This is a genomic window from Campylobacter aviculae, from assembly GCF_005406215.1.
Taxonomy (GTDB): Bacteria; Campylobacterota; Campylobacteria; order Campylobacterales; family Campylobacteraceae; genus Campylobacter_D; species Campylobacter_D aviculae.
This window is the reverse complement of sequence record NZ_NXMA01000009.1, coordinates 1-57671: the sequence shown is the minus strand read 5'-3', so window position 1 is coordinate 57671 and position 57671 is coordinate 1. Positions and strand designations below refer to the sequence as shown.

58 protein-coding genes, 5 tRNA genes, 2 pseudogenes and 1 riboswitch (1 of these 66 running past the window's edge) are annotated in these 57671 nt (G+C 30.9%); of the genes and pseudogenes, 21 read left to right on the top strand and 44 right to left on the bottom strand.

Annotated features, from left to right (window positions below; genetic code table 11):
• The 10 genes and pseudogenes from aldA to CQA76_RS05900 all read right to left on the bottom strand — a co-directional run.
• Positions 1 to 785, bottom strand: a pseudogene (gene aldA / locus CQA76_RS05945) (aldehyde dehydrogenase) (it extends 654 nt beyond the left edge of the window).
• Positions 786 to 797: 12 nt separating this feature from the next.
• Entirely contained in the window at positions 798 to 1115 is a 318-nt protein-coding gene (locus tag CQA76_RS05940; RefSeq protein WP_137622512.1) for an L-rhamnose mutarotase, read from the bottom strand.
• Positions 1116 to 1886, bottom strand: coding sequence for an amidohydrolase family protein (locus CQA76_RS05935; protein WP_137622511.1), 771 nt, complete (start codon positions 1884 to 1886; stop codon positions 1116 to 1118).
• A gap of 1 nt (position 1887) precedes the next feature.
• Positions 1888 to 3129, bottom strand: a complete 1242-nt coding sequence (gene fucP, locus CQA76_RS05930; RefSeq protein WP_137622510.1) for an L-fucose:H+ symporter permease — start codon at positions 3127 to 3129, stop codon at positions 1888 to 1890.
• Between the two features lie 13 nt (positions 3130 to 3142).
• The gene (locus CQA76_RS05925) at positions 3143 to 3934 is read right to left on the bottom strand and encodes an SDR family oxidoreductase (protein WP_137622509.1); all 792 of its coding nucleotides are present in this window, start codon (positions 3932 to 3934) and stop codon (positions 3143 to 3145) included.
• Complete coding sequence (locus CQA76_RS05920; RefSeq protein WP_137622508.1) at positions 3918 to 5222, bottom strand: MFS transporter; 1305 nt, start codon at positions 5220 to 5222, stop codon at positions 3918 to 3920. Before CQA76_RS05920 ends, CQA76_RS05925 begins: the two co-directional genes overlap by 17 nt.
• Before the next feature lie 9 nt (positions 5223 to 5231).
• A complete protein-coding gene (locus CQA76_RS05915; RefSeq protein WP_137622507.1) occupies positions 5232 to 6395 on the bottom strand; it encodes a UxaA family hydrolase in 1164 nt (387 codons plus the stop codon).
• Positions 6396 to 6398: 3 nt separating this feature from the next.
• Positions 6399 to 6662, bottom strand: a complete 264-nt coding sequence (locus CQA76_RS05910; protein ID WP_137622506.1) for a UxaA family hydrolase — start codon at positions 6660 to 6662, stop codon at positions 6399 to 6401.
• A gap of 4 nt (positions 6663 to 6666) precedes the next feature.
• Entirely contained in the window at positions 6667 to 7626 is a 960-nt protein-coding gene (locus CQA76_RS05905) for a 2-keto-3-deoxygluconate permease (protein ID WP_137622505.1), read from the bottom strand.
• 10 nt (positions 7627 to 7636) lie between these two features.
• Complete coding sequence (locus tag CQA76_RS05900; protein WP_137622504.1) at positions 7637 to 8545, bottom strand: dihydrodipicolinate synthase family protein; 909 nt, start codon at positions 8543 to 8545, stop codon at positions 7637 to 7639.
• 233 nt (positions 8546 to 8778) lie between these two features.
• Here CQA76_RS05900 and CQA76_RS05895 point away from each other — a divergent pair, with 233 nt between their 5' ends.
• Positions 8779 to 9546, top strand: a complete 768-nt coding sequence (locus CQA76_RS05895) for an IclR family transcriptional regulator (RefSeq protein WP_137622503.1) — start codon at positions 8779 to 8781, stop codon at positions 9544 to 9546.
• A gap of 21 nt (positions 9547 to 9567) precedes the next feature.
• Here CQA76_RS05895 and rpoC read toward each other — a convergent pair whose 3' ends face one another.
• From rpoC to CQA76_RS05805, 18 genes are all read right to left on the bottom strand, one after another.
• Positions 9568 to 14121, bottom strand: a complete 4554-nt coding sequence (rpoC, locus tag CQA76_RS05890) for a DNA-directed RNA polymerase subunit beta' (protein WP_137622502.1) — start codon at positions 14119 to 14121, stop codon at positions 9568 to 9570.
• Positions 14114 to 18241, bottom strand: coding sequence for a DNA-directed RNA polymerase subunit beta (gene rpoB / locus CQA76_RS05885; RefSeq protein ID WP_456298268.1), 4128 nt, complete (start codon positions 18239 to 18241; stop codon positions 14114 to 14116). Before rpoB ends, rpoC begins: the two co-directional genes overlap by 8 nt.
• A gap of 124 nt (positions 18242 to 18365) precedes the next feature.
• A complete protein-coding gene (gene rplL, locus CQA76_RS05880) occupies positions 18366 to 18743 on the bottom strand; it encodes a 50S ribosomal protein L7/L12 (RefSeq protein WP_137622500.1) in 378 nt (125 codons plus the stop codon).
• 12 nt (positions 18744 to 18755) lie between these two features.
• Positions 18756 to 19235: a 50S ribosomal protein L10 gene (gene rplJ / locus CQA76_RS05875; protein WP_137622499.1), complete on the bottom strand. Its 480-nt coding sequence runs from the start codon at positions 19233 to 19235 to the stop codon at positions 18756 to 18758.
• A gap of 155 nt (positions 19236 to 19390) precedes the next feature.
• Positions 19391 to 20092 (bottom strand): 50S ribosomal protein L1, encoded by a 702-nt coding sequence (rplA, locus tag CQA76_RS05870; RefSeq protein WP_137622498.1) that lies wholly within the window; start codon positions 20090 to 20092, stop codon positions 19391 to 19393.
• A 60-nt stretch (positions 20093 to 20152) separates the two neighbouring features.
• Entirely contained in the window at positions 20153 to 20578 is a 426-nt protein-coding gene (gene rplK / locus CQA76_RS05865; RefSeq protein WP_002779452.1) for a 50S ribosomal protein L11, read from the bottom strand.
• Positions 20579 to 20602: 24 nt separating this feature from the next.
• Positions 20603 to 21136: a transcription termination/antitermination protein NusG gene (gene nusG, locus CQA76_RS05860; protein WP_137622497.1), complete on the bottom strand. Its 534-nt coding sequence runs from the start codon at positions 21134 to 21136 to the stop codon at positions 20603 to 20605.
• A gap of 15 nt (positions 21137 to 21151) precedes the next feature.
• Positions 21152 to 21331, bottom strand: coding sequence for a preprotein translocase subunit SecE (secE, locus tag CQA76_RS05855; protein ID WP_137622496.1), 180 nt, complete (start codon positions 21329 to 21331; stop codon positions 21152 to 21154).
• Between the two features lie 18 nt (positions 21332 to 21349).
• Positions 21350 to 21425: transfer RNA gene (locus CQA76_RS05850), tRNA-Trp, on the bottom strand.
• Positions 21426 to 21437: 12 nt separating this feature from the next.
• Positions 21438 to 21596, bottom strand: a complete 159-nt coding sequence (rpmG, locus tag CQA76_RS05845; RefSeq protein ID WP_027306288.1) for a 50S ribosomal protein L33 — start codon at positions 21594 to 21596, stop codon at positions 21438 to 21440.
• Between the two features lie 49 nt (positions 21597 to 21645).
• Positions 21646 to 22845 carry an elongation factor Tu gene (tuf, locus tag CQA76_RS05840; protein WP_137622495.1) on the bottom strand — a complete coding sequence of 400 codons (1200 nt, stop codon included), beginning with the start codon at positions 22843 to 22845 and terminating at the stop codon, positions 21646 to 21648.
• Positions 22846 to 22915: 70 nt separating this feature from the next.
• Positions 22916 to 22990: transfer RNA gene (locus CQA76_RS05835), tRNA-Thr, on the bottom strand.
• A gap of 94 nt (positions 22991 to 23084) precedes the next feature.
• Positions 23085 to 23161 (bottom strand) — tRNA-Gly (locus tag CQA76_RS05830).
• 5 nt (positions 23162 to 23166) lie between these two features.
• Positions 23167 to 23252, bottom strand: a tRNA-Tyr gene (locus CQA76_RS05825).
• A 57-nt stretch (positions 23253 to 23309) separates the two neighbouring features.
• Positions 23310 to 23385, bottom strand: a tRNA-Thr gene (locus CQA76_RS05820).
• 152 nt (positions 23386 to 23537) lie between these two features.
• The gene (locus tag CQA76_RS05815) at positions 23538 to 24275 is read right to left on the bottom strand and encodes an amino acid ABC transporter ATP-binding protein (protein WP_137622494.1); all 738 of its coding nucleotides are present in this window, start codon (positions 24273 to 24275) and stop codon (positions 23538 to 23540) included.
• A gap of 1 nt (position 24276) precedes the next feature.
• Positions 24277 to 24933 carry an amino acid ABC transporter permease gene (locus CQA76_RS05810; protein ID WP_137622493.1) on the bottom strand — a complete coding sequence of 219 codons (657 nt, stop codon included), beginning with the start codon at positions 24931 to 24933 and terminating at the stop codon, positions 24277 to 24279.
• Positions 24926 to 25627, bottom strand: a complete 702-nt coding sequence (locus CQA76_RS05805) for an amino acid ABC transporter permease (protein ID WP_137622492.1) — start codon at positions 25625 to 25627, stop codon at positions 24926 to 24928. Before CQA76_RS05805 ends, CQA76_RS05810 begins: the two co-directional genes overlap by 8 nt.
• A gap of 424 nt (positions 25628 to 26051) precedes the next feature.
• Here CQA76_RS05805 and CQA76_RS05800 point away from each other — a divergent pair, with 424 nt between their 5' ends.
• The 4 genes from CQA76_RS05800 to ctb all read left to right on the top strand — a co-directional run bounded on the left by CQA76_RS05800 (position 26052) and on the right by ctb (position 28115).
• Entirely contained in the window at positions 26052 to 26258 is a 207-nt protein-coding gene (locus tag CQA76_RS05800; protein ID WP_137622491.1) for a hypothetical protein, read from the top strand.
• A gap of 415 nt (positions 26259 to 26673) precedes the next feature.
• Positions 26674 to 27096 (top strand): hypothetical protein, encoded by a 423-nt coding sequence (locus CQA76_RS05790; RefSeq protein ID WP_137622490.1) that lies wholly within the window; start codon positions 26674 to 26676, stop codon positions 27094 to 27096.
• 35 nt (positions 27097 to 27131) lie between these two features.
• Positions 27132 to 27548 carry a hypothetical protein gene (locus CQA76_RS05785; RefSeq protein WP_137622489.1) on the top strand — a complete coding sequence of 139 codons (417 nt, stop codon included), beginning with the start codon at positions 27132 to 27134 and terminating at the stop codon, positions 27546 to 27548.
• A gap of 180 nt (positions 27549 to 27728) precedes the next feature.
• Positions 27729 to 28115: a truncated hemoglobin Ctb gene (gene ctb / locus CQA76_RS05780; RefSeq protein ID WP_137622488.1), complete on the top strand. Its 387-nt coding sequence runs from the start codon at positions 27729 to 27731 to the stop codon at positions 28113 to 28115.
• A gap of 32 nt (positions 28116 to 28147) precedes the next feature.
• On the opposite strand, the gene recG is transcribed toward ctb, so the two are convergent.
• The 3 genes from recG to CQA76_RS05765 are packed head-to-tail and all read right to left on the bottom strand — an operon-like array spanning position 28148 to position 32224.
• Entirely contained in the window at positions 28148 to 29968 is a 1821-nt protein-coding gene (gene recG / locus CQA76_RS05775; protein ID WP_137622487.1) for an ATP-dependent DNA helicase RecG, read from the bottom strand.
• A complete protein-coding gene (locus tag CQA76_RS05770) occupies positions 29958 to 31178 on the bottom strand; it encodes a M16 family metallopeptidase (protein WP_137622486.1) in 1221 nt (406 codons plus the stop codon). Before CQA76_RS05770 ends, recG begins: the two co-directional genes overlap by 11 nt.
• The gene (locus CQA76_RS05765; protein WP_137622485.1) at positions 31178 to 32224 is read right to left on the bottom strand and encodes a dehypoxanthine futalosine cyclase; all 1047 of its coding nucleotides are present in this window, start codon (positions 32222 to 32224) and stop codon (positions 31178 to 31180) included. The genes CQA76_RS05770 and CQA76_RS05765 overlap by 1 nt, the downstream gene beginning before the upstream one ends.
• Positions 32225 to 32301: 77 nt before the next feature.
• Here CQA76_RS05765 and CQA76_RS05760 point away from each other — a divergent pair, with 77 nt between their 5' ends.
• Positions 32302 to 33489: an MFS transporter gene (locus CQA76_RS05760; protein ID WP_137622484.1), complete on the top strand. Its 1188-nt coding sequence runs from the start codon at positions 32302 to 32304 to the stop codon at positions 33487 to 33489.
• 20 nt (positions 33490 to 33509) lie between these two features.
• On the opposite strand, the gene nusA is transcribed toward CQA76_RS05760, so the two are convergent.
• On the bottom strand, positions 33510 to 34598 hold the full coding sequence (nusA, locus tag CQA76_RS05755) for a transcription termination factor NusA (RefSeq protein WP_137622483.1): 1089 nt from the start codon (positions 34596 to 34598) through the stop codon (positions 33510 to 33512).
• 122 nt (positions 34599 to 34720) lie between these two features.
• Here nusA and CQA76_RS05750 point away from each other — a divergent pair, with 122 nt between their 5' ends.
• Genes CQA76_RS05750 through CQA76_RS05725 form a run of 6 tightly spaced genes read left to right on the top strand, consistent with a single transcriptional unit; the run spans position 34721 to position 38849 of the window.
• Positions 34721 to 34963, top strand: coding sequence for an HP0268 family nuclease (locus tag CQA76_RS05750; RefSeq protein WP_137622482.1), 243 nt, complete (start codon positions 34721 to 34723; stop codon positions 34961 to 34963).
• Complete coding sequence (gene miaB, locus CQA76_RS05745) at positions 34960 to 36261, top strand: tRNA (N6-isopentenyl adenosine(37)-C2)-methylthiotransferase MiaB (RefSeq protein WP_137622481.1); 1302 nt, start codon at positions 34960 to 34962, stop codon at positions 36259 to 36261. The genes CQA76_RS05750 and miaB overlap by 4 nt, the downstream gene beginning before the upstream one ends.
• Entirely contained in the window at positions 36245 to 36874 is a 630-nt protein-coding gene (locus CQA76_RS05740; RefSeq protein WP_137622480.1) for a lysophospholipid acyltransferase family protein, read from the top strand. The genes miaB and CQA76_RS05740 overlap by 17 nt, the downstream gene beginning before the upstream one ends.
• Position 36875: 1 nt before the next feature.
• Positions 36876 to 37817: a clan AA aspartic protease gene (locus tag CQA76_RS05735; RefSeq protein WP_137622479.1), complete on the top strand. Its 942-nt coding sequence runs from the start codon at positions 36876 to 36878 to the stop codon at positions 37815 to 37817.
• Complete coding sequence (locus tag CQA76_RS05730) at positions 37814 to 38341, top strand: hypothetical protein (RefSeq protein ID WP_137622478.1); 528 nt, start codon at positions 37814 to 37816, stop codon at positions 38339 to 38341. Before CQA76_RS05735 ends, CQA76_RS05730 begins: the two co-directional genes overlap by 4 nt.
• Positions 38331 to 38849 carry a hypothetical protein gene (locus CQA76_RS05725; RefSeq protein ID WP_137622477.1) on the top strand — a complete coding sequence of 173 codons (519 nt, stop codon included), beginning with the start codon at positions 38331 to 38333 and terminating at the stop codon, positions 38847 to 38849. Before CQA76_RS05730 ends, CQA76_RS05725 begins: the two co-directional genes overlap by 11 nt.
• On the opposite strand, the gene thiC is transcribed toward CQA76_RS05725, so the two are convergent.
• The 3 genes from thiC to rpe all read right to left on the bottom strand — a co-directional run bounded on the left by thiC (position 38841) and on the right by rpe (position 41712).
• Positions 38841 to 40133 carry a phosphomethylpyrimidine synthase ThiC gene (thiC, locus tag CQA76_RS05720; protein WP_137622476.1) on the bottom strand — a complete coding sequence of 431 codons (1293 nt, stop codon included), beginning with the start codon at positions 40131 to 40133 and terminating at the stop codon, positions 38841 to 38843. The genes CQA76_RS05725 and thiC overlap by 9 nt on opposite strands.
• A gap of 55 nt (positions 40134 to 40188) precedes the next feature.
• Positions 40189 to 40293: riboswitch (TPP riboswitch) on the bottom strand.
• 4 nt (positions 40294 to 40297) lie between these two features.
• Positions 40298 to 41068 carry a 3'-5' exonuclease gene (locus CQA76_RS05715; protein ID WP_137622475.1) on the bottom strand — a complete coding sequence of 257 codons (771 nt, stop codon included), beginning with the start codon at positions 41066 to 41068 and terminating at the stop codon, positions 40298 to 40300.
• Positions 41065 to 41712 (bottom strand): ribulose-phosphate 3-epimerase, encoded by a 648-nt coding sequence (gene rpe / locus CQA76_RS05710; protein ID WP_137622474.1) that lies wholly within the window; start codon positions 41710 to 41712, stop codon positions 41065 to 41067. Before rpe ends, CQA76_RS05715 begins: the two co-directional genes overlap by 4 nt.
• Before the next feature lie 138 nt (positions 41713 to 41850).
• Here rpe and rpmB point away from each other — a divergent pair, with 138 nt between their 5' ends.
• The 4 genes and pseudogenes from rpmB to CQA76_RS09415 all read left to right on the top strand — a co-directional run bounded on the left by rpmB (position 41851) and on the right by CQA76_RS09415 (position 43557).
• Positions 41851 to 42045: a 50S ribosomal protein L28 gene (rpmB, locus tag CQA76_RS05705; RefSeq protein ID WP_137622473.1), complete on the top strand. Its 195-nt coding sequence runs from the start codon at positions 41851 to 41853 to the stop codon at positions 42043 to 42045.
• Positions 42046 to 42219: 174 nt separating this feature from the next.
• Positions 42220 to 42438 carry a YdcH family protein gene (locus tag CQA76_RS05700; RefSeq protein ID WP_137622472.1) on the top strand — a complete coding sequence of 73 codons (219 nt, stop codon included), beginning with the start codon at positions 42220 to 42222 and terminating at the stop codon, positions 42436 to 42438.
• A 420-nt stretch (positions 42439 to 42858) separates the two neighbouring features.
• Positions 42859 to 43128: pseudogene (locus CQA76_RS09420) on the top strand (methyl-accepting chemotaxis protein); the annotation flags it as partial.
• Positions 43108 to 43557: a CZB domain-containing protein gene (locus tag CQA76_RS09415; RefSeq protein WP_408608976.1), complete on the top strand. Its 450-nt coding sequence runs from the start codon at positions 43108 to 43110 to the stop codon at positions 43555 to 43557. The pseudogene CQA76_RS09420 and the gene CQA76_RS09415, both read left to right, overlap by 21 nt.
• 26 nt (positions 43558 to 43583) lie before the next feature.
• On the opposite strand, the gene CQA76_RS05690 is transcribed toward CQA76_RS09415, so the two are convergent.
• The 4 genes from CQA76_RS05690 to acpP all read right to left on the bottom strand — a co-directional run bounded on the left by CQA76_RS05690 (position 43584) and on the right by acpP (position 46663).
• Positions 43584 to 44168, bottom strand: a complete 585-nt coding sequence (locus tag CQA76_RS05690; RefSeq protein ID WP_137622470.1) for an NUDIX hydrolase — start codon at positions 44166 to 44168, stop codon at positions 43584 to 43586.
• 75 nt (positions 44169 to 44243) lie between these two features.
• Entirely contained in the window at positions 44244 to 45182 is a 939-nt protein-coding gene (accA, locus tag CQA76_RS05685; protein ID WP_137622469.1) for an acetyl-CoA carboxylase carboxyl transferase subunit alpha, read from the bottom strand.
• A gap of 2 nt (positions 45183 to 45184) precedes the next feature.
• Positions 45185 to 46399, bottom strand: coding sequence for a beta-ketoacyl-ACP synthase II (locus CQA76_RS05680; RefSeq protein ID WP_137622468.1), 1215 nt, complete (start codon positions 46397 to 46399; stop codon positions 45185 to 45187).
• Between the two features lie 30 nt (positions 46400 to 46429).
• Positions 46430 to 46663, bottom strand: a complete 234-nt coding sequence (gene acpP, locus CQA76_RS05675) for an acyl carrier protein (RefSeq protein ID WP_137620899.1) — start codon at positions 46661 to 46663, stop codon at positions 46430 to 46432.
• Between the two features lie 116 nt (positions 46664 to 46779).
• On the opposite strand from acpP, the gene tenA reads away from it, so the two are divergent.
• Positions 46780 to 47445, top strand: coding sequence for a thiaminase II (tenA, locus tag CQA76_RS05670; protein WP_137622467.1), 666 nt, complete (start codon positions 46780 to 46782; stop codon positions 47443 to 47445).
• 18 nt (positions 47446 to 47463) lie between these two features.
• On the opposite strand, the gene CQA76_RS05665 is transcribed toward tenA, so the two are convergent.
• From CQA76_RS05665 to gpmI, 3 genes are all read right to left on the bottom strand, one after another.
• Positions 47464 to 47871 (bottom strand): pyridoxamine 5'-phosphate oxidase family protein, encoded by a 408-nt coding sequence (locus CQA76_RS05665; protein WP_137622466.1) that lies wholly within the window; start codon positions 47869 to 47871, stop codon positions 47464 to 47466.
• A gap of 10 nt (positions 47872 to 47881) precedes the next feature.
• On the bottom strand, positions 47882 to 48625 hold the full coding sequence (gene fabG / locus CQA76_RS05660) for a 3-oxoacyl-ACP reductase FabG (RefSeq protein WP_137622465.1): 744 nt from the start codon (positions 48623 to 48625) through the stop codon (positions 47882 to 47884).
• A gap of 77 nt (positions 48626 to 48702) precedes the next feature.
• Positions 48703 to 50181 carry a 2,3-bisphosphoglycerate-independent phosphoglycerate mutase gene (gene gpmI, locus CQA76_RS05655; RefSeq protein ID WP_137622464.1) on the bottom strand — a complete coding sequence of 493 codons (1479 nt, stop codon included), beginning with the start codon at positions 50179 to 50181 and terminating at the stop codon, positions 48703 to 48705.
• 78 nt (positions 50182 to 50259) lie between these two features.
• Here gpmI and mraY point away from each other — a divergent pair, with 78 nt between their 5' ends.
• From mraY to CQA76_RS09225, 4 genes are all read left to right on the top strand, one after another.
• Positions 50260 to 51321 carry a phospho-N-acetylmuramoyl-pentapeptide-transferase gene (mraY, locus tag CQA76_RS05650; RefSeq protein WP_137622463.1) on the top strand — a complete coding sequence of 354 codons (1062 nt, stop codon included), beginning with the start codon at positions 50260 to 50262 and terminating at the stop codon, positions 51319 to 51321.
• Entirely contained in the window at positions 51321 to 52529 is a 1209-nt protein-coding gene (gene murD, locus CQA76_RS05645; protein WP_137622462.1) for a UDP-N-acetylmuramoyl-L-alanine--D-glutamate ligase, read from the top strand. Before mraY ends, murD begins: the two co-directional genes overlap by 1 nt.
• 135 nt (positions 52530 to 52664) lie before the next feature.
• Positions 52665 to 53300 (top strand): hypothetical protein, encoded by a 636-nt coding sequence (locus tag CQA76_RS05640; RefSeq protein WP_137622461.1) that lies wholly within the window; start codon positions 52665 to 52667, stop codon positions 53298 to 53300.
• A 144-nt stretch (positions 53301 to 53444) separates the two neighbouring features.
• Positions 53445 to 54830, top strand: coding sequence for a Cj0814 family flagellar-dependent secreted protein (locus CQA76_RS09225; RefSeq protein ID WP_232364909.1), 1386 nt, complete (start codon positions 53445 to 53447; stop codon positions 54828 to 54830).
• 388 nt (positions 54831 to 55218) lie between these two features.
• Here CQA76_RS09225 and CQA76_RS05630 read toward each other — a convergent pair whose 3' ends face one another.
• A complete protein-coding gene (locus CQA76_RS05630) occupies positions 55219 to 56703 on the bottom strand; it encodes an MFS transporter (protein ID WP_137622460.1) in 1485 nt (494 codons plus the stop codon).
• 105 nt (positions 56704 to 56808) lie between these two features.
• Positions 56809 to 56946 (bottom strand): cytochrome P450, encoded by a 138-nt coding sequence (locus CQA76_RS09410; protein ID WP_137622459.1) that lies wholly within the window; start codon positions 56944 to 56946, stop codon positions 56809 to 56811.
• Positions 56947 to 57671: the final 725 nt, after the last annotated feature.

The window sequence follows — 57671 nt, the reverse complement described above, 5'->3', positions numbered from 1 at the left end:
ATATCTGCATCCTTGCATACTATAGCAGGTGCTTTTCCTCCAAGCTCTAAAGAAACTTTTATAATATTTTTTGCCGCCGCTTCCATAACCCTAACTCCAGCCTCAACGCTTCCTGTAAGACTTACCATACCTATATCTTTATTGCTTGATAATTCGTGTCCTACTATACTACCCTTTCCAGCCACCAAATTAAACACTCCTTTAGGTAAAGAACTTTGTGAAACAAGCTTTGCAAATTCAAAAGCATTGTTTGGAGTTTCACTGCTTGGTTTTATAACAATAGTATTTCCCGTTAATAAGGCTGGAGCCATTTTTCTCGCTATTAGAAAAAATGGGAAATTCCAAGGCAAAATTCCACCAACAACCCCAATAGCACTTTTGTACAGATATATATGTTCATTAGCTCTATCGCTTTGTATGATTTCACCTTCATATCTTCTAGCCCATTCAGCTGTATAATCTATATAATCAGCTGTGAAATGAATTTCTACACTAGCTAAATCTTTAGTTTTTCCCTGTTCTTGCATTAAGATATGAGTTAAAAAATCGGCATTTTTTCGTATCAAATTCGCTAATTCTTTTAAATGATTTGCTCTTTGTATAGCTGGTTTCGCCTCCCAAGACTTTTGAGCTTTTTTAGCTGCTTCAATCGCTCTTTGAGTATCTTCTAAACTTGCACTAGCAACTTTTGAAATTACTTCTTTAGTTGCTGGATTTAAAACTTCAAAAAATTCACCCTCATGAGGAATAAATTCCCCATTAATAAAATTATAATAAGTTGTCATTATCTCTCCTTTTTAATCCAAATGAAACACTTCTTCCATGTTAAGCCATTTTTGTCCCGCATAGCCTAAAGATATTTGGCAAGGATCTGTTACTTTCCACCATTTTTGTGTATTTTCATCCCTTGCCATTTTAGCCATATCCGCTTCAAAATCAGCTCCTATATACTCAAAATATGCAAACAAATATTCCCCAAAAAGATAAATGGAATAATTTTGTATATTACACTCCTTAATCATTTCACAAACTCCTTTGTAAGGATTTTTATGGAGATCTTTATATTCTTGAATTTTCTCCTTTTTAATTTTTATGATTTGACCATACCTTTGCATTTAACCTCCTTTATAAATTTTTAAAGCATTTTGATAAAAAATTGCATCTAAATTTTCAAAAACTTCACTTTTTAAAATCAAATTTGCCCATTTATTTGGACTTAATTTTGATACTGGGTAGTTGCTGCCAAATAAAAATCTATCTTCACTAAAATTTTCTTTCAAAAATGAGAAAAGCTCAAAAATAAATTCTTGAGAAGTTTGCATCGAAAAATGATCTGGCGATGAAAGCTTGATATAGAAATTTGAAAATTTTTTTAATCTTTGTAAATCTTTTTTATAACCATCAAAACAATTAATATCAGGACTCCCCATATGATCTAAAACTACCTTTAAATTTGAATTGTCTCTTAAAAATTTCTCTAAAAATATTAATTCGCTATTTTTTAAACAAGCTTCAAAAACTATTTGTGCCTTTTCTAAAATTTTTACAAGCTCCTTAAAATCAGTTTCAAATAATCTTTTGGCACCTTTAAAACTCGTGTGCATAACCTCTCTAAAAGCACAAATTTCTTCTTTATGTTTCAAATCTGCTAAGCAAAGTTTTAACCCATAAAGCTTTTTTAATTTTAAAGCAAATAAAGCTTCTTTATCCTTATTATCACTATTTGTCTCAACATACATAGCACCGAGAAACTCAAAATCTTTATATTCTTTTATTGCTTGATTAAAATCAAAATTTTGATTCAATTCTTTGTATGAATTAACCCAAGAAATAGGACATTCTTGCAAATTCCAAAGATGTAAATGAGTATCAAAAATCTTTTGCATTTTAAACCTTTATTTTGGAACCAAAAAATCCGTACCAAGCAACATATAAAAATAAAGGCGCCATTGCCAAATATCCCATACTTGTATTATAATGATCATTAATTAAACCTACAATGCTAGGCATAATCGCTCCTCCAACTACACTCATTACAAGCAAAGATCCGCCTAATTTTACTTGATTAAAAGGTAAATTTTTTGTCGCTATAGCAAAAATCGTTGGAAAAGAAATAGACATGAAAAAAAATACGGCTATAAGTAAAACTATACTTAAAAAACCATGGACAAAATAAAGTCCTATACATAAAATGGTATTTATTAAAGAATATATACCTAAAATATTTTCTCCTTTAATTTTTTTCATTAAAGGTGTAGAGACGATGCGTCCTACCATAAATGCCACTAAGGCTATAGAAAAATAATAAGCACCTTGCTCATCCTTTAAATTTTCATTATGTTCAACTACATAATTGATAAAAAATGCTCCAGCGGCAACTTGATTTGCTATATATAAAAATTGTGCTAAAAGCCCTAAATTAAAATGTCTATGTTTAAAAACCTCTATAGATTTAGAATAATCTTTTTGTTTATAATCACTATTTACAGCCGAACCTTCAGGAATTTTATTTAAAGCAAAAGCGATTAAGATTAAAATCACAATAGCAGCAATTCCAACATACACAAGCTGAACATTTCCCATATTTTCCACTAATGCAGCTTCAATTTGTTCTTTGCTGGCACTTTGTCCTTGCTTAGTGATAGATAAAAATAAAGCTCCACCTATAATAGGTCCTAAAAATTGTCCAAAACCATTAAAACTTTGAGCAGCATTGATTCTAAAACTTGCATTTTTTTCATCTCCAAGTTTTACCATATAGGGATTTGCACTAGCTTCTAAAGATCCTATACCGCAAGCTAAGATAAAAAATGCAAATAAAAACAAATGGAAAGAAGCTAAATTAGTCGCAGGTATAATCATCAAAGATCCTATAGCATATAATGCCAAACCAAACATAATTCCTACCTTGTAAGAATATTTATTGGCTATATAGCCTGCAGGTAAAGCGATAATAAAATACGCTCCAAAATAAGCCAATTGCAAAAACCCGCTTTCATGCTGCGTTACATGAAGGTGATTTTGAAAATTTTTATTCATCACATCTATAAGTCCATAACTTACACCCCATAAAAAGAAAAGTGAAGTAACTAAGATGATTGCGATTTTAATATTTTTTGAATCAGTCATTTGATATCCTTATCTATTGACACTCGTCCCAATTTAATGCTCTGTCTAAGTGAACATAACCTCCATCTGGAATTAAAATTTGTCCTGTAGTATGTGAAGCTAAAGGGCTTAAAGTAAAAACAGCTGTATTTGCAATTTCTTCTACAGTAGTGAAACGGTGTCCTAAGGGAATAGCCTTTGCAATTTTTTTATATTGCTCTTCGGGATTAGGAAAATTTTGTAACCATTTTTCATAAAGAGGAGTCATCACTTCAGCAGGAGCAATAGCATTTACTCTAACATTATCCTTAGCAAAGGCACAAGCCCATTCTCTAGTAAATCCAATTTGTGCAGCCTTAGCTGATGCATAAGCGCTGGTTCTACCTTGACCTGTAATACCCGTTTTACTCACTATATTTAAAATATTTCCTTGCTCTTTTTTAATATAAGGCAAACACTCTTTAGTCATTGCATAATAGTGAAAAAGATTGTTTTCATAAGATTTGATTAAATCTTGAACACTCGTATTTTCGATATGTAAATTATCATTTGCTCCTGCATTATTTACAAGAGCGTAAATTCCATTATATTTTGCAGCAACCTTTTTTACAAGCTCTTCAATTTGATCATAATTTTTTAAATCAATCTCGAAAAATTCATAACTTTTACATAAATTTTTTAATTCCTCATCATGCTCTTTTGGCATAGATCTTGAAAAAACTATAGGAATTCCACCCTCTTGTGCCCATAATTTAGCAATTGCATAACCAATGCCTTTAGCACCCCCTGTTATGATGCAAACTTTATTTTTAATTTTTAAATCCATTTTCTTCTCCTTTGTCTAAATTTAAAGTATTTTTTAAATGTGCCAATACCAACACACCTAAAACAGCTATTAATGCTAATGCTATAAGTCCAAATTGAACTCCAAAATGACTTTCTATGTATGTTTTTAAGTTAGGTGCGACAAAACCTCCCAAATTTCCCAAAGAACCTATAAGAGCAACAGCTGCTGCTGCGCCTTTACCTCTTAAAACTTGAGTTGGTAAATTCCAAAATATAGGCTGAATTACAATAAAACCTATAGCAGCAAGACTGATAAAAAATAAAAAAGGTATTAAATTTTCGGTAAAGGTTGAAGCTATCATGCTTAAACTTGCTAACAATAAAAATAAAATCGCATATAAATTCCAAGAACGATTCTTATCAGCTAATGAAGTAAAAGTCGGTAAAGCAACAAAAACAAAAATCCAAGGAATAGCATTTAAAATTCCCACCTCAAAACCTACATTTATTTCCAATATCTGAGCGATTTTATTCGGCAGATAAAAAAGAACACCATAAACACTCAATTGGATACAAAAATAAACAAAAACAAATTTCCACACCAAAAAACTTTTAAAGATGTCTTTTACAGAATAATCTTTTGCTTTGGAGTTAGAATTTTCAATATATTTTAATAAAATATTTTTTTCTTTCAAATCTAGCCACTTTGCATCTTTTGGATGAGAATCAAGATAAAACAAACAAAAAATTCCTACCAAAACAGTGATACTACCCTCTATCAAAAACATCCATTGCCAATTTTTAAAATAAATATCTGGTGCATAATCAAGTATAAAACCACTAATTAAAGAGCCGAAAATAAAAGCTATAGGCACACCCATTTGATAAATTCCATAAGCTTTAGAACGATATATAGCTGGAAAAAAATAACTAAGATATAAAATAATACCTGGACTAAAACCCGCTTCACTTAAACCTAATAAAAATCTTAATATATAAAAACTTGTTTCTCCTTGTATAAAAATCATAGCCATAGTTACAAGACCCCAAGTAATCATTATACGGCTTAGCCAAATCTTAGCCCCTAATTTGTGCAAGAGTAAATTTGAAGGCACTTCAAATAAAGCATAACCTATAAAAAATATCCCCGCACCCAAAGCATAAGCAGCCTCACTAATACCCGCATCTATTTCTATATGAGTTTTTACAAAACCAATATTTGTTCTATCAAGCATAGAAAGACAAAACATTAACACAATCAAAGGCAAAATACGCCAAGAAATTTTCTTGCAAACTAATTCCAGTTCTGCTGACTTTAAATATTTCATCTCATATCCTTAGCAAGTTGTAGCAAGTCTCCAAACAGAAAAATCATTTTGTTCATTAATTTCTGCTTTCACTAGTTCTCCATTCGAAATTCTTACAATCAAATTTATCAATTCATCTCGCACCTCTTCTTTTGTTTTTTCACCATCTATAATACCTCCAGCATTAATATCAATAGCATCATTCATATTGTTATAACAAAAAGTATTTGAACTCATTTTAATGGTAGGAGTAATAGCGGATCCCGTAGGGGTTCCACGACCTGTAGTAAATACACAAATATTTGCTCCTCCAGCTACCATAGCACTTAATTGCTCAATGTCATTGCCAGGCGTGTTCATAAAAGTAAGTCCCTTAGAAACCACAGGTTTTGCATAATCAATCACATCCATTAAAGTTCGAGTTCCAGCCTTATAAACGCAACCTAAAGATTTTTCTTCTATGGTGCTAAGTCCACCTGCCATATTTCCTGGACTTGGGTTTGCTCCACGAATATCAGCATGAAAGGACTTAACCAAATCTTCATAGCCTAAGATTTTCTCATATACTTTTTTTGCCACCTCATCATTTTTTGCTCTTTTTGCAAGTATGGCTTCGCATCCTATAAGCTCCGTTGTCTCAGCTAAAATTACAGCACCACCTTGATCAATAACAAAATCACTCAAGCTACCTAAAGCAGGATTGGCACTAAGCCCGCTGTAGCTATCACTTCCTCCACATTCTGTTCCTAAAATTAAATCACTAAAATCACCTTCGCTTTTTTGTAAATTAGAGGCGGCTTTAAGCATATCTTTAACTATTTTTACACCTTTTTCTATCGTATTTTTACTACCGCCACATTCTTGTATCACTAGATATTCAACCTTTTTATAAGGCGTTGTTTGTTTAATTTTTTCAGCCACCGCTTTAGCTTGTATCACCTCACAACCAAGCCCTACAATTAAAACTCCAAAAACATTAGCATTTGTGCCATGGCCTATTAAAACATCTCTAGTTTGCAAAGCATCAAATTCAAGTTGAGAGCAACCGTGTTGATGATTGATATAAACAACTCTTTCGCAATTTCTGGCTATATTTTCACATACTTTATTAGCACAATGCACACTAGGTATGACAATAACTTTATTTCTCAAACCTAATTTTCCATCCTCTCTTCTATAACCCATAATTTTCATTCTTTACTCCTTATCACCACGTCCTCTAATGCCAGAGATATTATGAGTATGCACCCATTCTCCGGCCTTAATATCACAATTTGCACTGGCTATGATTTCTGCGTATTTGATTATCGCTTCATCAGTTTTAATATCTTTAAGTGCGAATTTATGACCACTAGCAATATCATTATTAAGTACCACATTTGCCACTTTTTCCCCTTTTTTTAAATCGCATAAAGCAGTGGCTACATTATCTTTTTCACTCACTATAATAAAGCTTTTCATAAATTTATCTCCTTATATGTGTTTTGGCCCATTTAGCATAATATGAAGTTAAAATTGGCACTATAAAAGCAGTGATTACTACACAAGTGCTCACAAGCACTGTTGCGTATTTTGCTTGTTCTTTAAGTTCGGGATAAAGTTGTGCTATAAGCATAGGAGTCGCTGCTGCTGCACCTGCTATACTAGATGCGGCAATTCCGGCTGTTCCATTTCCTTTAGCTAAAAATATGTCTGATAAAATCAGAAAAAAACCCGTAAAAATAATGACAGAAAAAGCTAAAATAATCCCAGCTATTCCAGCTTCATAAATGGAATGAAGGTTAATGGTACTTCCTAAAGAAAAGCCTAAAAATATGATCATAGGCTCATTTAATTTAGTCAAAAATACTCTAAAATCTTCATCCAAATTTCCTAAAATAAACCCCAATAAAAATGGTAAAACCAAGCCTATAAAATTTTGTATAGGAAAGCTAGCAAGTCCTGTTGTACCTAAAATTACCATAGTAAATAAAGGGCCACTTTCTATCATCAAAAGCAAACTTGCCCCAGCTTCTTCTGTTGTTCCATATTGTTTGGTTAAAGCCGTATATAATCCTGCATTAGTCATATCCATAGCTGCCACAACAGCTAAAGCACTAAAACCTATAAATAAACCTTCAGTGATCATACCTTGCGGGATTAATCTTTGAACAATCATACAGGCTATATACGCTGCAAACATTTTAGTTGCCAATAAAACTCCAGATTTTTTAAGTACTTTTGGAGTAGCTTTTAATTTTATACTCGCTCCAATACCGACAAACCAAACTGCTATAATTACCGTAGATCCAGTTCCTAAAGCATTGGTAAAAGGACCAAAATAAGCTAAAATATCTGGCCAAAAAGTATGAATAATAGCACCAATAAGCATGGGTATAAGCATCATTCCACCTGGTGTTTTTTCAAGAAAACTTTTTATTTTCATATCAAACCTTTTATAGCCTTATACCTGTTTCTTTTTCCAAAGTTTTAATCAATTCTTTAGCTTTATCAAAACATATATCTAATTTTTCTTTGGTTAAAGATGATAAAGGGTGTATGGTTGCATTTGCAAATTCAAATCCTCTAGCCTTTAACAATAAAGCAAATCCCATAGGAAAAGAGATACTCATCCCAAATCTTATGACCTTTAAAAGACTCTTTTGTATCAACAGTGCTCTTTCATATTTTTTGTCATTCATTGCTTGATAAATTGCACTCATAAGTTCTGGAAAAATACCTCCTATGCTTGTCATAGAACCTTTAGCTCCTAAAAATAAAGCTTCTGCATAAATTTCTTCTCTTCCTACAAAAACATCGAAATTTTGAGGCACCATATCCAAAATATGATTTAAAAGCAAAGCATCTCCACTGCTATCTTTAATACCTGCTATATTGTTAAGTTTTGAAATTTTTTCTATAAAATTCAAGCTTAAAGCAGGTGCAAAAAGCGGAATATTATAAATATACAAAGGAAGTTTGACTTTTAAAGCTAAATCTTTAATGTATTCCAAAAGAGTCTCTTCATCAAATTTATAATAATAAGGCATAGCAAGCAAAAGTGCATCAAGCCCTAATTTATAGGCTTCCTCTGATAAAACAATGGTATTTTTATAAACACTTGAAGTGATACCTGTGATAATAGGCACCCTGCCCTTAGAAGCATCCTTGCTAAGTTTCATTAATCGAACTTGCGACTCAATGCTTAAAGCTTGAGAGTCACCTGCACTACCATTGCAAAATAATCCATCTAAACCATTTTCAATCCCAAATTCACAATAACGAATAAATTCTTTTTCATTAATCATTCTGTCATTAGAATAAGGTGTAAGCAAAGCCGGTAATGTCCCTTTTAAAATTCCCATTTTCATCTCCTTTATTTTGTATATACAAAAATTTATTTATATACAAAAAATGTAGCAAAATTATTTAAAAAAATCAAGGGCTAAAAACATAATTATTTTATATTTATCTCTTCAATAGGCTTTTTTCCATAAAATACAAAATAAGAAATAAATCAAAAAATGTCTTATGTTACCAAAAGTAAAAAATGTGGTAAAATTTATAAACAAAATGTAATTGTTAAAAGGATAATTTTATGCATCAACCTACTCTTAGAGTTATAAAAATTTTAGAATTGCTTGCGAATTCAAAAGAAGAACTTACTTTAACTCTTATAGCCAAAAAATTAAATATCCCTGTAGGTACTATCTCGCCTATTTTACAAACCTTACAGGAAAAAAAATACATAAAATGCAATTTAAGTAATAAAAGCTACTGTTTAGATTTTAAAATTTTAGAATTAAGTTATAATTTAAAAGGCGAGAATAATGTTATTGAACTTATTAGAAAACATATGAAAAATATTAGAGATTTAACAAATCAAACTTGCCAACTAGGTGTTTTAAGAAAAAGCAATGTGCTTTATTTGGAAAAAATAGATGCTAACGATCAAATACAATTAAAATCTTTTGTAGGAACCTCATATCCTGCTTATGCAACTTCTTTAGGCAAAGCTTTACTGTCTAATAAGACAAAGGAAGAATTGCAAATACTTTATCCTAAAAATTTTGAAAAAATCACCTCAAATACTCTAAAAAATATCGATGAACTTTATAAGCAAATTAAACAAATTAAAAAAGAAAAAGTTGCTTTAGAAAGTGGAGAAATGAATCCCCAAATTGAATGTATGGCTATAAATATAGAACATAAAAATAAAATAATTGCCGCTATAAGCATATCTTATCCTATTTTTTATTCAAATAAAAACTTTAAAGAAAAAAATAAAAAAATCTTAATTGAAGAAAAACATAAAATAGAAGAAATGATTAATTTACATTTTCCAAATTTAGAAAGAATCTATTAAATTAAATAGCCTTTTGGCTATTTAATTATTCTCTTTTAGTTTAAATTTTTGCTCACTATAAAGACCTGTTCCTACAGGAATCATTCTGCCCAAAATGACATTTTCCTTTAGATCTTCAAGATAATCAAATTTTCCAGCTATACTAGCTTCAGTTAAAACCTTAGTTGTTTCTTGGAAAGAGGCTGCAGAAATCACACTATCACTTCCAATCGCGGCCCTTGTAACCCCTAAAAGTACAGATTCAGCAATAGCAGGCTCTCCACCCATTTTTATAATTCTTTCATTTTCTTCTCTGAATTTACGTTTTGAAATTAAATCGCCTTCTATAAATTTAGTATGTCCACTATCTATAACTTTTACTTGTCTTAACATTTGTGAAACTATAACTTCAATGTGTTTATCTGAAATCACAACCCCTTGGCCTCTATAAACTTGCTGAATTTCGGAAATTAAATAATAATGAAGTGCTTTTTCGCCTAAAATTTTAAGTATATCATGACTTGAAACCACTCCATCGGTTAATTTTTCTCCAGCATGAATAAATTCTCCATCTCTTACTTGAATATGCTTTGATTTGTCAATTAAATATTCAGCACTTGTTCCATCTTCAGCCTGTATAATAATTCTTTCTTTTGAACGCAATGGTTTATCAAAACGAATCACACCATCAATTTCTGCAATTATAGCAGCATTTTTAGGTTTTCTTGCTTCAAATAATTCAGAAACTCTTGGAAGACCTCCGGTGATATCCTTTGATTTTGCTGCAGCTTTTGGAGTTTTAGCTAAAACATCTGCTTGTGCAACTTTATCGCCATCATGAACAAAAATAACCGTTTTTGGTTCTAATTGATAACGTGCTACTTTATTACCTTTTCCTGCAATTACCAAAGTTGGTCTCACACCACTCGGTAAATATTCATTAACAACCAAAGAACGTTTTCCTGTTGCCTCATCTACTTGTTCATCAGCACTATAACCAGCTTCTATATCCTCAAAGCTTATCACACCGTCAATTTCTGCGATAATGGTATTATTGTATGCATCCCATTCCGCAATAATCTTATTCTCTCGTTTTGAAGCACTTGCTATTATAGTATTAGGATCTTCGATAATTGCATTATCATTAAATTCAATTTTTGATTCTCTCGGGATATAGTGCCTTTTTGCCTCTCTTCCATTTTCATCCACTACAACAACAAAGAAACCTTTTTCTTTAACTATATCGCCTTTTTTAACATTTTTAATCCTATCAAGACCATCTCCTTTGAGAATATAGAATTTTAAAGTTCCTTTTTCACCTGCTTTTATGTTTTGAATAACAGGATCTCCATCTTTAACTAAAATTTCACTCGCAAATGGAATACGATTAGGAATATTCCAACCTTCTTTAATTATTTCAACAATACTTTCATTTTCATTGATTTCAGTACCATTTTGATACGGAAGATAGAGTTTTCCATCTATACTTCCACTAACTCCTGCTAATTCATTTGCTTTTGCAAGATCGTATTTTCTAAGCGTATATTTAATTTCTTGTTTTTTATCTTTTAAGGAAACTATTACATCTTCATGGATATTTTCTATGCTAATTACACCCTTAAATGGGGCTTTAATTTTTGGCTCTACCAATAAAATAGCCGCATTTCTACGATTTGCAACTATTATTTTTCCTTCTTTATTTTTATAAGTTTTTAAATTATAAAATCTTATAAAGCCCTCTTTTTGAGCACTAACCTGTCTATCTTGCAAATCCGTACTCGCAGTTCCACCACTATGGAAAGTTCTAAGGGTAAGCTGAGTTCCAGGTTCACCAATTGATTGTGCTGAAATAATCCCTACTGCTTCACCTGGTTTTACAAGCTTTCCTTCACCAAGATTGACGCCGTAACATTTAGCACAAATTCCTTTTTTAGCTTTACAAGTAATAGGAGTGCGAATATTTACACTCTTAATACCGTTTTCTCCAAAAACTTTTGCTTTTTCCTCATCTATTAAAGTGCCTTCAGCAAAAAGAACTGAATTTGTAATCGGATCAATCACATCTTCAGCTAAAACTCTTCCTAAAACTCTTTCTTCTAAAGTTTCAATTATAGAACTATCCGCGGTAATTTCATTAATTTCTATGCCCTCATGTGTGCCACAATCTTCTATAGTAATTTTTACATTTTGTGCCACATCAATAAGCTTTCTTGTTAAATAACCAGCATTTGCTGTTTTAAGTGCAGTATCTGCAAGACCCTTTCTAGCTCCATGTGTTGAAATAAAATACTCAAGGACATTTAAACCTTCACGGAAATTTGAAATAATAGGAGTTTCTATAATAGAACCATCTGGTTTAGTCATCAGTCCTCTCATTGCGGCAAGCTGAGAAATTTGAGCCGCACTACCTCTAGCTCCAGAATCCGCCATCATATAGATAGAATTAAAGCCTTCTTTATCTTTTTCGACAAGTTTCATCATCTCTTTTGAGAGAGTATTATTTGCACTTTTCCAAATATCGATAATCTTATTATATCTTTCTCCAGAAGTTATCAAACCAAGATTATAAGAATTTTGAATTTCTCTAACTTGTTTTTTTGCTTCATCGATAGCTTTTTGCTTATCATCTGGAACAATAATATCTGCTATAGAAATAGAAATACCTGCTTTTGTAGCATACTCAAAACCTAAATTTTTAAGTCTATCTAAAAAGCTTGCAGTAATTTCTAGCCCTCCATGCTTATAAACATAATCAACAAGTGCAGCTATATCTTTTTTCTTTAGAACTTTATTCCAATTACATTCTGGAACGAAATCAGGTAAAATTGATTTAATAATTAATCTTCCAGCGGTTGTAGTGATTTTTCTACCATCTACCATAGTTTGTATGCTTGCATGAATATCTAAACATTTACTTTCAAGCGCCATCATCACTTCATCAATACCCGTACAAATCTTATGAGAACCTTTCACATTTGGTTTTTCCAAAGAAAGATAATAAATTCCCAAAACCATATCTTGCGAAGGAACGGTTACAGATTTTCCACTCGCTGGTAAAAGAATATTCATAGATGAAAGCATAAGTACTTTACATTCTGCTATTGCTTCTTGCGAAAGCGGTACATGTACTGCCATTTGATCTCCGTCAAAATCCGCATTAAAAGCAGCACATACCAAAGGATGTAATTGTATTGCCTTTCCTTCAACCAAAACAGGATGAAAAGCTTGGATAGAAAGCTTATGTAAAGTTGGAGCACGGTTTAGCATAACAGGATGTCCCTTAACAACCTCTTCTAAGCATTCCCAAACTTCATTAGTTTTATTTTCTATCATTTTCTTAGCTTGTTTAACTGTTGTTGCATAACCTTTTTCTTCAAGCTTAGCTAATAAATGTGGTTTAAAAAGCTCTAAAGCCATTTTTTTAGGCAAACCACATTGATCCATTCTAAGTTTCGGACCTACAACAATAACGCTACGGCCTGAAAAATCAACTCTTTTTCCAAGCAAATTTTGTCTAAAACGACCTTGCTTACCCTTGATAATTTCACTCAAAGATTTCAAAGGACGCTTATTTGCACCCTTAACAGCATTAGCACGACGACCATTATCAAATAAAGCATCTACGGCTTCTTGAAGCATTCTTTTTTCATTTCTAATAATAATCTCTGGTGCATCAAGCTCCATAAGTTTTTTAAGACGCGTATTTCTATTGATAACACGACGATATAAATCATTTACATCAGAAACCGCAAATTTTCCGCCATCTAAGGCAACCAAAGGACGCAAATCGGGAGGTAATACCGGTAAATTGGTAATCATCATCCATTCTGGACGATTAGGTACCGCGTCTTCACTATTAATATCGGTATTAGAATTTGAATTTAAAAAATTCTCCACAACCTTCAAGCGTTTAATGATAGTTTTTTTCTTCGCCTCTGAATTTGTAGCGACTATTTCTTCTTTAAGCTGATTTAAAAGAGCTACGAGATCTAAATTCGCAAGCAAATCACGAACAACCTCTCCGCCCATTCTTGCTTTAAAGCCACTATTTTCATAGCGTTGCATTAAATTTTGATATTGCTCTTCATTTAAAACATCACAATGTTCCACTTTTTTAGTATTTTCATTATCATAATATGCATCACCAGGATTTTCAACAATATAAGCCTCATAATAAAGCACACGTTCAAGATCTTTCATCTTCACACCCAAAAGCGTTCCTATACGGCTTGGTAAAGAATTTACATACCAAATGTGTGCTACTGGAGTTACAAGTTCAATATGCCCCATTCTTGAACGACGCACTTTAGAATTTGCTACTTCAACCCCGCATTTCTCGCATTTAACGCCTTTAAAACGCATTTTCTTATATTTACCACAAAGGCATTCATAATCACGAATAGGTCCAAAAATTTTAGCACAAAAAAGCCCATCTCTTTCGGGTTTTAAAGTTCTATAATTGATTGTTTCTGGCTTTTTCACTTCTCCATAAGACCAAGATTTGATTTTTTCAGGACTGGCAAGTCTTAATTGAAAAGCTTCAAAATCTCTAGGTCTAGCATCTTCTTTTACTTCTATCACTTTAAATTTACTCATTGTCCTCATCCTTATCAAAAATCTCAACATCTAAAGCAAGTGATTTAAGCTCATTGGTTAAAACAAAAAATGTTTCAGGAATTCCCGTTGCTGGAACATTTTCACCCTTAGTAATTGCTTTATAAGCATTAAATCTACCCTCAACATCATCTGATTTAATAGTCAGCATCTCTTTTAAAGTATGGGCTGCTCCATAAGCTTCAAGTGCCCAAACCTCCATTTCTCCAAATCTTTGTCCTCCAAAAAGTGCTTTACCTCCAACTGGTTGTTGAGTAACAAGACTATACGGACCTGTACTTCTAGCGTGTACTTTTTCATCGACTAAATGGTGAAGTTTTAACATATACATGCATCCTACATGGACACGCTCTGCTATTTTTTCACCTGTTCTTCCATCGTAAAGCTCGGTTTTTCCATCCATATCAATTTTTGCTAGTTCAAATAATTTTTTAAATTCTTCTATATTGACACCCTCAAAAACAGGAGTAGCAAATTTAACCCCTTTACTCCAATCTCTCGCATAATTTAAAAGCTCTTCGTCACTCAATTTTTTAATAAAATCTTTTTCATTTGCAAGTCTTGGAATGGAACAAATTTCAAGCATTTTGGATCTTAGTTCCTTAATAAAGTCTTTTTGCTTTCTATCAAAAATCTCTTGGATTTGCTCTCCAAGTCTTAACCCAACAAGTCCCAAATGGCTTTCTAAAATTTGTCCGATATTCATACGGCTTGGAACCCCTAAAGGATTGAGTGCAATATCTACACTTTTTCCGTTTGAAAGATAAGGCATATCTACTTCTGGAATTATAGTAGAAACGATACCTTTATTTCCATGACGTCCTGCCATTTTATCGCCAACCTTTAGCTTTCTTTTTGTAGCAATATAAACTTTTACAAGTTTGACTACCCCACTTGGCAAAATATCATCTTTTTCTAGAATTTCAAGTTTTTCATCGTGTTCGGCTTTAAGTTTTTTCTTTTCATTTTGGAAATGATTTTTTAAATCTTCATATTTTTTTTGCACTTCTTTAGAATAAGCTTTAATAATAGTAGTAAGCGTAAAACGATTGATTTTTTCTAAATCACTTAAGTCTGCTTTCTCACCTTTCTTGTAATTTTTATCCCCAATTTTTTGACTACTTGCAAGAGTTGATTTGGATAATAAAGCACAAACTCTAAGCATTTCTTCTCTATCCATCATCAAAAGTCTGTCGTGATGTTCTTTTTCTAAGGACATTTTTTCTTTATCATATGATTTTAAAGCCCTTTCATCTTTCTCATAACCTTTTTTAGTAAATATTTTTACATCAACCACTACACCTTCAAGTGAAGCAGTAGCGTATAAAGATTTATTTACAACATGACCAGCTTTTTCTCCAAAAATCGCTCTTAAAAGTCTTTCTTCTGGTGTTGGCTTAACTTCACCTTTTGGAGACACCTTGCCGACTAAAATCATACCTGGCTTAATATGAGTTCCTATTTTTGCAATACCACTTTCATCTAAATGTGCTACATCTTCTTCTTTGATGTTTGGAATATCTTTGGTGATTTCTTCTATTCCATCTTTTAATTCTCTAGCTTCTATCTCTTTTTCATAAATATGCACACTTGTAAATGTATCTTCACGAATGATTCTTTCACTAACAACAATCGCATCCTCATAATTATAACCATTCCAAGGCATAAAAGCAATCAATGCATTTTTTCCAATAGCCAATTCTCCTTGATCCATAGAAGGACCATCGGCGATAATTTGCCCTGCTTTGACCACTTCTCCCTTTTTAACTATAGGATGTTGTATATAATTGGTATTTTGATTGGTGCGTAAGTTTTTTTCCATAATATAATGATCAATAAAAGGACCTTTTTCATCTTCTCCTAAAATAAAAATACTTTTATTGTCTACTTTTTCAACTACACCGCCACGTTTAGCTTTCACTGCTTCCCAAGCATCACGTGCAATAATATTTTCCATTCCTGTTCCAACAATAGGAGCTGAAGAAGTAAGAAGTGGAACTGCTTGACGTTGCATATTAGATCCCATCAAAGCCCTATTAGCATCGTCATGTTCTAAAAAAGGTATTAAAGAAGCTGCAACCCCAACAACCATACCTGAACAAAGATCAATTAATTGGACTTCTTCTTTTTTTGCAAGTATGGTTTCTCCATCTTGTCTTGCTTCAACAAATTCCTCTACAATATTACCCTTAGCATCTATTTTGGTTGATGCAGGTGCAATAAATAAACCTTCTTCTTGTGTAGCTGTTAAATAAACAATCTCATCGGTAACTTTTCCATTTACAACTTTTTTATAAGGAGCTTCAACAAAGCCAAGTTCATTGACTTTTGCATAGGTTGAAAGAGTATTAATTAGACCGATATTTTGACCCTCTGGAGTTTCTACTGGGCAAATTCTACCATAATGAGTCGCATGAACGTCACGAACTTCAAAACCTGCTCTCTCTTTAACAAGACCACCTTCTCCGAGTGCAGATAAACGACGCTTATGAGTGATTTCGCTTAATGGATTTGTTTGATCCATAAATTGTGAAAGCTGACCACCTGTAAAGAATTCTATAATAGTAGTAGTGATCATTTTTGGATTAATCAAATCATAAGGCATAACTTTGTCAATGTCAGCATTTAAGGAAGTAAATTTATCTCTGATTGCTTTTTGCATTTTTGCCAATCCTAAATGAAGCTCATTGGCTAAAAGTTCACCTATAGATCTAATACGGCGATTCCCTAAATGATCTCTGTCATCAATATGTCCTTTACCATTTTTGACTTTAATTAAATATTTTGCGGTTTTTATAATATCTTCATTAGTTAAAACAGTTAAATATTCAGGGACATCAAGACCTAATTTATGATTCATCTTCATACGACCAACTTTGGTTAAATCATATCTTTCAGGATTAAAAAATAAATCATTAACAAAAGTTTTCGCCGCATCTTTAACTACAGGTTCACCTGGTCTCATCACCTTATAAATTCTTATTGCAGCCAAATCATTTTCATCTTCAAGATTCTCAGTTTGTTTTAATAATTTTAAAGTTTCATTATCTTGTATAAAAGAATTAATTATGGCAGCATCAACACCATTTGCTAAATCATTTGCAATTTCAAAACTCTTTTGCTCTTTAATCTTTGCAAGTTTGCTTTCATCAATAAGAGTTAAAGAGTCAAAAAGCATTTCTCCGCTTTTTTTATCAAAAATAGGATTTGCTAAATAGCGATTAAGTAAGACTTCTACTGGATACTCTATCCATTTTAAACCATCTTTAATTAATTGTTCAATTTTTTTCTTAGTTAATCTTTTTCCTGCTTGATGAATAACTTTACCTTTTTCATCCTTGATATCATATTCTATTCTATCTATAAAATCATTTGGATTAAATTCAGTTAAAAATTTATCTTTTTTAACATGGATTGTCTGAATAGGATAAAACAATTTTATAATATCTTGCTTTTTATACCCCAAAGCTCTAAAAAGCATAGTAATAGGTACTTTTCTCCTTTTATTGATTCTTACATAAAGAACATCTTTTGCATCATACTCAAAATAAAGCCAAGAGCCACGATCGGGAATAATTTGTGCAGTATAAACAAGTTTATTAGCGACCGTTGAACTCTCTTCCTCTTTAAAAATAACGCCTGGACTTCTATGAAGTTGATTAACAACTACTCTTTCCACTCCATTAATGATGAAAGAAACGCGATCAGTCATTAACGGAATTTCACGAATATAAATTTCTTGCTCTTTTATATCTTTAATGCCAACTTTTTCACCTGTTTTCTCATCTTTTTCATGCAAGGTAAGACGGATTTTCATTTTTAAATTTACAGAATAAGTTAAACCTCTTTCCATGCATTCGCGAATAGTGTATTTTGGTTTTCCAATCTCACTACTAACATATTCAAGACTCAATCTATTTTGTGGATCGTGTATAGGAAAAATTGATTTAAAAACTTTTTCTATACCACTTTCGCCATTATTAAAATTTAAAAAATAATCAAAACTAGCTTTTTGTAATTGTAGAAGATTTGGAATTTCTATTTGTTTTGAAATATTGGAGAAATCTGCTCTTAAACGATTTCTTAATTTATTATCTAACATTTTGCATATACCTCATGGTAAATTTTTGTAAATTTAAAAAAGAAGACCTAAAAATATAGGTAAAAAATAAAAAAGAAGATTTGCAAAACAAATCTTCTTAAACTAAAACATAAAAAATCTATATTTATTTAAGCTCTACTTTAGCACCTGCTTCTTCAAGCTGCTTCTTAGCTTCTTCGGCTTCAGCTTTAGCTACACCTTCTTTTAAAGTTGAAGGAGTTTGCTCTACTGCATCTTTTGCTTCTTTAAGCCCAAGACCTGTTAAAGCACGAACGATTTTAATCACTTCAATCTTTTTAGCACCGCCATCAGTTAAAACGATATCAAACTCTGTTTTCTCTTCAGCAGCTGAAGCACCGCCACCTGCTACCGCACCTCCAGCTACCATTACTGGAGCAGCAGATACACCAAATTTTTCTTCAAATTCTTTTACAAGCTCAGAAAGCTCAAGAACACTTAAATTTGAAATATATTCTAATACATCTTCTTTTGAAATTGCCATTTTTTATCCTTTTTATTCAGTTTCTTTTTTATTTTTTAGCGCATTTAATCCAATAGTAAAATTGGTGATTGGCGCTTTCCAAACTTGCAAAAGCATAGCAAGCAACTCATTACGCGAAGGCATTTTGGCCAAGGCTTTAACCTTAGCAACGTCTGCAACTTCACCATCAATAAAAGCAGTTTTAATCTGAAATTGATCATTGTTTTCTTCAAATTTGGCAACTACTTTTGAAACGCTAAGTTGATCCTCTCCCCAAAGATAAATATTAGTATCTTTAAGAACTAGACCTGTTTTGCCGGAATTATTAAGAGCAATGTTAGCCAAAGTATTTTTAATGATTTGAACTTTGACATTATTTTCTCTTGCGTTATTTCTAAGCTCTTCTAGTTTTTTAGTTGATAAACCTTTGTAATCACAAACTACAATAGCTTCACTAACTTTAAAACTTTCTTCGAGCTTAGCAATCACTTCAACTTTTTCGCTTCTAGTCACATTTTCTCCTTTCCGATTGAGATTTCAAGTGGAGCGGAAATATCCAATTAAGCCTACAGCCTCAACTATCTTCAATCTAAAATAAACATTTCAAAAAACCTCAATTTTTTCAAATGTTTATTTAAAAAAAATAAAGAGTTAGCAAAAGCAACTCTTTATTTCATATCTAACAATTCCTGTACTTCAAGTTTTACCGAAGGGCTCATAGTTAAAGATAAAGCGGCACTTTTAATATATCTACCTTTTGCAGCAGCCGGTTTATGTTTATTGATAGCCTTAATAAAGGTCGATATATTATCCCATAATTGTTCATTAGAAAAACTTACTTTTCCAAGACCTGCGTGGATGTTCCCTTGTTTATCTACACGGAAATTAACTTGACCGCTTTTAGCATTATTTACAGCTTGTGCAACATCCATGGTAACTGTTCCGGTTTTTGGGTTTGGCATCAAACCTTTAGGACCTAAAATTCGGCCTACTTTACCTACTAGACCCATTAAATTTGGAGTTGCAATCAATACATCAAAATTCATATTTCCTTTTTGAATTTCCTCTACCAAATCATCGCTTCCAACAATATCCGCTCCAGCATTTTTAGCCTCATCTGCTTTGGCATCCTTTGCAATCACAGCAACTCGGACTTTCTTTCCTGTACCAGCAGGAAGAACTACAGATCCTCTTACCATTTGATCGGCATGTCTTGGATCAACATTAAGTTTTAAAGCAATTTCAACAGTTTCATCAAATTTTGCTGACTTTAAATTCTTAACTACACCAATTGCTTCTTTTGTATTATACTCTTTAGTTGAATCAATTTTTTGTAATAATTCTTTTAATCTCTTTGTTATTTTAGCCATTTTATTTTCTCCGCATTTTTAAAGTGCTACCGCTTTTTTACCTTGAGCGGTTACAAGGGGTTAATCAACAATTTCAACACCCATAGAACGAGCTGAACCAGCAATTATTTTTGCTGCCTGATCTCTGTCTTTGGTGTTTAAATCCGCAATTTTTTTATCTACAATTTCTAAAACTTGAGCACGAGTTAATTTACCTACTTTGTTTTTAAGTGGATTATCAGTGCCTTTCGAAATTCCCGCAGCTTTTTTGATTAAATCAGTAGCTGGTGGTTGTTTTGTAATAAAAGTAAAACTTTTATCAGCATAAACTGTGATAACAACAGGGATATTAAAACCTGCCATATCTTTTGTTCTTTCATTAAAAGCTTTACAAAATTCCATAATATTAACACCTTGCTGTCCTAAAGCAGGACCAACAGGAGGCGATGGATTTGCTTTTGTAGCAGCAATCTGTAATTTAATCTCGCCTACAACTTTCTTAGCCATAACAAATTTCTCCTTAATAAAAATTTAAATTATTTTCTCAACTTGAGAATATAAAATCTCCACTGGAGTAGAGCGTCCAAAAATAGAAACATTCAATTTTAATAGACCTCTCACCATATCATACTCTTCCACTATAGCAGTAAAATTTGCAAATGGACCTTCTGTAATCCTTACATTTTCTCCCTCTTCAAAAGAAATTTTTGGTTTAGGAGCTGCACGATTACGAACTTTTTCTAAAATTAAATTAATATCCTTCTCTGTTAAAGGGGTTGGTTTTTTCGACTCTCCAATAAAACGTCCCACTTTTGGAAGAGATTGAATTTTGTGCCAAAGCTCTGTATTTAAATCTAAAAGTGCGAAAACATATCCAGAATATAAGCTTCTTTCAGTAATCTTCTCTTTTCCGTTTTTAAATTCAATAACATCTTCGGTTGGAACAACTATTTCCTTAAGCTGTTCTTCAATTCCATTATCTTTCACCAAATTTTCAATAGCTCTTTTTACAGCCATTTCACTTCCAGCATAAGTTTGAATCGCATACCATTTATAAGTATTCATTAATTTAATCCACTCCTATATTACTATAGAAACAATAGAAGACATAATCCAATCCACTAATGCCAAAAATAAAGAAACCACTGCAACCACTATAAAAACTGTGATATAAGCATTCCGAACTTGTTCTTTTAAAGGAAAAATTACTTTCCTTAATTCAGCCTTTGATAATTTAAAATAAGTTATCAATTTTTCCATTTACTTAAACCTCAATTATGGCAGGGCAAGAGGGACTCGAACCCCCAACCTGCGGATTTGGAATCCGGCGCTCTACCGTTGGAGCTATTGCCCTAAAGCTTATTAATTAGCTTTTTAATTTAACTTCTTTATGAAGCGTATGCTTTTTTAATCTTGGGCAATATTTCTTTAACTCTAATTTTTCAGTGGTATTTTTACTATTTTTGTAAGTACTATAATTAATATCACCGCATTCTTCACACTTTAAACCTATTTTAACTCTCATTGTTTTCCTTTAAATTAAAAGTCAAGTATCAAACTTGACTTTTTTGATTTTACTTAATAATTTTAGAAACAACTCCAGAACCAACAGTTTTACCACCCTCACGAATAGCAAAACGAGTTCCTTCTTCAAGCGCTACCGGTGCAATCAAACTTACTGTAATTCTCACATTTTCACCTGGCATAACCATTTCAACACCATCAGCTAATTTAATTGATCCTGTAACATCGGTTGTTCTAACATAAAACTGTGGTCTATAATTATTAAAGAATGGAGTATGTCTACCACCTTCATCTTTATTTAAAATATAAACTTCAGCTTCAAAATCAGTATGAGGAGTAATTGATTTTGGTTTAGCAAGAACCATACCACGAATAACTTCTTCTTTTTTGGTACCACGTAAGAGAACACCTACATTATCTCCTGCTTCACCCTGATCCATTTCTTTTCTAAACATTTCAACACCAGTTACAGTAGTTGTTTGTGTATCTTTAATACCAACGATTTCAATTGTATCACCTACTTTAACTACACCTTTCTCGATTCTTCCTGTAACAACTGTACCACGTCCAGAAATTGAGAAAACGTCTTCAATTGGCATTAAGAAATCTTTTTCTGTATCACGAGTTGGAGTTGGAATGTAACTATCAACTGCAGCCATAAGATCTAAAACTTTTTTAGACCATTCACCATCTTGTCCAGCTTTAGCTTCTTCAAGAGCTTTTAATGCAGAACCAGAAATAATTGGAGTATCATCTCCTGGGAAATCATAAGAGCTTAATAATTCTCTAATTTCCATTTCAACTAACTCTAAAAGTTCAGCATCATCAACCATATCTGCTTTATTCATAAAAACAACAATATATGGAACACCAACTTGACGAGATAAAAGAATATGTTCTCTAGTTTGAGGCATTGGACCATCTGCTGCAGAAACAACAAGAATTGCACCGTCCATTTGTGCAGCACCTGTAATCATATTTTTAACATAGTCGGCGTGACCTGGACAATCAACGTGTGCATAGTGGCGATTTTCTGTTTCATATTCAATATGAGAAGTAGCAATAGTTATACCACGTTCTTTTTCTTCAGGAGCATTATCGATATTGTCATAATCTTTAAGCTCTGCCAAACCTCTTCTTGAAAGAACAGCAGAAATAGCAGCTGTCAAAGTAGTTTTACCATGATCAACGTGACCAATAGTACCGATATTTACGTGTGGCTTATTACGTGAAAATTTTTCTTTAGCCATTTTTTTCCTCCAATATAAAATATTAATGTAAGCAAACCAAGTCTATATTTATAATCTTTTCAATAAATTATGGAGCTCATAGCGGGAATTGAACCCGCGACCTCTCCCTTACCAAGGGAGTGCTCTACCTCTGAGCCATACGAGCGCTCAGAAAAACTACCCAAATACAGACAACTGAAAACAATTTTTAGGGAATATACTGTAAGTTATTTCAGAAAATACAGCTCCCAGTTTAATTTTGGAGCGGGAAACGGGACTCGAACCCGCGACCCTCAGCTTGGAAGGCTGATGCTCTAGCCAACTGAGCTACTCCCGCAAGCATGGTGGTGAGTCGTGGATTCGAACCACGGAAGGCGAAAGCCAGCAGATTTACAGTCTGCCCTCGTTGGCCACTTGAGTAACTCACCTAATCATAAAATATTACTAAAATCAATTTATAATATTCTGGTCAAACACTGTTAAAATGGAGCTGGTTAAGGGACTTGAACCCCCGACCTGCTGCTTACAAGGCAGCTGCTCTACCAACTGAGCTAAACCAGCATAATTCTTATATTTTATAGAAAATTTTAAAAATAAGGATTATATCTTAAAAAAAATATTTTGTCAAGAATAAAACCGCTTTTTATCATAAAATCATAAATTAGATTTTTTTTAAAAATCTAATTTATGTTATATATAAATTCAAGATCTTACTATTTATGATAATCAAATAAATTTAAAAATTTTTTTGCTCTTTCACTTTTAGGATTTTCAAAAAAATCATGTGGATTATTTTCTTCAACTACTTCGCCATTATCCATAAAAACTATTTTATCAGCAACAGCTTTAGCAAAACCCATTTCATGTGTAACGATTAGCATAGTCATTCCATCTTTTGCCAAATTTAAAATAACGTCTAAAACTTCGCGAACGATTTCAGGATCAAGTGCCGCTGTTACTTCATCAAAAAGCATAAGCTCTGGATTCATACAAAGACTTCTTACAATGGCGATTCTTTGCTTTTGCCCCCCACTTAATTCCCTAGGAAAAGCATCTATTTTATGGAGCAATCCTACCTTTTCAAGCCATATTTTAGCCTCTTCTAAAACTTCTTCTTTGGATCTTTTTTGCACCTTTAAAGGGCCTAAAAGTATATTATCTTTAACACTTAAATGTTCAAATAATTCATAAGATTGAAACACCATGCCTACTTTTTGACGCACCCTTGTCCAATCTTTAAAATTTTTATCGATTTTATCCTGACCAATTTGTATCGTTCCGTCTGCAATTTCTTCTAATCCATTAATACATCTTAAAAAAGTTGATTTTCCACAGCCACTCGGACCTAAGATTACCACAACCTCCTTTTGTTTTACCTCTAAATTGATATTTTTTAACACATGATGAGTTCCATAATATTTTTGTAATTTTTCAACCTTCAAAATGCTCATTTTAGCTCCATTTTTTTTCTAATTTTTTAGAATATAAAGTAATAGGATAGCAAATCATAAAAAAGATAAAAAAGATAAGACCATAGATAATAAAAGGCGCTAAATCATTTTTATTATTAAACTCAATAATTTGCTGACCCACTTTTACAAGCTCCACACTACCAATCAAATACGCAAAAGTTGTACTTTTAATCATTCGAGTAAGCAAATTCATACTCACAGGAGTAAGACGACGAAAGGCTTGTGGAATAATGATATAAAAATACGCTTGAATTTTATTTAAACCTAAACTTTTAGCACTCTCGTATTGATGTTTTGGAATACTTTCTAAAGAAGATCGAACCAAATCCATCATCTCAAAACTTCCCCAAATACTAAATACAATAATAGCTGAAGCTGTGCTGCTTAAATTAACCCCAAGCCACCTTGAAAAACCAAAATACACTATAAAAAGCCAAACTAAAAGTGGCATAACTCTTACAAATTCTAACATAAAACGACATAAAATATAAATATAACGATTTTTAAAACTCATCAAAATACCCAAAAAAAGCCCAAAAAAAGAGGTAATTGCGATACTGACTATGGAAATTTCAAGCGTCACAAATAAACCTTGCCAAAGACGACTTAATGTGTCCAAATTTAGCAAACTAAGCATTTGAAAGCCTTTTTTCTATAAAAAACAAAATCAATGAAATAGGCAAAATAATACACAAATATCCTATAAATAAAAGAAATAAAAGCTCATCTGTTTTGTAAGTTAGAGAATTTAGATCTTTCATTGCCGTAACCAAATCCGGTAAAGCTATAATGCTTACTACTGAAGTTTCTTTAATAAGAAAAATAATATTTGCACTAATACTTGATATCGAAACGGCTAACACTTGAGGTAAAATAACATAGCGAAAATTTCCCAATTTTGTAAAACCTAAAGAAAGCCCCGCTTCAAATTGCTGTTTTCTAATAGCCTCAAATCCCGATCTAAAACTCTCAGCCATATAAGATCCACCCAAAAAACTAAGACCAACGATCGCACAAGCAAAAGCTGGACGCAAAGTTTCATCAACGCTTAAACAAATCAAATTTAAAGGAGGAATCTTTTCTAGATGGATACCAAATTTAGGCAAAGCATAATAAAGAAAAAAAAGCTGTATCAATAAAGGAGTATTTCGGGATAATTCTATATAAATTTTGCAAATTTGCTCTATAAATTTAACCCTAAAATAACTCATTAAAATACAAAACAATCCTATAATTATAGAAAAAACTATACCAAAAAAACTTAATTTCAAAGTAAGCCAACCAGCTATTGCAAATACACTTAAATGATTAATTATAAAATTTAAATCCATTTTTATCCTAAAAATTTATTATAAAAATCTCATTAACTTTGAAAATCATAACTTTACCTTTTTTATCTTAATAAACTCTGAATTATTAAAAATTAATTCTACTTTAATCCAAAATCTAAAATGATAAAAATCCAAAAATAGTCAAATTTTTAAGAACAAGTATTTTGTTTCTAGCTTTAATTGTTAAATAAGTTTATTCATTTTATAAGTTTTATAATCTTGTTTATAAAAATAAAGAATTATGATTTAAGTTTGGTAATCATTGCCTATTCAAATAGTAAGCTTTTAAAAGAATTGCTATATCTCAAAACCTATTATCATTGGTTGCATTTTAGTTTATCAGCATACAAGGGCTTATAACACAATGTAATAAACATTGATACTAACAATTTTATTATAAACTTGCAGTAAGGAGTCGATACAGATGATACTTGTAACACCTTGTGGTGTTATAGACACTACAAATTTTGGCAAAAGTGAAGTTAATAGGCAGACTATAAATCTATCTTTAAAAGCCCAAGATGATAAAGATAAAAAAGTTGAAGCAAATAAAGATATAAATCAAATCCTAAATGCCAAAATTAAAAATGATCTTTATAAGAGTGATAATCTAATAGATATATCTGCTTAAAAATCAAGAAGTTTTTAAAAATATTTTTAATTTTATAAAAGAATTTCATAAATCCTGCTCAAAAATTTGATCCGCTAAAAAATTTCATATTTTGGAACAAAAATTGCTTGTTAATTTTTAGAGTTTTAAACTCTAAAAATTTCAATCAAAGGAGTAAAGATGGTTAAAAAATTAATCTTCTTAGGTATTTTAAGTTGCTCTTTAGTTTTTGCTATAGATGCTAAAACTCAGGAGTAACAGGCTATGGCGGTGGTAGTTATGATAGGGCTAAGTTTGCAGGAAATGATGTAGTGCAACTAAGTTCAGAAGGTGTAGATTTGACAGGCGATAACATTATAGATGATTGGCTTGATATTTGGGATATTTCTAAACCTAGTAATTCAATAAATACAAGTATTCAGATTGGGTAAATTATATGAAAATTACAAACAATACTTACTCTTATCCATATAAAATTAATTTTGCGGATAAGAAAAATATAAGTGATTATGAGGATTTCAGAAATCAAATTGATGCAGATATGGAAGCTAAGAATTATACCAAGGAGCAAAAATTAGCAGTTAATACTTTTTTAACAGCTTCTATGGTGGTAGCTAATGCTAGGGAGTGTAATGCAAATGTAAGTTATTGGGACACAAGAAAAAGACAAGAAAATTTTGAAAATGCCTCAAATTCTTTAAAAGCACAAATGCTAGAAGAGCAAATTTCCATTATTAAAGAGCCTTATGCTATCCAAAAAGGATACTATATGGGACAAGCTGAAAGCGAGGCACATTTTCAAGCTAGGAAAAACCTAGCAATTGATTATTTAAGTGAGCTATTGCAATCTTACAAATAAGCATTGCTCGATTCAAATTCAATAAGGAGATTACAATGCAAGTAAATTCTACAACACAGAATACTTTTTATTCGCAGATTAATTCTGCAAATAAAAAATCAGAGAAAGAAATTTCAAGCTATAAAGATGTGGAAGATAAAGCTTTTCAAGATTGCTTAGATGGTAAAATCAGTGAAGAAGAGCTATTTAAAATTAAATGTGCTTCCTTAACAGCATCCTTAGTTGAAGCCTATAATGAAGGTATTAGAACCAATCTTTTGGGTGCGACTAAAAAAATACAACAAGAAAGGTTTAAATCCGACACCAAAGAAGAAATTGAAATCGAAATCAACAAAGACATTCTAGCTTTAAAAAACAATCTTAAAGGGGATCCAAATCTCACAAAAGAACAAAATCAAGCCTTAAACAATAAAGCTCAAGAATTTTTAGCTGAAGTCTTACAAAATCTATAAAGCATTAGCAAGGATAATCCTTGCTAATGCTATAATTCTAAGCTAATTTTACGGATACAATTTCAATTTTAACAATCTTATCTTCAATAATTATCATTTTGTTTTAAACAGAAAATCTTAATTTGTGTTTTATTATTCTTTTTTTACTAATATTCTCAATATTTATTTAGGAGAATTTGTATGCAATTTGATACGATTAATCAAGAAAATATAGCGATTTTAATGGAAATATTTTACGAAAAAATAAGAAAAGATGAAAATTTAGGACCTATTTTTAATGAAGCTATTGGAACAAGCAATGAACAATGGAAAGAGCACAAAGCAAAAATAGGAAATTTTTGGGCAGGTATGCTTTTGGGCGAAGGTGATTATAACGGGCAACCTTTAAAAAAACACCTCGATCTACCTCCTTTTCCTCAAGAATTTTTTGAAATTTGGCTTAAGCTTTTTGAAGAAAGTTTGGATAAAATTTACAATGAAGAAATGAAAAATGTGATTTTGCAACGTGCAAAAATGATAGCTTCGCATTTTCAAAATATGCTTTATCAACATAAAACACCTCATTAATTTATACTATTATCAAATTAAATTGCATAATATTAAATTTTTAACTTTTTTAAATCCTCTTTTGCTTGTTTTAAAATTTCTTCATCTTTAGAAAAATCAAAAAATTTAAATTCATTTCCATGCTGAAAAAAACCATCAAGCAAATCCCCGCTCAAGCGATTTTTAAGATCAAGTTCGGCGATCTTAAAGCCATCTAAGGTGTTTGCAAATTCTTTTAAACGTGCAGGAATTTCTTTAAGCTTTGTATAAAGATAGCAAGTGCTTTTAAGCCCTACCCTTCCAACACGTCCTCGAAGTTGATGTAAGGTAGCAAGCCCTAAACGTTCCGCTCCAACTATCACAATAGTGCTTAACCTTGGCAAAGAAATTCCAACCTCAACCACTGTAGTACTTAATAAGATATTGCCTTCATCCCGAAAACGTTCTAAAATTTCATCTTTTTGTTTATCTTTTCCGTGGGTTATAAAAACTTTTTCATAATGGCTTTGCCAATACTCGCTAGCTTGTTCTAAAGAAAGATAAGGGATTTTGTCGCTTGGATTGACTAAAGGATAGATGATTATGATTTGATGATTTTGCGCGATTTCTTCTTTTATTTTTTCATTTAATTTTAAAAAATCTTCATTTTGTATGCAAAAAGTACTAATGTCTTTTTTAAAAGGCATTTGTTTGATAAAACTGAATTCTAAAAATTCAGATTGTATCATGCTTAAAGTTCTAGGAATAGGCGTTGCTGAAAATTGTATAAAGTGTGGGGCAAAATCTTTTTTATTTAAGGTATATATTTTTTGTCTTTGGGCTGAACCGAAACGATGCTGTTCATCAATCATCACCAATACAGCTTTATGATTTTCCAAATGGATTAAGGCATGTGTTCCTATGATTAAGTTTGCTTTTTCTATTTTTTGAGCTAAATCTTTTTCTTTTTTACCTCCCTTAATAAACAAAATATTGACAAAATCGGGCAAAAGTTTTTTAGCTTCTTCGTAAAGCTGGTTAGCAAGTATGCTAGTGGGTGCCATTAAAATGGCTTGTTTTGGATAAACCATCAAAGCCGATCCTAATAAAACTAAAGTTTTTCCACATCCAACATCACCCATAATAACCCGTCTTTTAGCTTCACTTGAATTGAGATCTTGCTTTATATCCTTTAAAGCCTTAATTTGATCTTGGGTGGGTGCAAAAGGGAGGTTATTAAGCCAAGCATTGATATCAAAAACATCAATTTTATAAGATTTGTAATTAGTTTTTTTTGCCCCTAATCGTCTTAGAAAATTAAAAATTTCGATATATTTTAAATCATTTAGAAAAAATTCCAAATTTTGAAACATTTTAAAACTTTTTTCATCATAAGCGTGTAAATTTAAAAGAAAATTGATGTATTTATCGTCTATTGCACTTTCTTTTAAATTTCCAAAAGTAAGATATTTTGCCATGAATTCTTGAATTTTTAAATCCCTTATGCCTGCAATTTGGTATTTTGGAATAAAGCCTTCAAAAGAATTTAAAATTTTAGGATTATTGAATTGCCAAAAATTATTAAAAAGAGTAAGTTTGGCACTAAAAATAACTTCTTTTCCTGTTTTTAAAATTTTATGATGCCAAGACCTTGGATGAAAGAAAACGAAAGAAATATTTTTATTCCATTCTTCACAAAATCCCGTACCAAAAAGTTGATTTTTGTTATAATTTACATTTTTTATTATAATTTTTTGCGTACAAATTTCATCTTTCTTTGGAATAGGAGTTGAATTTAAATTCTCAATCTTTTTAGGTAAAATGAGTGCCAAATCAATAGCACTTTTAATTTTTAACTTTTTAAAAAGATCAAAATCGCTTTCTTTAATTTTCATTTTGGATACTAGCAAAACTCATATTTAATATCTCTTTATGCTGTTTAATATAAGCATTGATTTCCTCAAGTTTAACTTTTTGTACCAAATTTAATTCTTTTTTATAATACCCCTGCTCTAACCCTTGATAATACTCATTAAAGGCTATAGCTAAACGTTTAGAAAGACTTTCGTAACGTAAAGGAGAAGATCCTATAATAAAATTTTTAGCTTGAAGAAGTTCATTTTCGTTAATACCATATTGTACAAAATCATTAAAGAGTTCTTTGATAATTTTTTTTGCTTGCGTAGCACTTTCATTCTTAGTTTGCAAATATCCAAAAATTCTAGAAAAAGATAATTTTACATCTAGCATAGCATAGGCTGAGTAAGCTAATCCTCTTTTGACGCGGATTTCTTCCATAATTCTTGAACCAAATCCACCTTGACCTAAAACAAATAAAGCAATCTTAGCCAAATAAATATCTTTATCACAAATATTTAAGCGTAATGGAGTGGCAAAATAAATATAAGCTTGTTCACTTTCTTTTCGGATTAAAATTTTATCTTTATTTTCTTTACAAAGCTCATATTTTTTATTTTTATTAGCCTTTCCCTTGTTAAGTTTTTCAAATAAGCCACTTAAAAATTCTTTCACTTCCTTTTCTTCTATATCTCCGCCTATAACACATACTAAATTATTTAAATGAATATTTTTTTTATGGTAGTGATGTAGTGATTCTAAAGTGATATTTTCGATACTTTTTTCATCTCCATCATTAGGACTTTGAAATTCTGGATACTCAAAAATTTCAGCATTAAGTAAATTTTTTGCCAAATAATCAAAATCACTATTTTTACTAGCTAATTCTCCTAAAACATTTATTTTTAATTTTCTTAAAATCTTTTCTTCTATTCTTGGTTTTAATAATAAATTTTCAAGTTGTTTTATAGCAAATTTAAAATGTTCTTTCAGGCAAGAAAGATTGATTTCTAAACTCTCAAAACCACTACTTGCTTCTAAACTAATGGCTCTAAATTCTAATTCTTTAAAAAATTGATCATCAACGCCTTCGTTTAAAATACGAGAAAACATTTTTGCAAGTCCGGCAATTTCATCATAACTTCGCCCACAATTCTGAAAAACAAGCTTTAAAACAACGATAGGCAAATCTTGATTTTTTTCAAATATAAAAGGAATTTTTACTCCTTTACTTTCTAAATATTGCATTAAAATTTCTCCAAAATTTCATAAGCTGTGTTACGTTTTGCAGGATTTTCACCTAAACTTCGTATGAGCCTTATCATTTCATCTTGATTCATTCTATAGCTTGCACCCGCAGCACTTACTACATTTTCTTCCATCATAGTTGAACCTAAATCATTGGCACCAAATTTTAAAGCAAGCTGTCCTATTAAAGAACCTTGAGTTACCCAAGAACTCTGTAAATTTTTAAAATTATCTAAATAAAGCCTTGAAAGTGCTAAGAGTCTAAGATATTTATTAGAACTTTGTTTCATTATTTCAGGATGTTTTTGAATCAAAAGAGTATTTTCGCTTTGAAAACTCCACAAAATAAAAGCCCTAAATCCGCCCGTTTCATCTTGTAGTGCTCTTAAATGTTCTAAATGATCTATAATTTCCTCATCATTTTCAACCGTTCCAAACATCATGGTAGCGGTGCTTTTCATACCGATTTTATGAGCTTGACGATGCACTTCTAACCAAGTTTGAGTATCACATTTATTTGGCGCTATGATATCACGCACCCTATCGCTTAAAACCTCAGCCCCTGCACCAGGTATAGAAAATAAACCTTTTTGCTGCAATCTTTGCAACACTTCTGCTATGGAAATTTTAGATGCTTTGGCAATATAAGCAATTTCAACCGCGGAAAAACCATGGATAGTAATATTTGGATAATGCTCTTTAATCCAAGAAACAAGTTCTTCATACCATTCAATTTTAAGTTTTGGATGCACTCCACCTTGAAAAAGAATTTGAGTTCCACCTATAGCCTCTAATTCTTCTATTTTTTTACCAATTTCTTCAAAACTTAAAATATAAGCATCATCTTCCTTGTGATGACGATAAAACGCACAAAAAGAACAATCAATGCAACACACATTGGTATAATTTATATTTCTATCCACCACAAAGGTTGTAATTTTTTCGGGATGAAGTTCTATTTTTTTCTCATAAGCCATTTCTCCAAGTTCAACTAAACTTGCATTCTTTAATAAATCTAAAGCTTCTATTTTACTTAATCTTTTCAAGGTTTATCCTTAGCAGTATTAAAATTTTGAAAACAATTATAGCATTTAAAAACATAAATTATGCTATAGTTTCATTTATGAATTATTTTGATTTATTAAAACATAACAAAAACATTAGAATTTTAGCTTCAGTTCAATTTATAGTTTATTTTGGTGCTTGGTTTTCTCAAACAGGTGTTTTTACTTTATTGGTCAATCTCAATGCACCTACTTGGGCAATCTCAACTAGTGCTATGCTTGCTTTTTTGCCTGGAGTGCTACTTGCTCCTATCAATGGAGTGATTGTTGAAAAGAATAAACCTAAAAAACTTTTATTAAGTATGATCAGTATAGAACTTGTCTCTATTTTTTGTCTTATATTTGTAACAAGCCTTAGCATGCTTTGGCTTTTATTCATTTTAATTTTCGTTAGACTATGCGTGGCCTCCATTTACTTTCAAGCTGAAATGAGTTTGCTTGCTAAAATTTTAACTTCACAAGAATTAAAACTTGCCAATGAAATGCATAGTGTTATTTGGGCAGTTTCTTATACAGCTGGTATGGCTAGTGCGGGAATCTTTATCAATTTTTTTGGTATCAAAACTGCCTTTTTGTTTGATTGTTGTCTTATTATTATCGGTTTTTTATTTCTAACTCGATTAAACATTCCTGAATTCAAACAAAAAATCCAAAATAATTTTTTATCAATGATTCAAGAAGGATTTTTCTATATTTTTAAAAATAAAATCATACTTCATCTCATCCTATTTCACGCCTTTATAGGACTTACGGCTTATGAAACTCTAGTAACTTTACTAGCAAAACATAAATACAAAGAAGTATTATCAGCTGCTTTGGTCATTGGATTTTTAAATGCAGTGCGTGCCTGTTCTTTAGCTTTAGGGCCTATTATTTTAAGCAAATTTGTCAATAACAAAACCCTATTTTTCTTATATTTAGGACAAGGGTTTGGAATCATACTTTGGGCTTTAACTCAATTTAGTTTTTATATCTCTTTTATAGGACTTATTACAGCAGGTTTTTTCACTTCATCGCTTTGGGCTTATACTTACACGATGATACAAAAAAATTGCGATAAAGCTTACTATGGAAGAGTAATTGCTTATACAGATATGGTTTATCTTAGTTTTAGCGCTATCATTTCTCAACTCATGGGATTTTTATTTTATCTGGGTTTCAATTTAGAAACCATCACGACTTTGCTGGGAACTATCTTTATTTTTGCTGCGTTTTACTGGAAATGGTTTAATCAAAAATATCTCTAATTTTAAAGATATAGCTTTTATCAAATTTTAAACAAATCTTGTAAATTTTTTAAAGCTTCTTCATTACTTAAAGAGTGATTTGCATTCCCATTTTCTAACTCATAAAGTTCAATATCATAACCACTTAACATACTTGCAAGACGAATATTGATTCCACTTTTTCCTATAGCTTTACTTTTTTGTTCGCTATTTAAACTCACAATAGCTTTTTTATCTTCAATTTTTACAGAATTCACTATAGCTGGTGCTAAAATTCGCGCAATTAAAATTTCTGGTTCATTACTAAATTCAATACAATCTATATTTTCATTATGCAATTCTTTACTCACCGCGTTGATTCTAACTCCTTTAACTCCAACAGTAGCTCCTACTGGATCTACATTAACTCCATTGGATTTAAGAATAATTTTTGCCCTTTCACCAGGAATTCTGGCACAACCCATTATGCTAACATAGCCATCTTTAATTTCAGGAACTTCAGCTTCAAGCAAACACTCTAAAAATTTAGGGCTTGTTCGACTAAGTTCCATTTTAATTCCTTTATCTGTATAAACACGTCTTATTACGGCCTTTACAACTTCCCCGATTTTAAATTTTTCACCCTTAATGCGATTTTTTCTTGGAAGAAAAGCTCTTAATTCATCAATTTCTATAAAAGTATTTTCATCATTATCTATACGTACAACATTTCCAAAAACTATCTTGCCGACTTTATTTTTGTATTTTTCAAAAATAGTCTGCTCAAGTAATTTTTGAATATGGTATTCCAACTCTTTGTGTAAAATATTTACAGCAGTTCTTCCTAGATTTTCCAAAGAACACTCATAAGTAAGCTCATCTCCTATTTCAACATCAGGGGCTTCAATTTTTGCCTTACTTAATGCGATAAAACTTTCTTTATTTTCTTTCAATCTCTCGTCATCATCAGCTACAACTAAAATTTTCTGATAGAGATCTAGCTTTTTTTTATCAACAAAAAAATCATATTCTTGTCCATAAATTCTCTTGGCTGTATTAACTAAAGCTAAAATAACTTTTTCTTTAACGCTTTCAAGTTCTAAATTTTTTTCATTCGCAATGCTTTCAATAATATCTGCGATTTTTTCCATAATAATCAATACCTTAATTTGGGATTTATAATATAAAGTAGATTAAAAGTATACTTTAAATAAGTTTAATTAAAAGTAAAATTTGATAAAATTGTAAATTTAAAGACGCTTAAGGATATATCATGGATTTAAAATTAGTAAGAAATTTGATTAATGGAAAACCTAAAAATATCAGTCTCAGTACAATCGAAGAGATTGTAGCTAAAGAGGGACAAAAATTTTTTTATTTTGATAAAGATAATTCTCACAAAAATCTTATCGCTTTAGTTGAACATTTTGAAAAAAAGGGCTTAAGTGTTTATTATAGAACAATTAAATATAGCTTAGATGAAAATGATTTTATGTATGAGGTGCATATTCTTTGAGTGCTAAAAAACTTTTCATTCAGACTTTAGGCTGTGCAATGAATGTCAGGGATTCTGAGCATATGGTTGCAGAGCTTACTCAAAAAGAAAATTATTCCTTAACAGAAAATATTAAGGAGGCGGACTTAATACTTATCAATACCTGCTCCGTACGTGAAAAACCTGTGCATAAACTTTTTTCCGAAGTAGGAAGTTTTGAAAAAGTAAAAAAGAAAGATGCTAAAATAGGAGTATGTGGTTGCACTGCCTCGCATTTGGGTAATGAAATTTTTCGTCGTGCCCCTTATGTTGATTTTGTTTTAGGTGCTAGAAATATTTCAAAAATTGCAGAAGCTGTCAATACTCCGAAATTCATTAGCGTCGATATAGATTACGATGAAAGCGAATTCGCCTTTGCTGATTTTAGAAACAGTATTTATAAATCTTATATTAATATCTCTATAGGATGTGATAAACATTGTACCTATTGTATAGTACCTCATACCAGAGGTGATGAAATCTCCATACCTTTTGATATTATTTATAATGAAGCAAAAAAAGCGGTGCAAAAAGGTGCAAAAGAAATTTTTCTACTCGGACAAAATGTCAATAATTACGGTAAAAGATTCAGAAATAACCATAAAAAAATGGATTTTTCAGATCTACTTGAAGAACTTAGCACTATAGAAGGTTTAGAGCGTATTCGTTTTACTAGTCCTCATCCTTTACACATGGATGATAAATTTTTAGAAGTTTTTTCTCAAAATCCTAAAATTTGCAAATCAATGCACATGCCTTTACAAAGCGGATCTAATGAAATTTTAAAAGCAATGAAACGTGGCTACACAAAAGAATGGTATTTAAATAGAGCTTTAAAGCTTAGAGAATTATGTCCAAATGTAAGCATTTCTACGGATATCATTGTAGCATTTCCTGGAGAAAGTGAAAAAGATTTTGAAGATACAATGGATGTTTTAGAGAAAGTTCGTTTCGAACAAATGTTTTCTTTTAAATACTCAAAACGTCCTTTAACCAAAGCAGCCACTATGCCAAATCAAATTGATCCTGAAGTAGCATCTCAAAGACTTTCTATTTTGCAAAATCGCCATAATGAAATTTTGGATGAAATTGTTGAAAAACAAAATGATAAAGAATTTAAAGTTTTATTTGAAGAGCTAAGGCCTAATAATTCAATAGCAGGAAGAACAGACAATAATTTTTTAGTCCAAGTGGAACATAGCGAAGAACTTTTAGGACAAATTAAAAATGTAAAAATCAAAAATGCAAAGCGTATGGTTTTATATGGGGAACTCATTTAAAATCACTTTTATAGCTTATTTAGTTTTCATTTTACAATGGATCATTTTTTTAACTTGTAAGAAAATATATAAAGGTAATAAAGTTGATAAAAAACCTTGCGTGATACTTTTTTGGCATGGTCGCTTAGCCTTAATGCCTTTTGCCTTTAGATATTTTAGACAAAAAGATAAAAAAGCGTATGTGATGATTTCCCATCACAGAGATGGAGAGCAAATTGCTAAAATTATTAAATTGTTTGGACTAGATACAGTTAGAGGGAGCACATCAAAAGGTGCTAGTGGTGCCTTAAGATCGGCTTTTAAAGTTTTAGATAAAAATGACGATATAGTGATTACTCCAGATGGACCACGTGGACCTTATCATAGTATTTCAGATGGAGCAGTGTTGCTTGCACAGAAAAAAAATGTTAAAATAAGACTTTTAAATTATGAAGCAAAACGTTTTTGGAAATTTAAAAGCTGGGATAAGATGATTTTACCTAAGCCTTTCACAAGCTTGGTTTATAGTCTTAGCGATCCTTTGGATATTTCAAATTTAAACAAAGAGCAAGCTAAACAATTTTTATTAAATTGTTTTAATAATATTGAAAAAATGGATAATTTTAAGGAATAAAATGTTATTTTTGCTTAAAAAGATATTACCTCAACTTTTTATCAGTATTATCCTAGAAGATAAAAAAAGTATTCTTAAAGCTTCTATATATAGAAACCAAAAACTACTAAGTAGCACTGAAAAAACCTTTAATAAAAGCGAAAAAGCACTAGAGCACGTTAAGAATCTAAGTAAAAAATTTTTATTTTTTCATACAGCTCTATTTTTAAATGCAAAAGAACAAGGTCTTATTCCAAGCACTAATGAAAAAGATTTTGAACGATTTAATGTTGGCAAGATTAGTCTCAAATCCATTCCTTTAAACAATGCTTCAATATTTACTGCAACAGAACATGTAGAATATTTTAATGAACTTTTTGAAGACTATAATGGATTAGATTTTTTATATTCCCCTTTTGCTCTGCTTTATTACAATATTTTAAAACAGAATATAAATAATAACCAAATAACACTCTATGCCTATAACCATAATCACATAATAACAATTATGGTTTGTAAAAATAATACAATTCTATATGGGGATTTGATTTTTTTTAATCAAGAATTAGAAAATTCAGAAGAATATTCAAATGAATCAAGCGAAAATCTACTAGGAGATGAATTAACACTTGATGATTTTAATGAAAATTTGGAAAATTCTTCAGATAAAGAAGATAATGTGGAATTATCAGATGAAACCGACAATGAATTTAATCTTGAAGAATTGAATCAATTCAGTCACGATATGGATCTTTGCCGCCATATTATTGCAAGTATTGAGAAATTCTATAAAGATGAAAAATATTCCGGAACTTTTATCGAATATATATATATATTTAGCGAAAAAGAATTGGGTATTAGTGCGATTGAATTCTTAGAAGATGAGACATTTTTAGAAATTACAGCCAAACAAGTTAATACGCTTGAGCTTATGATAGAGCTCATGCAAAAGGAACTCCAATGACTTATAGCTTTATAAAACCTAGAAAAAAACCTATTTTTACATTATTTAGTAAAATTTGGTTTGGGCTTTTTAGTTTTGGAATTATCTTTATATTTGCTACATATTTTCTATATCTTACAAAAATTGCGTTGGTAAATCACTCCATAGATAAACAAAAACAAGAAGTTGTAAAAATGCAAAATCAAACTAAACAAAATGAAATATCATATGAGATACTTTCCGAAAAAAGTCGAATGGCTTATGATATAAATGAACAAAATCAAATCATAAAAAATAGCCTAAAAAATCTCTTCGATATAGTTGTAAAAACTGGAAGCATTACCCTTGAAAGCGTGGAACAAGAAAAAAATTCTTTAAAACTTACTGGAGTTACACCTACAAGAGAAATGTTTGCTTTACTTTTAGAAACACCTTTGAAAAGTATTTTTGATCAAAGCAACACAACATATTATCGTTTAAATAATGGTTGGTATCGTTTTGTAAGTATTAGTAAGAAAAATTCAGGAGTTTTAAATGAAAGATAAAAGTCTTGAAGAATTAGATATTTTAAAAATTATTATTTTTGCCTTAAGTTTTATCACCGTATGTACGGCTTTGATTTTATTTTTATTACTACCTATATTGAAAGATTATAAAAATATTAATCTAAAAGAAAATTCCCAAATTGCAATCTTCAATTCGGTTAAAACAGATTTAGAATCAAGTGAGGATAAAATTTCTAAATTGAAAAGACAAAACAATAAAATTCTTAAACAATTTGACCAAGACTTAAATCCAAAGCAATTAAAAGTTTTTTTATTAAAATATTTTCAAAATATTAAAATTCAAGAAATCAATACCAATAAAAAAGACAAATATTTAACTCATAAATTAAACATACAAGGAATTATGAATAACCCTAGACGCTTTTATGACTGTATAGATGCTTTACAAGATTATGACAATTTAATTAAAATTAGTTATCCTATTACATTAAAAGCAATACCAAAAGGCATTGCTATAAATTTTTCTGTGGAAATTTATTCAGACTAAACTTACATCTTCGCCTTTTAGGACTTGATTTATTGTATTCATCGCACACATTTTTCCACACATAGAGCAAGAATTCAAATCATCCGGACGACGTTCATTGAACATCTTTTTAGCCTTTTCTCCATCAATGGCAAGTTTAAACATTTTTTCCCAATCTATATCTTGCCTTGCTTTACTCATATCATCATCTCTCATTCTTTCTTTTGGCAACTTAGCAATATCGCCAGCATGTGCTGCAATTTTTGTTGCCACTATTCCATCTCTAACATCATCCAAATTTGGAAGTCTTAAATGTTCAGCTGGTGTTACATAGCAAAGTATATCAGCACCACTTGCAGCTGCTACAGCACCGCCAATTGCCCCGCTGATGTGATCATATCCTGCACCAATATCAGTCACCAAAGGCCCTAAAACATAAAAAGGTGCTCCTTTGCAAAGACGTTTTTCAAGTTGCATATTGGCTTCGATTTCATTTATTGCCATGTGCCCAGGACCTTCTATCATCACTTGAACTCCAGCCTCCCAAGCCCTTTGCGTCAGTAAAGATAATTCTATAAGTTCTGTAATTTGTGATGCATCGGTTGAATCATGCGTAGAACCTGGACGCAAGGCATCACCTAAAGACAAGGTTACATCATATTTTAAACAAATTTCTAACAAATCGTCATAATATTCAAAAAAAGGATTTTCAGCTTGCTTCATCATCATCCAAGCATAAAGCACAGATCCTCCCCTTGAAACTATATTTGTAAGCCTTTTTCCTTCTTTAAAAACTTTAACAGCACGTGAATTTATTCCAGCATGTATAGTCATAAAATCTACACCGATTTTTGCATGATGATAAACCACGTCTAAAAAATCTTTAGCTTCAATTTGCTTTAAATCTTTTTCTAAAAATCCTACTGCATCATAAACAGGAACTGTACCTATCATTGCCTTTGAAAAAGTGATGAGTTCGTCTCTAAAATGACTCGTTTTTCCATAGTTACTTAAATCCATAATAGCCTCAATTCCGAATTTATGTGCAAGTTCTACTTTTTTCATCTCCTCGCTATAATCAATGCAATCATTTGAAACACCTAAATTAACATTTACCTTGGTGCGAAGTCCAAATCCTATACCATTGGGATCAAGGCTTTTATGATTAATATTAGCAGGTATGATGATTTTGCCACAAGCAATATTTTCAAGCAAAAAATCTTGACTTACTTGCTCTTTTTGGGCGACAATTTGCATTTCTTTAGTGAAAATACCTTCTTTAGCATAAAGCATTTGAGTTTTCATATTTTATCCTTAATAAAAATTTTTGGATAAATGAGGGTGAATGTAAATTTTAAAGCGTTTGATAATAAAATCTTCCCGACGCTGGCATTATCCAGATCCGGTTCGGTCTAAGCTTTTAGCTTACTCTCAGCCTGTTTCACAAGCTCCCGTCATTTATTGTATTATTATATCGCAATTTTACGTTGGGTGCGAGAAGTTTTAACAAATTTTATTAACTCTTCTGTAGTTTGAACGTGATAAGGAAGTTTTGATAGACAATATTTAAAAATTTCAGCCGCAGCTAAAGCATCGCTTAAAGCCCTATGGTGGATACTTTCTATCCCTAATAATTCCTTCAAGACATCAAGTTTGTATTTGGGACTTTGTATGCAACATTGTGCAAATTCTATAGTGCAAATATAACGATTAAGTAAAATTCCTAAGCCACATTCATGTAAAGCTTTGGAAATAAAACCATAATCAAAGCGAACATTATGTGCCACAAAAATACTATCCCTTAAAAAAAGTTTAAAATCTCTTAAAACTTGTTTTAAATTCGGAGCATTTTCAACCATATCAAAACTAATCCCTGTTAATTCTGTAATATTTTCTGGTATTTGATCAACTTTTATTAAGGTGTTAAAACGATCTAATTCTTTGGAATTTTTAATTTTTACAGCCCCAATTTCTAAAATTTGTCCATGCTTAATACCACCTGTACTTTCTATATCCACTATGCAAAAAGTCTCTTCTTTGATTTTTGTGGTACGTGTTTTTAAACTTAAACAATTATCCTGATTTAAATAAAAAGCTAAACCCAAAAGTTCAAAAGTTTCTAAATCAAGATCAAAATCCTTAAGCTCATCCACCTTGTGAAATTCTTGAATCACCCATTCATAAGGCTTACTTTGTTTATTAAGTATAGAAATGATTTGCTCAACTTGTTGTAAACTCAAAATTCAAGCTTTAAAGAAGAAATAGAAGTTTTATAATCATTTGAAGAAAAAATATAATTTCCAGCTACCAAAATATCTGCTCCTGCATTTTCTAAATCGCTAGCATTTAAACCATTAACCCCTCCATCAACTTCTATAAATACTTTAGCATCTTTTTTATCAATCAATTCTCTTAATTCTCTTATTTTATCATAAGTGAGGTCTAAAAAACTTTGACCCCCAAAACCAGGATTTACACTCATTAAAAGCACCATATCTACGAATTCTATTAAATAATTGATAAAACTAACTGGAGTATGAGGGTTTAAAACTATAGCTGGATGAATTCCATGAGATCTTATATATTCGCATATTCTTATAGGATGATTTTCAGCCTCTATGTGAAAGGAAATGAATTTTGGCTTCAATGGAACGAATAAATCTACAAATTTGGTCACATCTTTTACCATCAAATGTATATCTAAAGGAAGTTTGGTTATGCTAGAAATTTTTTCTATCACACAAGGTCCAAAAGTGAAATTAGGTACAAAATATCCATCCATTACATCAATATGTAAAAGATCGGCTCCTGCATCTTCAACAGCTTGAATTTCCTCTTTCAGTTTTAAAAAATTTGCAGATAATAAACTTGGGGCTACATACATCATCATACCTTAAATCATATATTGAATGAAACGAATAATATTTTATCTACTTATATATTAAAAAAACTATAAATTATGGAATATTTTAAGCTTAAATTTGATAAAATCTTGATTTGAAATTTTTATAAGGATAAGAAGATGGCAAGAGTATGTCAAATTACAGGTAAGGGTCCAATGGTAGGTAACAATGTTAGCCATGCTAACAATAAAACAAAAAGACGCTTTTTACCTAATCTCAGAACAGTTCGAATAACTTTAGAAGATGGCACTACAAGAAAAATGAGAATTGCTGCTTCTACTTTAAGAACTCTTAAAAAACAAAATTCTAAATAACTTCTTGTGAGGATTTATCCTCATATAACACCTCTTACTTAATTATGTAAATGCATTTTTAAAATATTTGTTTTTTAATGTTTTTATAAGTAAAAATATTAAATTACTTAGATATAATACTAGATGAATGAATTTTTAATTTCACTAAAACATCAAAAGTAAGGAGAATTTGATATGTTGCATGAGTATCGTGAACTTATTTCAGAGCTAAAGGGCAAGGATGCGCATTTTGATAAATTGTTTGAGCGTCATAATGAGCTTGATGATCGAATTAAAAATGCGGAGCAAGGAAATATCCCGTCGCTTAGTGATATTGAAATTTCAAGTCTTAAAAAAGAAAAACTTTATATTAAAGACAAAATAAAAGAATATTTAGAAAATTATAAAAAATAGGTGGGAATTATGTTTAACAAAAAAAGTAATCACACAGAATCGCATAAGCTTGAAGAAGAAAATAAAAGTCTTTTACATCAGATTCAAAATATAAAAGCTGAAAATTTAGAATTAAAAAATAAAATTTCAAGTCTAGAACAAGAAGCTTTGGAATCAAAGTTAAAAACTGATCTTTTAAACGTATTGCTTAATGGAATTTTACAAAATATTACTATAGTTCAAGGTGATATGCTTGAAAATGTTGATAAAGCTGAAATTATTTCCAATTATTCCAAAACCTCACTCGTGGAAATGGATGAACTTAATCATATCGCAGACTCGATTAACTCTTCTTTGAGTAATATTACTGAGTCAGCCAATAAAACACGTGATGTAGCAGGAACCCTGCATCGTAGTGTTGATGAAATTACTAATGTAATTAATTTAATTAAGGATGTATCCGATCAGACCAATCTTTTAGCACTCAATGCTGCTATAGAAGCAGCACGTGCAGGAGAGCATGGACGAGGTTTTGCTGTTGTAGCAGATGAAGTTAGAAAACTTGCCGAAAAAACACAAAAAGCAACTACAGAAGTAGAGATGAATATTAATCTTTTGAAACAAAATGCAAATGAAATGTACACTCAAAGTGAGCAAGTGGAAAAAATTTCTATAGATTCTAGTGCTCACATTGTTAATTTTTCGGAAAAATTTTCTCATTTAGTAAATGAAGCACATTCTACTAATTCAAATGCTGTAAATATTGCTTCTGAAGCATTTATATCTTTAGCTAAATTAGATCATATTGCTTTTAAACTTAACGGCTATAGAGAAATATTTACAAAAACAGGAAAAAGACTTGCAGATCATACAAGTTGCCGTCTTGGTAAATGGCTCGCGAGCACAGGAAAAGATAGATTTGGAACTAGCAAAAGCTTCTTGAAAATTGGAGAACCTCATGAGAAAGTGCATGAAAATATGAATACTGCTATCGATATAGCAGCTACAGAAGATGTAAGCTTAAGTGCTGTTCAACACAGAATTATTGAAAGATGTCAAATTGCAGAACATGCTTCTTTAAATCTGTTTGATGTGTTTAAAGAAATGCTTCACGAAACACATTCAAATGATAAAAATTAAATAAGAGTTATTTTTACCTTTAAAAATTAAAGGTAAAAATCTTTCTTTCTTTTTAAAAACCATAAGTAAGCAAATTCGAGCAAGGAATTGCAAATAATTTCTTTGGAAAATTTATCGTATTCATCGACTTTAACAAAAATAGTCTCTATTTGTTCATCTTCTATTCCACCACCATCGGAAACTTTATCGTTTTCATCCACTACTGCAAAATATAAACTTTGTTTATTTACACCAGAACCAAAACCTGTATAAAAATCTTTTATTTTTTCAAGTTTTTTTGGCAAATAACCTAACTCTTCAATACATTCCTCTTTTGCAATTTGATCTAAGGGTAAATTTTTATCCACAAGTCCGGAGCAAAGTTCTATAGTATAACCTAAATCTTTATCTTTGCAATTGTTGATTTTTTGATAATACCAAAGTGGTATACGAAATTGCCGAACTAGAACGAAGCTTTTAAAATCTTTATGATAGACAAGAATAGAGACACTATCTTTTGTTTCTATAAAATCCCAAGTACATTTTTTTCCATTGCTTTCGTAGGAAAAACGTTTAGGTTTAATATAGTCTGAATAATCAAATAATATTTCTTTTAAATTTTCAAATGGCATTTAAACCCTTTTTACAAAAACTAAAATTTTACTATAGTATCACAGGTATTTTAAATTAATATAAAAGTAATAAAACTAAGCCTCTAAAAAAGATCCTAGTTTGAGTATTTTTTGCATACGATTAGCGACAAGTTCGTTCGGATTTATTTCACTTAATTCGTCTAAAGCTTTTTTTACATAATCAGCAATAGCAATAGCAGCGCTTTCTTTATCTCTATGTGCACCATTGATAGGTTCTTCAATAACATCATCTATCAAGCCTTGCTCTTTTAAATCATCGGCTGTTACCTTCATAGCTTTTGTTGCTACCTCAGTCTTGCTTGGATCATTCCAAAGTATCGCTGCACAACCTTCAGGAGAAATAACAGAAAAAACAGAATTTTTCATCATAGCAAGTTTATCAGCAACACCTATAGCTAAAGCCCCTCCACTTCCGCCTTCTCCGATCACTATAGCTATAGTAGGGGTTTTTAAATCACTCAATTCGTAAAGATTTTTAGCAATGGCTTCGCTTTGTCCTCTTTCCTCGGCACCTATACCCGGATAAGCACCAGGGGTATCGATTAAAAACAAAATCGGAATTTGAAATTTCTCTGCAAGTTTAGCAACCCTTAAAGCTTTTCGGTAACCCTCAGGATGAGGCATCCCGAAATTCCTTGCTATCTTATCTTTAGTTCCTCGTCCCTTTTGCTCACCGATAACAATAAGTTTTTTATTACCTAAATATCCCATAAAACAAACAATAGCGGGATCATCTCTAAAAGCACGATCTCCATGTATTTCATAAGCATCACTTAAAATAAGTTCTATATAATCAAGCGCATAGGGACGATCAGGATGACGAGCAAGCTGCAAACGTCCATAATCATTTAAATTTTTATAAGTTTTTGAAATTTCCTTCTCAAGATTTTTCTTTAAAATGGCAATAGCATCAATATCGCCTTTAATTTGCGCATTGGCAATATCTTCATCAAGTTGTTGTATATTTTTTTCAAAGTCTAAATACGAAGCCATGCTTAATCTACTTTTTTAAATACAACACAACCATTTGTGCCGCCAAAACCAAAAGAATTGCTCATTACAACGTTTAAATCTACTTTTTTAGCAGAATTTGGAACATAATCCAAATCACATTCTTCGTCTTTTATAAATTGATTTATAGTTGGAGGTACAATACTATCTCTTAGAGCCATTATGCTTATAACAGCCTCAATAGCTCCTGCAGCTCCTAAACAATGCCCCGTTTGTCCTTTTGTAGAACTTACAAGTGGAACATTGATTCCAAAAAGTTCTTTAATGGCTGCTGTTTCATTCTTGTCATTAACAGGTGTTGAAGTCCCATGTGCATTAATATAATCTACTTTTGGGTTTCCGGCCATACTTAAAGCTTTTTTCATGGCTCTTAAAGGACCATCTAGAGTTGGTGAAGTAATATGGTGTGCATCAGCACTCTCTCCAAATCCTACCAATTCTGCATAAATAGTAGCTCCTCTTCTTTTGGCCTCCTCATATTCTTCAAAAACCAAAGCACCTGCACCTTCACCCATAACAAAACCATCCCTTTCCTTATCAAAAGGTCTTGAAGCGTGTTCTGGATCGTCATTTCTGGTTGATAGTGCCTTCATAGATGCGAAACCACCTATTCCAACAGAACAAATAGCAGCTTCAGCACCAATAACAAGCATTTTACTTGCAGTACCCAAAGCTATGCTCTTATAAGCCTCAGCAATGGCATGAGTTCCTGCAGCACAAGCTGTTACGCAAGAAATATTAGGGCCCTTAAGTCCATGCTCAATTGAAACCAAACCGCCTAGCATATTAACTAAGGCCGAAGGAATAAAAAATGGAGAAATTTTTCGTGGCCCACGTTCAGAACAGATAACGGAATTCTTTTCTATATTAGGCAAACCACCTATGCCGGCAGCAGATACTACTCCGAAATCTTCTTGATTGAAATTTTCTTTGAAATTAGCATCTTGCATTGCTTCTCTAGCGGCCTTTATGCCTAATTGGATAAAACGATCTATTTTCTTTGCTTCTTTAGGATCTACAACTTCTAAAGGATTAAAATCTGTAATCTCTGCAGCGATTTGGACTGGAAAATCCGTGGTGTCAAAAAGAGTAATCTTTTTCACTCCACTTTTACCTTCACAAATAGCCTTAAAAGAGCTCTCCTTATCTAAACCAAGGGCATTAATCATGCCCATGCCTGTAACCACGACTCTTTTCAAGAATAAACTCCTGTAAAGTTAATTAAAAAATTATTTTTTAAGATTATCAATATAATTTACAACATCTTCTATTTTAATAAGTTTTTCAGCATCACTATCTGGAATTTCTACTTCGAATTTTTCTTCTAAAGCCATAATCAATTCTACAACATCCAAAGAATCTGCACCTAAATCTTCAATGATTTTAGATTCCATTTTAACCGTATCTGCATCAATACTTAATTGTTCAACTACTACTGCTTTTACATCATCAAATGTTGCCATTTGTATATCTCCTTAAATAAAATATAAAATAAAGCGTATTTTACTATAAAAAACTTAAAAATATTTATAGTTTTTGACTATACTTCAAAAAGTAACAAAAATATTGGGAGTAAAACATGCTTTTTCAAAGACTTATTCAAAAAAATTCAGAAGTTTGGTGTCAATATCTAGATCATAATTTTGTTAAGGGGCTTAAAGAAGGAACTTTAAATAAAGAAAATTTTCTTTTCTACTTAAAACAAGATTACATGTATCTTATCAACTACTCAAAATGCTATGCAAGACTTGCCTTAAATGCAAATACAGTGGAAGAATTGCGTTTTGCTATTAAATTTCAAAATTACACTTTAGAAGGTGAGCTAGAACTTCACAAAAGTATCTTAGAGCTAGGTATTGATACAAGTAATTTTAATGAAAAAGATGAAAGTCTTGTTAATATTGCTTATTCACGCTATATATTAGGTGTTGGTGAAAATGGGGATTTTTTAGATATGCTTATAGCTCTTAGTGCTTGTGCAATAGGTTATGGTTATATAGGAAGTAAAATTTATAAAGATATTTCAAAAGAAAAATTACAAAATCATCCCTATAAAGAATGGATTTTAACCTATTCAAGTCAAGAATTTCAAGCAAGTGTTAAAGAATTTGAAAATTTTGTAAATTCTTATACTGAACAAATATCGGAAGAAAAATTTAACAAACTTAGTAAAATCTTTTATAATGTTGTTCGCTTAGAAATTGCTTTTTGGGAACATTCTTTAAAAATGGAAATAAATATTTAAAGCAAGATTTTTCTTGCTTTAAGCCTTAAAAATTTTAAATTCTCCGTTATTAAATTGCATTCTAGCACTCAGATTATCGAGATAAAATACTTCGAATTTAGGATTTTCAGGATTCTCATAAAGATTTGCAAGATAAGGATATTTTTCAAACATCATTTTTTTCACTTCCAAATTAGACTCAAAAACCGCATTAGCCCTAAGTCTTAAAAAAGTTCCTTCTTTAGAACAAGAACAAAATTCAATCCCATTATAATTTTGTATATGTTTAAAAAGGCCCTTTGTATTTGCGGTACAAAAATAAATTCTATCCTTAACCAAAAGCGGACTTTGTATAGGACGAACTCTAGGATTTCCACAAGTACCTAAAGTGGCCAAAAAAGCAGGCGCATTCTCATCTAAAAATTGTGCTATTTCTTTTAAATCCATAAATTATCCTTTACATATATAAGCCGCCATTGATTTTAAGCACATCTCCTGTAATATAAGAAGAATAATCGCTTAACAAAAATGCGACACAATTGGCTACCTCTTCAGGTTCTGCAAAGCGTTTTAGAGGGATGCTATCTTGATACATTTGTTTAATCTCTTCACTTAAAACTTCAGTCATATCACTTTTTATAAAGCCTGGAGTCACACAATTAAAACGTAAATTTCTACTAGCACCTTCTTTAGCGAACGACTTTGTCATAGCTATCATTCCCCCTTTGCTTGCTGAATAATTAACCTGCCCCGCATTTCCCATTTCTCCAACAATAGAAGCTATATTTACCACAGCACCAAAACGCTTTTTACTCATCACCTTTAAAGCTTCTCTACAACCTAAAAACGCTGAATTTAAATTTGTATCTACAACCGAACTAAAATCTTCCATTTTCATTCTTAAGGCTAATTTATCGTTGGTTATACCCGCATTATTTACAAGATAACTAAGCTCGCCATCGCTTTCTAATATAGTTTTAATAGCATTTTCAAATTCATCTTCTTTACTTGCATCAAATTTAATCACTGCAGCATTTCCACCTTTTGAAACAATTTCATTCTTTAAAGCATCTGCAAGTTCTGGCTTTGAACGATAATTAATCCATACTTTAAGTCCAAACTCTGCTAAAGTTTTTGCAATAGAAGCACCTATGCCTTTACTTGCACCTGTTATTAAAACATTTTTTCCGCCAAATTTCATATTTTATCCTTAATCAAAATTAATTTTTCAAAATTTATCAGAATTTTAACAAATTTAAGAAAGAAAAAGCAAATCAATTAAAATAAAGCTTCATTCATTTCTTTTGGAATTTCTAAATCTAAAATTTTTAAAACACTTGCAGCTATATTACTAAGCCCCATATTGTTTTTAATTTTTTGCACTCCATCTGCCTCTATAAATGCAAAAACATCAAAGGTTGTATGGTTAGTGAGTAAATTACCTTTTTCATCTCGCATAGCTTCGCAATTTCCATGATCGCTTGTGATAATAAAAGCATAATTATTTTTTCTAGCACATTCAATCACTTCACCCAAGCAAGTATCCACTGTCTCTACAGCTTTAACAGCCGCATCAAAATTTCCAGTATGTCCTACCATATCACCATTTGCAAAATTAACAACGATGAAATCTTCACCCTTATTGATCCCTTTTTTTACGATATCGCATACTTCAAAAGCACTCATTTGAGGTTTTTCATCATAAGTTTTAACCTTAGGACTTGGAATTAGTATTCTTGTTTCATTTTCTAAAAGCTCTTCCTTGCCTCCATTAAAGAAAAAAGTCACATGGGCGTATTTTTCAGTTTCAGCTGTATGAAGTTGCGTAAGTCCTGCTTTAGAAATTATTTCTGGCAAAGTATTTTGAATTTTTTCTTTTTGAAAAATTACAGGGATATCAAAACGATCATCATAAACACTCATGGTTAATAAATTTTGAAAAATTTTATCTCGTTTAAATTCTTTAAAATCTTGAAAATTTAACGCCTCAACAAGCTGTTTCATTCTATCGTTTCTAAAATTGATAAAAATCAACCCATCTTCTTCATTTAATCCTTTATAGTCTTTGTGTTTAACCGCTTTTATAAATTCATCTGTGATTTGATCTTGATAAGATTGTTTTATATATTCTACAAAATCTTCAGTGCTTTGGCTTTCGCCCATTAAACACTGATGATATTCTTGAGTTCTATCCCAACGTTTATCTCTATCCATCGCATAAAAACGCCCACATAAAGTCGCAAAACAAATTCCCAATTTGTCACAATGATCTTGCAAATTTTTAATAAAACCTAAAGCACTTTTTGGATCTACATCTCGTCCATCAGTGATAGTATGGGCAAAAACTTCATTGCCATTTTGAGCACAAATTTCAAGCAAAGCATTAAAATGCGTATCCATAGAATGCACTCCACCATCACTATAAAGTCCTATAATGTGGATTTTTTTGCATTTTGCTAATAAACTTTTTAAATTAGAATTGTTTCTAAGCTGATCATTTTGAATAGCTTGATTGATCCGCACCAAATTCTGATAAATAATCTGTCCGCTACCTATACACATATGTCCTACTTCACTATTTCCCATTTGACCTTCGGGCAAACCCACTGCCAAACCACTGGTTTTTAATAAAGAATAAGGTACTTCTTTAAAAAGCTTTTCATAGGTAGGTTTTTTTGCTGCCTCAAAAGCATTGAATTTTTTATCTTGATTAAAACCTATTCCATCTGTAATCACTAAAATACATTTTTGTTTCATTATTCTAAACTTTATAAGAATTTTTTTGGTTACATTTTAATAAAATTAAGCTTTTAAAAACCAAAAAGAAGGTTCAATTTGTATTATCTTTCTGATTTAAGCAATTATGCTTTTTTTACTTATATTAGTGTGCGTGCTGGTTTTGCGTTTTTTATCGCTTTATGTTTATCTTTGTTTTTAATGCCTAAATTTATAGCTTGGACAAAAGCTAAAAATGCTAATCAACCTATTTATAAATATGCTCCTGAAAACCACAAGGTAAAATCACATACTCCAACTATGGGTGGTCTTGTGTTTATATTTTGTGCTCTTTTGGCAAGTTTATTGTGCATAAGATATGAAAATGTTTTTGCTATAAGCTCCTTACTTTGTCTTACTCTTTTTTGCCTTATTGGCCTTGTTGATGATCTTGGCAAAGTTTTAAAAAAAGATAATCACTCAGGACTCAGTCCAAAAATGAAACTTTTAGCCCAAATTGGTGCGGGTTTAATTTGCGTCCTACCTTTATATTTTAGTTCTCAATTTAACACTGAATTTTATATTCCATTTTACAAATACCCTCTTTTTAACATGGAAATTTTTGCACTTTTCTTTTGGGTTTTAGTTCTAATTTCAAGTTCAAATGCTGTAAATTTAACCGATGGACTTGATGGATTAGCAACCGTACCTAGTATTTTTTCCTTATCAACTTTAGGCATTTTTTTATATTTGAGTGGAAATTTTAACTATAGCGAATACTTACTTTTACCAAAAATTCAAGGTTTAGGCGAAGTTAGCATTATCTGTGCTGCGCTGATTGGTGCTTTAATGGGATTTTTATGGTATAACTGCTATCCAGCTCAAGTTTTTATGGGAGATAGTGGAAGTTTGGCTATCGGAGGATTTATAGGCTTTTTAGCTATCATCAGCAAAAATGAAGTTTTACTCTTGCTTATAGGTTTTGTTTTTGTTCTTGAAACCATTTCAGTTATTTTGCAAGTGGGAAGCTTTAAAATTTTTAACAAAAGAGTTTTTAAAATGGCACCTATTCATCATCATTTTGAAAAAGTAGGATGGGTAGAAAATAAAATCATAGTGCGCTTTTGGATGATCGCTTTTCTTACAAATTTACTCGCACTTGCATCCATAAAGTTACGCTGATGAAAATTTCTCTTTTTGGATATGGAAAAACAACACAGGCTATAGCAAAAAATCTTGCTGATAAATTTGGAGTTTTTAATATTTATGATGATAATTTTAAAAATACAACTCAAGATGAATTAGGTAATTACCTTTTAAACCCTAAAGAATTTGATCAAAATTCAAGCGATCTTGAAATTCCAAGCCCAGGTTTTTCACCAAACCATGCATTAATAAAAAAAGCAAAAAATCTACAAAGCGAATATGACTTTTTTTATGATGCTATGCCAAGATCTGTTTGGATTAGTGGCACAAATGGAAAAACAACAACCACACAAATGACAACGCATTTATTATCACACGTAGGCGCGATAATGGGAGGAAATATTGGAACTCCTTTAGCCAAACTTGATACTCATGCTAAACTTTGGGTACTTGAAACTTCGTCTTTCACTCTTCACTATACCCATATTGCCAAACCTGAAATTTACGCTCTTTTGCCTATAAGCGCAGATCATCTTTCGTGGCATGGAAATTTTGAAAACTATGTCAAAGATAAACTCAGCGTTTTAGAGAGAATGAATGAATGCGATATAGCAATTTTGCCAAAAATTTATGAGAACACCCCTACTAAAGCCTATATTGTTTCTTATGAAGATGAAAAAGATTTAGCAAGTAAATTTGGTATTGATATAGATAAAATTTCTTTTAAAAGTCCTTTTTTGCTTGATGCTGTTATGTCTTTAGCTATAGAAAAAATTTTACTAGATACCTTAAGTTATGATCTTTTAAATCAATTTATCCTTGAAGAAAATAAACTTGAAGAATTATTTGATACCCAAGGAAGACTTTGGGTAAATGATACAAAAGCGACCAATGAAAGTGCTGTTATGGCGGCGCTAAATCGGTACAAGGATAAAAAAATCCATTTAATCATCGGCGGAGATGATAAAGGGGTTGATTTAAGTACTTTATTTGAATTTATGAAAAAATTTGACATTACGCTTTATGCTATAGGCATAAGCACGCAAAAAATGCTTGATTATGCTAAAAATGCTGATATAAAAATAATAAAATGCGAAATATTAAGCAAAGCTGTAGAAGAAATTTCAAAAGTTCTTCAAAAAAATGAAGTCGCTCTTTTAAGCCCAGCTTGTGCTAGTTTAGATCAATTTAGTTCTTATATAGAACGCGGAAAAACCTTTAAAGAATGTATTAGTAAAATTTAATTTTTATATTTTATTGATATTAATAAAAATTTGTATTTTGTCGATATTAAATGCTAAATAATAATTATGGCGATCAAGAAAATGGCAAATAAATATAAAAGTGCTCTTGGCGGTTGGTATCCTAGGAGGTAAAATATGAATACCATTAATTCAAGTTTGGGTATTTTTGGAATAAGTATAACGAATGACTGGAGTTTGAGTGATAAAAATACCGCTCAAACTCCAAATGATAAAAAAAAGTCAAATGTTGCAAATTTAGATGAATTACTAAAATCTTACAAAGATTATTATGATGAACTTACAAAAGAAATTCCTATTGCTAAAGGCTCTATACAAGATCAGATTTTAAAGGGTGAATTAAGCCGAGAAGATTTTAAAGAAATTGAAGATTTTAAAGCAAAAAATAAAGCTTCGGTGCATTGGATGGATGAAGACTTACAAAAAGAATATGTAAAAATTTATCACACAAGCATGAGTGTAGAAGAATTTAAACAAAAATGGTTAGATCTTCAAGCCAAACACGAAGCTAGATTTGGTGAAATTGCCGAGCAAAGCAGAAAAGATATTCAGCAAGAAATGCAAACTGCACAAGAACAAGAAATAAAAACTTTTAAACCCATCCAAGCAGAAAGTAAAAACAAAGAAACCTATAAAGATGAAATAAAAAATAGTTTTTGGGAACAATTTTTAAAAGTTCAAAAAGAAAATGGAATAGATATTTTAGAACTTATGGAAAAACTTAATGAAAAAGGTATAGATAAAAGAGTTTAAAAAATAATTTTAAAACTTAAAACGATTAAAAACAAATTTATAAACGTACATCATTATTTCTATAAAAATATTATTATCATAAACTTCCCATCATTTCTACCGATATATAAGGTAGAAATGATCAATATACTAAAAGGCAGTAAAATGATAAATAATATAAATTCTTACTCAAATTATAATCACTATACAAATACTTTAAATTCTAATAAAAAGAATTCTAAAACAAATAATTCAGTAGATAATAATAACAATAAAGAAATAAACAACAACACAAATTTAAATAATAATAACAATATTTCAAACAATACCTCATTAAAACAAACAAATTCAAATTTAGTAAGTGATAAATCTAAGGCTGTTAATAAAATACTAGGTTATGGTGTAGATGAAGATGGTTTTTTTACCAGTGATTTCAATGAAGCTGCAGGAATACCTAAAGATTATAAGATTAATGCTAAAGGAGTTCAAAATTTAGCCGATTATATTACAAAATCTGATCATAAATTTTTTGATAATGTCAATATAGCTAAAACCATAGGAAATGCTTACAAAGTTTTTTCACAACTTATTGATGAGCCGAACGGAAATTTTACAACCCAAGATATAAATAAAATTCCTTTAGGATTTGATTTCAATAAAAAAACATTACAAATAATAAATATTTATCGCACTAAAGAAGAATTTGAAAACGCCTTAAAGGCCGATAATCTCCCAATTTATGAAAACCCTATAGAACACTCTTTAAGTTTTCCAAGTTGGCAAGATAGTGATCCAAATGGTTATATTAAAAAAAATGATAATATATTTGCTTCAAGTAATTTAAAGACAGATATAGGAGAAAATTTTTATAAAAATCATGATGGCACTATAAGCAAAGGTGGTGTATTAATGGCATTTTTTTCAGGTATGATGGGACAAAACTCTCTTATAGAAGGAGAAACAACCATAGCAGGAAAACTCAATGGTTATGATAAAAATATGAGCATAGAAGAGGTACGAGATTTAAATAACTTTGCTAACAACCCTAATATCAGTAATTCTACTCTTGTATTAAATGATCCTAGTTCAATTAATGAATTATTTAAGAAATTGTTGGATTATGAAAGTTTAACATATAAATATACAAATGTAGAAGATTTTAAACAAGCCGTCCAAGAATGGGTAAAAAATAATACTAAAAACCAAAATAATAATATTTCAAGCATAACTACACAACAAAATATCCAAGATAAAAAAACACAAGATGACAATACTCAAAAACCCTTTAAACCCATCCAAGCAGAAAGTAAAAACAAAGAAACCTATCAAAGTAAAGATACCAATGAACTCATAAAAAAACTTCTTGAAAATAAATTTGATTTAGCAAAAGAATTAGAAATTCTTTTTAATGTAAAAATAGATAATAACAATACAAATAACAATGATAGTTCTAATTCCAATGATAACAATTCCAACTCTAATACCAATCATCTTAGTAAATTAAGTTCTAAAACTAAAACTAAACATAGAAGTGTGAATATTAAGGTTTAGATAAAATAAAATTTATTATTTTATACTTAAACATTGTAATTAAAAAGCTAATTCTAATTATAGTATTCATATTAATTCCTATAATCTATAAAAATATTATTACCAAAGTACTACTCAAAAAATGTTTAAAATTGTAAATCACAAAAATAATTTAAATTGCTTGCCAAATAACCATAATAAAAGATCAAGAACCAATTAAAGCAATTATAGTATCATAAAAACTAACAAATCTACAATAAACTAATTTTTTTAAGGTGAGTACTCCCTTAGTTTTTCAAGATATAACAAAGTGTTTCTATGATATAAGAAAAAATACTTTAGCTAAAATTGTACACGAACATTTTGGATGTGATGATATATAATGATAAAAATTACAAATTTTTAAAATTTATTGCTTTTGCTTTAACAATCTCCACACATAAGCACTGAGCGCTAAACACAATACTCCCAAAATAGCTAATGTCGCACAAAAAGCATAAAGATAGCTTTTAGTCCCTTCAGTGATATCTGTTGTATTCCCTGAAACAATCGCATTAATATCTCCTACACTAATACCCAAAAAAGAGGTACTTATACTTACAAAGAAGAACAATAATGCACCATACAATGCCACCCCAATAGTCTCACTCCCTAATCTACAAGAATTAAGCACACCAGCAGCAAGTCCCGCTTTAGCAGAATCTACACTACTTAAAGCTAAGTTATCAATCCCTCCAGCGTGTAGGCCCATTCCCACGCCAGTAATAAACAAAAGTAACATTACGAGTAATATTTGCCATTGCATTGGGAGGAAATACAAGATCACGGCCAAAATAGTCAGTCCGAAACTCATTAAAAGTGACATCATAAGGGCAAGCTTTTTTGTGTCCCATCCAGAATTTAACATCTTTGCAACAAGAAGAGGGCAAAAAAGCATAGGAGTAGTAAGAGCAAGCATAAATAATCCTGAGGAAGAAGCACTAAAACCCCAAACCGCTTGTAAAAAGCTTGGAAAATAAGTCAAAAGCACCACAAAGCTAAAACCAGCAATTACAGTAACAAGACTAAAACCGAAAAATCTTTTATTCTTAAGCACTTCTAAATCAAGAAGTGGGGGTAAGCCCTTTGTATGGAAAGATTTTTGTTGTCTTATAAACAAGCCTCCACAAACAACAAATATAATCAATGCAATAAGGGTTTGATTATCAAAATAGGCTAAAGAAGTAATAAATGCCATAAAAGAAAAGAGAGATACCACAAAAAGGAATGCACCGAGGATATCAAAAGGATTTTTTGATAACTCATTAGAACTATCCTTTGGTAAAGCTGGCCCTAAAAGCAATACAAGGGCTAGGATAATAAAATGAAAGGCAAAAATAGCACGATAAGAAATAAGCATATCTCCTATGAAAGTATTGGCAAAAATATCAATAAGCAGTCCAGAAATAGTTGGTCCAAAGGTTATTCCAAGCCCAGCTGTTGTCCCAAAGAAGGCAAAGGCTTTAGCTCTTTCTTTTTCCTCAAAATTCCTAATAAGCAAACTTGCTCCGCTTGCAAAGACACTTGCTCCACCAATGCCTGCCAAAGCACGTGCTATATCTAGCAACAACAAATCCCATGCAATAATAGAGAGCAAAGAACCAAGCACATAAACAAACACACCAAGCAAAAGACATTTTTTTGCCCCAAATTTATCTGCCATTGCTCCCCAAATAAGCGTAAAACTAGCAAAGAACAAATTAAATGCATTCACGACCCATTGCAAGGTACTCGCCTCTTTTCCTAACTCTTGAGCGATGAAAGGCAAAGCAATAGCAGTACCTGAAATAGAGCTTGGCACAACAAAAACAGCAAGTAAGATAGTAAAGAGCATTAAATATTTACTATTTTTCATAGAAATCTCCTTTTTAATAAAAATTGATAATGATAATAGGAAGATTACAAGGGCGGTGTAAAATCACGCCATTATCCCATTGCACTTCCTCTCTTGTATAAAGAGCTATATGAGGAATATCACAAGAATTTCTTGTAATAAAATCCTAATTTCAAGTTCAGCCAGATTCCTGCCTATACAATGATGAGTTCCATACCCAAACTGTAAATGCGTTTTAAACTCCCTAAAATCTCTATTTGCCAAAAACTAGAGTAATATTATACTATCTTTAAACATAACCCCAACTAAAAAGCTCTATCATTGATACATAAATAATCATAAAATAATCATCATGCTAGAAATTAAAATCTTATATTTTTGTAATAATTTCTATAGTATCAATATAACAAAACATATATAAAATTGGAACATTTTTAATATTCGCCCAATACCAAATCTAACAGTAAACTGCAAAGTCTTAAGTTGCACTGTTTTAATACTTGACTATCACATGCCTTAAAACTCTCTAAATGTCTCTAAACTTACCATATCGTTTTATATCTAAATATTACAAAATTTTCATCCTTTTATATACATAAACACTAAGATTTATAAAAGATTATTAAACGACTCGAATATAGATAAAAACTATTTTCCTTATTAGTACAAATATTCCCACTATTTAAAATTAATGTCATATAATTAATAAACAATTTCAATTGTCAAATTTAACTTGTATTTTTTTAACTTCAAAAATCTAAGTTTTATCCAAACAAAACTTTAACAATATCTACTAAAAACAGTTTAACCAATTCTATATAAACTAACTACTAAATTAAAAACCTAAACCCTATATAGAAAAACAAATTAACCTATATAAACAACCAAGCAAACCTAACAATAACATTAAATCCAAAAACACTAAACCATATAAATAAGAATAAAAGATTAAATTAATAAGATAAAAAATATCATAAAAGATAAATACT

Coding starts and splice junctions, on each gene's coding strand:
- recG (WP_137622487.1), bottom strand. CDS start 29,968: ATGAAAATTAAAGAAAGCGATTTTGATCTTTTTAAAAAGTTAAAAATT.
- CQA76_RS05935 (WP_137622511.1), bottom strand. CDS start 1,886: ATGCAAAAGATTTTTGATACTCATTTACATCTTTGGAATTTGCAAGAA.
- rpmG (WP_027306288.1), bottom strand. CDS start 21,596: ATGAGAGTTAAAATAGGTTTAAAGTGTGAAGAATGCGGTGATATTAAT.
- CQA76_RS05725 (WP_137622477.1), top strand. CDS start 38,331: ATGAAAGATAAAAGTCTTGAAGAATTAGATATTTTAAAAATTATTATT.
- CQA76_RS05940 (WP_137622512.1), bottom strand. CDS start 1,115: ATGCAAAGGTATGGTCAAATCATAAAAATTAAAAAGGAGAAAATTCAA.
- secE (WP_137622496.1), bottom strand. CDS start 21,331: ATGGAAAAATTGATAACTTATTTTAAATTATCAAAGGCTGAATTAAGG.
- rpoB (WP_456298268.1), bottom strand. CDS start 18,241: ATGTTAGATAATAAATTAAGAAATCGTTTAAGAGCAGATTTCTCCAAT.
- CQA76_RS05915 (WP_137622507.1), bottom strand. CDS start 6,395: ATGAAAATTATGGGTTATAGAAGAGAGGATGGAAAATTAGGTTTGAGA.
- CQA76_RS05810 (WP_137622493.1), bottom strand. CDS start 24,933: ATGCTTAGTTTGCTAAATTTGGACACATTAAGTCGTCTTTGGCAAGGT.
- CQA76_RS05920 (WP_137622508.1), bottom strand. CDS start 5,222: ATGAAATATTTAAAGTCAGCAGAACTGGAATTAGTTTGCAAGAAAATT.
- CQA76_RS05750 (WP_137622482.1), top strand. CDS start 34,721: ATGGATTTAAAATTAGTAAGAAATTTGATTAATGGAAAACCTAAAAAT.
- CQA76_RS05905 (WP_137622505.1), bottom strand. CDS start 7,626: ATGAAAATAAAAAGTTTTCTTGAAAAAACACCAGGTGGAATGATGCTT.
- gpmI (WP_137622464.1), bottom strand. CDS start 50,181: ATGAAACAAAAATGTATTTTAGTGATTACAGATGGAATAGGTTTTAAT.
- CQA76_RS05740 (WP_137622480.1), top strand. CDS start 36,245: ATGGGGAACTCATTTAAAATCACTTTTATAGCTTATTTAGTTTTCATT.
- CQA76_RS05760 (WP_137622484.1), top strand. CDS start 32,302: ATGAATTATTTTGATTTATTAAAACATAACAAAAACATTAGAATTTTA.
- CQA76_RS05770 (WP_137622486.1), bottom strand. CDS start 31,178: ATGCAATATTTAGAAAGTAAAGGAGTAAAAATTCCTTTTATATTTGAA.
- rpe (WP_137622474.1), bottom strand. CDS start 41,712: ATGTATGTAGCCCCAAGTTTATTATCTGCAAATTTTTTAAAACTGAAA.
- tuf (WP_137622495.1), bottom strand. CDS start 22,845: ATGGCTAAAGAAAAATTTTCACGTAATAAGCCACACGTAAATATCGGT.
- thiC (WP_137622476.1), bottom strand. CDS start 40,133: ATGAAAACTCAAATGCTTTATGCTAAAGAAGGTATTTTCACTAAAGAA.
- fabG (WP_137622465.1), bottom strand. CDS start 48,625: ATGAAATTTGGCGGAAAAAATGTTTTAATAACAGGTGCAAGTAAAGGC.
- CQA76_RS05895 (WP_137622503.1), top strand. CDS start 8,779: ATGCATCAACCTACTCTTAGAGTTATAAAAATTTTAGAATTGCTTGCG.
- CQA76_RS05910 (WP_137622506.1), bottom strand. CDS start 6,662: ATGAAAAGCTTTATTATAGTGAGTGAAAAAGATAATGTAGCCACTGCT.
- rpmB (WP_137622473.1), top strand. CDS start 41,851: ATGGCAAGAGTATGTCAAATTACAGGTAAGGGTCCAATGGTAGGTAAC.
- acpP (WP_137620899.1), bottom strand. CDS start 46,663: ATGGCAACATTTGATGATGTAAAAGCAGTAGTAGTTGAACAATTAAGT.
- rplL (WP_137622500.1), bottom strand. CDS start 18,743: ATGGCAATTTCAAAAGAAGATGTATTAGAATATATTTCAAATTTAAGT.
- CQA76_RS05900 (WP_137622504.1), bottom strand. CDS start 8,545: ATGGGAATTTTAAAAGGGACATTACCGGCTTTGCTTACACCTTATTCT.
- CQA76_RS05640 (WP_137622461.1), top strand. CDS start 52,665: ATGAATACCATTAATTCAAGTTTGGGTATTTTTGGAATAAGTATAACG.
- accA (WP_137622469.1), bottom strand. CDS start 45,182: ATGGCTTCGTATTTAGACTTTGAAAAAAATATACAACAACTTGATGAA.
- CQA76_RS05730 (WP_137622478.1), top strand. CDS start 37,814: ATGACTTATAGCTTTATAAAACCTAGAAAAAAACCTATTTTTACATTA.
- CQA76_RS05630 (WP_137622460.1), bottom strand. CDS start 56,703: ATGAAAAATAGTAAATATTTAATGCTCTTTACTATCTTACTTGCTGTT.
- CQA76_RS05815 (WP_137622494.1), bottom strand. CDS start 24,275: ATGAGCATTTTGAAGGTTGAAAAATTACAAAAATATTATGGAACTCAT.
- CQA76_RS05790 (WP_137622490.1), top strand. CDS start 26,674: ATGAAAATTACAAACAATACTTACTCTTATCCATATAAAATTAATTTT.
- CQA76_RS05735 (WP_137622479.1), top strand. CDS start 36,876: ATGTTATTTTTGCTTAAAAAGATATTACCTCAACTTTTTATCAGTATT.
- murD (WP_137622462.1), top strand. CDS start 51,321: ATGAAAATTTCTCTTTTTGGATATGGAAAAACAACACAGGCTATAGCA.
- CQA76_RS05785 (WP_137622489.1), top strand. CDS start 27,132: ATGCAAGTAAATTCTACAACACAGAATACTTTTTATTCGCAGATTAAT.
- CQA76_RS05805 (WP_137622492.1), bottom strand. CDS start 25,627: ATGGATTTAAATTTTATAATTAATCATTTAAGTGTATTTGCAATAGCT.
- CQA76_RS05925 (WP_137622509.1), bottom strand. CDS start 3,934: ATGGATTTAAAAATTAAAAATAAAGTTTGCATCATAACAGGGGGTGCT.
- nusA (WP_137622483.1), bottom strand. CDS start 34,598: ATGGAAAAAATCGCAGATATTATTGAAAGCATTGCGAATGAAAAAAAT.
- CQA76_RS05690 (WP_137622470.1), bottom strand. CDS start 44,168: ATGCCATTTGAAAATTTAAAAGAAATATTATTTGATTATTCAGACTAT.
- CQA76_RS05800 (WP_137622491.1), top strand. CDS start 26,052: ATGATACTTGTAACACCTTGTGGTGTTATAGACACTACAAATTTTGGC.
- rplK (WP_002779452.1), bottom strand. CDS start 20,578: ATGGCTAAGAAAGTTGTAGGCGAGATTAAATTACAGATTGCTGCTACA.
- rplA (WP_137622498.1), bottom strand. CDS start 20,092: ATGGCTAAAATAACAAAGAGATTAAAAGAATTATTACAAAAAATTGAT.
- nusG (WP_137622497.1), bottom strand. CDS start 21,136: ATGAATACTTATAAATGGTATGCGATTCAAACTTATGCTGGAAGTGAA.
- CQA76_RS05665 (WP_137622466.1), bottom strand. CDS start 47,871: ATGGATTTAAAAGAAATAGCACAATTTTTAGATGAGAATGCGCCTGCT.
- fucP (WP_137622510.1), bottom strand. CDS start 3,129: ATGACTGATTCAAAAAATATTAAAATCGCAATCATCTTAGTTACTTCA.
- rpoC (WP_137622502.1), bottom strand. CDS start 14,121: ATGAGTAAATTTAAAGTGATAGAAGTAAAAGAAGATGCTAGACCTAGA.
- CQA76_RS09225 (WP_232364909.1), top strand. CDS start 53,445: ATGATAAATAATATAAATTCTTACTCAAATTATAATCACTATACAAAT.
- tenA (WP_137622467.1), top strand. CDS start 46,780: ATGCTTTTTCAAAGACTTATTCAAAAAAATTCAGAAGTTTGGTGTCAA.
- ctb (WP_137622488.1), top strand. CDS start 27,729: ATGCAATTTGATACGATTAATCAAGAAAATATAGCGATTTTAATGGAA.
- CQA76_RS05700 (WP_137622472.1), top strand. CDS start 42,220: ATGTTGCATGAGTATCGTGAACTTATTTCAGAGCTAAAGGGCAAGGAT.